We start from the raw sequence: 57,671 nt of genomic DNA on the forward strand, positions 1-57,671 counted from the left end.
ACCTCCTCTTCCAATGAAAGTTCAAAAATTCGGCTTTCAGGACCAAGAAGCTTGGACGCTAGTAGAAAACGAGGAGCGCAGCGTAGATGTTGACTACGTGAGCACCGCAGTTTTCGCTAGCGTTCAAGATTCGCCGTCGATTACGCAACAGCGCGAATCATCGTCATCAAAGTCGAACTTTTTGAACTACCTCTTCCAATGAAAGTTCAAAAATTCGGCTTTCAGGACCAAGAAGATGGCACGATACTAGAAAGCGAGTAGCGCAGCGTAGATGTTGACTACGTGAGCAACGGAGCTTTCGGTAGCGTGACATATTCGCCGTCGAATCCACTACAACGCCCCACATCGTCATCAAAGTCGAAGTTTTTGAACAACATCTCTAAAGAGGGAGATCTGCTCCTTCTGTTACGAGTACTTCTATCTTCTTCAGTATCATATATTCAGTAAGGTCATTCGTTAAGGCACAGCCGTACCACGCTTCCAAATCAGTGCGGTGGAGACATATTTGCTGCTCATTATATTCAAATGCGACGGTTCGCAAGTTGCTGGCGGCTGATAATAGACAGCTCGCATTAAACAGCATATTCACCCTCAATTCCAGCTCGCTTCCTTCCAAATAATCATAGTAGGAAAGCGTAATTTGGGAAGGTTCCTCTCCTTGAGTCAGAATATGTATAGACACAATAAACCCTCCATCGACATTGTATGATCAGATTCTATTATTTTAACATGAGTAGTTGTGTGATACGAGTTTTTTTGCAAAATTAAAAGGACAACCCGTGCGCTAATGTTCATACTCATGAATGATCCTATATCCAAAACTATTTATGTACAAGATTAATGGATTACGATTGTTTAATCGCAGAAGTACGTGATCAGTTCAGCGTTAATAGCGTCGGCAATTTCATGATTAATGCCGTGTCCTGCCTCAGGGTAATAACGAGCCCTCATCCCATATCGCTCAAGCATTGCCTGACCCCCCATTCGTGCAAAGGGATCCTTCTCTCCTAACAAATACAGGAGCTTTGGTCTAATGATATCAATCTGCTCATCTGAAAACTTGATTATCTTATGGCTCCGCATACACATATTATTGTAACCGCGCAGCAAATGAGTAAAATGATCAACAATAAGCGAGTTTTCAATAAAGGCAGCGCTGTTTTCTCCTGTTAGCTTAGTTAATAGCTGCTCAATGTTGCGCTTTGTTGGGAGCAGCGCCTCAGGCAAAAAGATTTTCAACATCTGCACCATCGTATTTCCTGATTGCTCTGCAGGAACGCTTGAAGCCATCGCAATAGCCTTTTTTACCCGATGATTTCGCATCAATGTATAATATTGAACTATATAACCGCCGTGCGAGACTCCTGCCATATACACGTTATCAAGGCACAAACTGTCAAGCAGCTCATCTATCCACAGCGCTATATCGAAGCTATTTCGATAGTCTTTACTTGGCAGGCTCTTGCCTGGACCACCAATCGTATCGACTGCATACAGCCGAAAATGCTGCGCGAGACCTGATGCGTTATAGATCCACATCAGTGCCGAATCATCAGCAACACCATGAAAAAGCAAAACGGGCGCTGCGTCCATTTTGCCAAACACATTAACATGCGTACTACCATACTGAGTTTGTACATCAAGCTGATTGATCTCGACCTTCCATTCGTCAAGCAAACGATCATAGGTCGACAAAATATTGCGCTCTGCATGTTTCGTTCTGTATCGTTTCATATACGATGTGCCCCCTATAGATAACGATTGTAAAACCTTTCCAATAGCATCATTAACTCCTGCTTTGCTGCAGCCGTAATCGTTGCTGTGATTTCTTCGCAACCAGCAAAATACTTATGAAACACAAATAAAATGAGCGATTGATACTCCGCAGCCAGTACATATGCATTATCCTGTTCAATCAAACTGCTCATCATCATATATCGAAAAACTTGCTCCTGATGCTCAAGCGGCCAGGTAAACAGCAGCTTATGATACAAGGCTGCCGCCTGTTCATTTCTTTGTTTCTCAATCGTTAGCATACGGATAAGCTTGTACATGTTGTCCTCAAGTAGATATTGCTCCAAATACCAAACACCGGCATACACGAAGCTCGCTTGTTCGATTTTCTCTTGTGCGTTTAGCTCATTAACAAAGTTTAGCTTTAGTATTTCGGTCTGCTGCTCTGCTTCATGAAGGATCGTATGTAAAATTTGTTCCTTGTTTCTAAAGTGATAATATAACGAGCTTTCTTTTATACCTACTATTTTGCAAATGTCTCTTACAGAAACCGTTGTAAAGCCATGGATGCTGAATAAATCTAATGCAGTTGCAACAATTTTCTGTTTTGTGCTTTGTTCGGTAGCAGTCATGTCATTCTCCTTTGCTAGCTAAACTAACAACTGTTAGGTAAGATTGATTTTACCTAACAGTTGTTAGTTTGTCAACGATTCTACGATATGTAGATCGGTGTATGAGCTGAAGAGCACTCTAAAAAAGCACACAAAAAAAAGCGAGAGGAGCATTACGAATTGCCTGTCTCCTCTCGCTTTAAGCCCTCATCCACCAGCTTCCAGCGTGCTTTAATATCCGTTTTCTCATTCCAGGTACGGCGTTGCTTCAGCGCCCGCTGCAACGGCTTCACTGCTTCTCTAGCTCGTTCATCATCTGTTAGCGACAACAGCAGCTCTATATTTCTCTCAGCAGCCGTATACAGTCTCTTACGATCTCCGAGCACATACGCCTCTTCTGCTGCCTGAAGCTCTTGCATATTCAATCGTTCTGCCAGCGCAAAACGCTGCTGTACAGTGACCCAAAAACAATAAATTGCCGCACGCGCGAGTGCTGGCGATACAAGCCAGCTGGGCAATGTACGATATTCGAAGCCGCCATGGAACTGCTTGCGATAATCCCCCATTCCGCCGTATTTATCATTACGCGAATATCCCGCCTCATCTGCCAGCGCGGCAAATGGCAACGCAAGCATCGCATCCAGCAAGCGCAGCAGTCTCGGTGTCAGCAATATACCGCTTACATGGAGGTGACCGCCAAGTGCAATCCCTTTCACGGGCATCCCACCTGCAAGCCAGCGCAGCGGTCGTTCATCTGCTACAAGCAGTTGCAGCTCCTTAAGCAGCCTGTGCAGCGATGCTGTTAGCCTTGCAGGATGGCTGGCAGGACGAGGTCGCAGCTCAACAATTGGATAGATCAGCTTTCTTTTATACAGCAGTGAATCAATACCAATCTCTTCGTTGACATGATCAAGCAGCACGCTCGAGGCAGACACCAGCTTGTTCGATTCATCTACGAAAACAAGCTCGGGATCTGCCCCGAGCCAAAATTTTCGCTCAACGTCCATCTCCCAGCCTTCCAGCCAGCGCTGCAGCGCTTCATTCATTGCTTCACGCTCAAGCAACACTTGCTGCTGCTCAATTGACCATGCATCGCGTATCGCAATGCTTCCTGTTCCAGATACAGCTACCAATACGGAACCAACATCAAGCCACAGTGCGTACAACGCGCGAGTTGCTGCGATTTCAACTGCTCGCAGCGTTACCTCTGACAGCTCTCGCTCATCATGCTCAAGCATGCCTTGTGCATCCCGCTGCGCAATATAAGTCACTCCCAGAGGCTCAATCTTTGCATTGACCCGACCCCAGCAGAGCAAGGAATGATCGATACAGTACACTAGATAAAGGCGCTCATCGCTCAGCTGCTCATCAATGCGAAGGCGAGCAGCCTTCCAGCACTGTCGCTTGTGCTCCTGCGTCATCTGCTCGAAGCGAAGCAGCCCTGCATTAATGGCTGCCCGCTCAAGACAGTAGTCCATAGCAGCCTCCTGAAGCAACACAACAGGTTCGCCACTCTCAGCTGCTTCACTATTACAAGAAGCGAGTGCTGGAGTATCTGCAGCTGCGAAAGCGGAATGCTCAGCTTCCTGTCTGCCGAGAAAAGCTTTTATCGCTTCACTGTCAAACAAATCAGCCGGCTCCTTCAGCTTAATTCTGGCCCCGCCTTGCTGCTTTTGCAGCCATAACATTTTACTCATAGGCCCGCATCCTTCTTATGGGATAAATAACCATTTAAAAACGAAGAGGGCTTTCGCCCTCAAGTTTGTCGTAAGCCGACATATGCTATTCATAGCTAGCATTAGATCTCATCTTCAAGGAGTTCATCCAAATCGTCGAATTCCTCTTCGAATTCTTCTGCCTCATGATCGAAATCCTTGCCATCAATATCTGGGCAACCGCCAGGTACAACAGCAACAGAAACCTTCGTTTCTGCAATCATCTCAACAGCGAATTCGCGCTCAACACGAACGACTACCGAATCGCCGCTTGACGAAATATTCGCTTCGATACAGTTAGGCTCTGTAATGGATTCTGCGAATACTTCAGTCGTTGATGCGCGATGTTTAGGATCTAGATAATATAAAGGCACGTTTTCTACGAATTGCACGCTTTCCTTAGCGACATCAGTTTGTGAATTGTTGTTGTACGAGTACCAGATATTAATGTCATAAGTACCGATAACTTCAACACCACTGCTTGATTTGACCGCCTCATACTTAGTGTTTATAACCCATGCACCAAGAATACTTGTAGGTCGATGCGGTGGGGTAACTGTATGAGTAGATGTGCTAAACTTACGACCTTTCCCGCAAACAGCCTTTGTAATAATTTCTCTGCAACGCAGCTGTTTATTTGCTTTAGACATCGACTTAACCTCCTCCATACAATCATTCACTTAAGTGTATGCAAGTAATAGGCGTTTGTTGATTACTGTAGTCCTACAATTCCAAACTATTTTTCAATCAAGTATGTAAGATGGAGTCGCAGCCTACATCTACGCCTATTCGACTCGACCCAAAACTCCTTCTACATGTTACTAACAGAATATGAAAGAAGAGCTTATTCTATGACACATCTGCAAAATGTGCATGAATAAGCTCTTCTTAATGTAAACCTGCCCGCTTTTATTCCTATCACTCTTCTATGAACGCTAGCAACATGCCGCATGCCGTGACTAGTCCGAATCACTCGTTTCCTTTTTTCGCTTTAACCGTTCAGCTACATCCAGATAACGATTCATTTCATGCATAAGCATTAACAGAGAAGCGCGCGTCTCAAACTCTATGCGGGTTTTAGGCAGCTCCATCGCTCGAAATTTGACCTTTAGCTGCTGCAGCTTGTCCTTCACCTCACCCACATAAACCTCCGAGCGTGTATCTCGCCCAAGCTGCTCCAGCAGCTCGGCCACTCTTTCGCTATGCTCCAGATTGCCATGAACGTAAGCGACCATCTCCATCATATGTTCGATCGATTCAAATTGCTCTCTTCTCATTTCAAAATAGGTAGACCAATACGCTTCATTATTCCACAAGCGATTCTCCTTGCTGCGTTGTGAAATCGCAGCTCCTTTTTCAATCGCTTCATATGCCTTGAGCAGCTCTTCACCACTCCATATGTATGAGGGGTCACGCAAAATCATGGCCAGCTTGTAAAAGATTTGATAATACGTCAATTCGATGGTCTGGCGAAGCTTCATAATTTCCTGATCTACTTTAGGCATGTACACCATATTGATAATCGTGGCTGAGCCGAGTCCAACAAACAGCAGCGAGATTTCATTCAAGATCAAATCAGGTGTGACCTCGCCGTATGAATAAAGGTGGAACACAATAACGCAGCTTGTCACAATGCCTTCCTTCAGTTGAAAGCGAGACATAATTGGAAATGAAACAAGAATAAAGATTGCCACCGTCCAATAATAGAAGCCAAAAAGGACAAATATTATTGAGGCCAGTGCTAGGCCAAGCACCGAGGCAACGAAGCGGACGGCCGTTCTGGTCAGCCCCTGCTTTCTTGTTACCTCGACGCCCAGTATTGCTAATATTCCTGCTGAAAGTGCAGGCTCCAGCTGAAAATAGCGTGCAGCGTAGATCGCCAGAATTGCTGCAATAGCTGTTTTGATGACGCGAATCCCCATACGAATGCTCCTAGAAGTTAATATGTCATATAGTATAGCGATTCCTTAGCGATCTTTCCACCCAGAGGTCACTTTCCTTTCCAACAAACTGACTCCCTGATACATACCAGTTGCCACAACGGCGATTACAACTAGCGTAGACAGCACCAGCGTAAAGTTAAATACCTGGAAGCCATATATAATGAGATAGCCTAAGCCAACACGCGCCACGAGGAACTCGCCTACGATGACACCAATCCAGGCTAAGCCGACATTTACCTTCAATGTCGAGATAATAACAGGAAAGGCTGCGGGCAAGATCACATAATAAAACAATTGAAAGCGCGATGCGCCAAATAAGGCGGCCACCTTGATCAGTCCTTCTTCCGTTTCCCTAAAGCGGTTATAAATATTAATCGTTGTAATAATAACCGTAACGAGCAGCGTAATCGCCACAATCGAGCCGAATCCTGGACCTAAGCCTACGATAAGCAAAGGACCAAGCGCAACCTTCGGCATACTGTTCAGTACGACCAAAAACGGATCGACGACGCGCGCTACGAACGGAAACCACCATAGCAGGGCAGCAATCAATGTCCCGAGCAGCGTACCAAGCAGGAAACCGGCAATCGTCTCGGCGACTGTAATGCCGATATGGGGCATAATGCTCCCATCTAATAAAGAGGTGTACAAATGATTGGCAATTTTACTTGGTGAGCTGAAAATAAGCGGATCGACAATACGAGCACGGCTGCTCCATTCCCATAGCGCAATAAAGCCTACCAGCAAGATCGATTGTGTAAGCAGCACCAGCATGCTTTTTTTGCGCATACGCTCCAAATACTGCTTGTGAAGTGCTTTTATCGTTGCCGTCATGCTATTCTCCCTCCTTTTCCATCTCTTCATCCAGCTCATGCCATAGCTCGTCAAAACATCTTTGATATTCTGGATGCTTTCGAGCCTCGATTGGTCCTGCTGCACGAAGCTCGCGAGGGATCGTAACAATTTTGCGAATATGGCCAGGATTTCGACCTAGCACAACGATGCGATCACTGATCGCTACCGCTTCCGCCAAATCATGTGTAACAAGAATAGCAGTTTTGCCCAAGCGGTCTAGCGTTGACTGAACCAGCTCCTCGAGCTGCATCTTAATGTGCAAATCAAGTGCCGAGAACGGTTCGTCGAGTAAAAGCAAATCAGGGTCAGTAATTAACGTTCGCGCAAGCGCGACACGCTGTCGCATTCCGCCAGATAACTGATGCGGGTATTTATGCGCCGCATTCTCCAAGCCCAGCTCGTCAAGCAACGCAATTATTTTTCGATCAGAGTCGTCCGTTACCTCCTTGCGGATTTCCAAGCCTAGCTTAACATTCTGCAAAATGGTGCGCCATGGGTACAAATAATCCTGTTGCTGCATATAGCCCAGACGAGAAGAAGGCGAGGTAATAGCCTCGCCCATAACACTCAATTCACCATAGGTTGGCGAGATCAAACCAGCTATCATATTTAATATAGTCGTTTTGCCGCAGCCGCTTGGACCTACCAGACTAATAAATTCGCCTTTATTTACCGTAAGATTAATATGATTAACAGCAAGATGGGCACCAGCTGCATTGACATAAATATGAGTCAGTTCCTTCAGTTCCAGCACCTTTTCCCTATTCATGAGCAGGCCCCCTATCCTTATTGAATTGATTTTTCTGCAAATTCAGTATTCACAATTTCACTATGCTCCGTGCGCGCAGATAGCTCACCTGCATCACTCATAATGTCAAGCAGATTGTTCCACTCCGTTTCATCCACAATTGGATCGCTTGCATAGGACCCTTGTGCCTTATAACGCTCGATAGAGCTTGCCATAATATCAGGATCCACATTGTCAAAGTACGGCGCAACTACTTCAGCTATTTCCTCAGCAGAATGCTCCTCCACCCATTTTTGTGCTTTGTGCACGGCATTCGTGAAGCCTTGAACGACATCAGAATGCTTGTCGATATAGCTTTGCTTCGTCATAAATACGGTATAAGGCAGTAAGCCGCTCTCTACACCGAAGGACGCGACAACGTAACCGACTCCTTCTTTTTCAAAAATGGAGGCCGTTGGTTCGAACAGCTGCACGTACTCGCCCGTACCTGAAGAAAAGGCTGGCGCAATATTAGCAAAATCAACATTCTGGATTAGCTCAAGATCGGCATGTGGATCAATACCATGTTTTCTCAGCGTAAATTCCCCAGCCATTTGCGGCATGCCGCCTTTTCTCTGTCCGAGAAACACGCTATCTTTTAACGATTCCCACTCAAAGTTGTCGATTGGCTGACGTGCCACTAAAAACGTTCCGTCGGTCTGAGTCAACTGTGCAAAGTTGATGACTGGATCATCACTACCTTGCTGCATTACATAAATCGAGGTTTCCGAGCCTACGAGTGCTACATCAATGACATTAGACAACAGCGATGTCATTGTTTTATCTCCTCCTGCTGTAGTTGTAAGCTCAACTTCAATGCCTTCCTCTTCAAAGAACCCTTTTTCAATCGCCACATATTGCGGGGCATAGAATAGGGATCGAGTCACCTCACCTATTCGAACGACTGTATGATCATTTTTACTATTGCTACAGCTGGTCAGTATGGTCGTCCCAACTAGAATAAGCGAGAGCAGAAACAAGATAGATTTGTTTCCTTTCATAGCAATTCCTCCTATTGTTGTAGTGGTATAGCCTATTCACTTCCTAATTAGGTGGTGCGTAATTGAGTGAAAAATGAGGCGATGCGAAGCCCAAGTTAACTAAATTGATAATAATCAAATTGACAGCGTTCAACATTTAGAATATTATCTAATTAGATATATAATTAATTTAATGAGTGTTTAACTACTGGAGGTGAGCTTTCCATGCAATTAAGTAAGGTCGTAACCTATCATAAGGCGCTTGCTGATCCGACGCGAATCAAGATGTTGATTTTGCTGGCAGACGGCGAGCTTAATGGATTAATGATGGCGGACAAACTCGGAGTGTCTACTGCAACGATTACACACCATGCCGCCAAGCTGCGTGACGCCAACTTAATACAAGAGCGACGAGACAAAAATACCATTTACTTTGCATTAAATAACGAAAGTATAAAAAGCTATGCAACAGCTACAATTGATCTGATTGATAAGGGAGTTTCTTCATTAGAGAATGGCGATAACACGAAGGAGAAAAATGAACGACTGAAGCGATCCGTATTGAAAAATTTCTTCACGGCAGATGGTAGACTGAGACATTTGCCTGCCCAACTGAAAAAGAGGGTTATTGTGCTTGAGCATCTTGTCTCGATGCTGGAAAAAGGTCGACCCTATAGCGAAAAGGAAATCAACCACTATATTCAAGAGTTTCATGAGGACTACGCAACTATTCGGAGAGAGCTGATTATGCATCAATTTATGTTCAGAGAAGATGAGATCTATGAATTAAATCCGTCTGAGCTTTGGACAAAATGGGAAGCTTTATCTTAAATGTAATCACGTTAGCATAAGGGCACGCTAACAAAAACAGAGCTCAAGACTGTAATGAAGCTATTACTCTCATTACAGTCTTAAGCTCTGATATACGAACCGAATATGTTGAGCTGCAAGCAACTAAGAAGCCCACATGCTACAGCTTGTAAATTTCTGAATACTTCTCCGTTAAATAGTTAATCAAATATTTCGGATTAAGCGGCTCGTTCGTTATCCCCTCAATCAGCTCTCTAGGCGTTCTCATCCGTCCGTATTGGTAGATATGCTCCGTTAGCCACTCCTTAATAGGCTGCAGCTCCCCTGCTTCAACCTTTTCCCAAACATCCGGCATCGCGCTTTCAAGCGTATGCATAAATTGAGCAGCGTACATATTGCCTAGTGCATAGGACGGGAAGTAGCCAAATGAACCGCCAGACCAGTGCACATCCTGCAAGACGCCCTCCGCGTCAGAAGAAGGGTTCACTCCTAGATATTCTTCGTACTTCTTATTCCACACCTGCGGTAAATCCTTCGCTTTTAACCCTTCATTAAAAATCATCTTTTCAATCTCATAACGAATAATAATATGCAGGTTATAGGTTAGCTCATCCGCTTCAATACGTATCAACGACGGCTCTACAACGTTGTTGCCGCGATAAAAAGTATCTACATCAACATTTTTCAGCTGTGAGAAACGCTCCTGTAAATCCTTATAGTATCGATTCCAAAACGGTCTGCTCCGTCCAATAATATTTTCCCAAAACCGAGACTGGGATTCATGGATACCCATAGATGTTCCCGTAGCAAGAGTGGTGCCTATTAGCTCTTCGCCAATATTTTGTTCGTACAAGGCATGACCGCCTTCATGAATAATGCCGAAAAGCGCGCTTGTAACATCATCCTCCAGATATCTGGTTGTAATACGTACATCCTTGGCATTAAGCCCAGTTGCAAATGGATGAACACTTTCATCCATTCTGCCTGCTTCGAAATCAAATCCCATTTGTTCCAAAATAAATGTGCCATAATCCTTTTGCGTGGCGATATCGAATTGTCCGTCCAAAAAGTCGGTTTGTGGCTGGTGCTCACTCGAAGACAGCTTTTCAGCTAGCGGTACAAGCGCATCGCGCAGCTCTCCAAATATTTTATCAAGCTGCTTAACATCCATGCCCGGTTCATATTGATCAAGCAGCGTATCATAACGTGTTTCTTTTACACCCCATAAATCAATCATTTCATTCGTAATATCAATAATTTGCTGCAAATAGGACTCAAAGCTGGCAAAGTCGTTGTTTTCCTTGCACTCTTCCCATTTATTTTCTGCCTGAGTTGTAAGCATTACATACTTATGATTAAGCTCAGGCGGGATTTTAACAGCACGATCATAGTCCTTGCGTGTTTCTGCTACTAATCGTTGATCGATCTCGCTCAGCTTGCTCCATTGATCCTTGCCTTCAAGCTCAGTCAACAGCTCACCCAGCTCAGTAGAAGTGGATAGTTTAAACATTTCTGCGTTTAGCGTTCCGATCACCTCTGAGCGAATATCTACGCCCTTTTTCGGAGCTCCTGTACGCAAATCCCAATACAAGACTGCAAGTGCTTCTTCGTATTGCTTAACTTTTTGATTGATGTATCGAAATTTCTCTAAACATTTGGTCATAACGTTCTCCCTTCCATATGTAGGTTTTTTCGTGTCTATTCCTTTGCAAATTCACTTACATGCATGATCGTGTTTAGGGTTGCTTAAGCATTCCGTGCGCTCTATAATCAACTATAACCGATTTGGCATAACATAAACAAAGGTGATGATCTTGATGCGTATTACATTTACGTCTGCCGCTGTAGATATACTTCAGCCTTATCTTCAATCAGACAAGCACTTAAAATTCCTTCATGATACGGAAGGCTGCGGCTGCGTCGTAAGCGGTGTTCCCGCTTTGACTTTAATTACTGCACCATCTGTGGATGATAGCCCGGGCGAAGCAGACCCGCTTCCTTTTCACTACGAACCAAGACATAAGGTCTATTATGAAGATCAGATGACGGTTGATTATAATCCGCAAAGAAATGCGTTCAGCTTGAAAAGCGAAGGTCAGATATACACCCTTAATCTACGCTTCGTTCCGTAACTTGACACGCTCGCAAGCTGGCAACAAAAAGCCCCGAATGAATACGCGACCTAAGTAGTTTATTCATTCGGGGCAATCTTATGTAAAGCTAAAGTATGGTTAATTGTAAAAAGAAATCCATTCTGAAAGAAAGCACTATTTTTTATGTCTGGATTGACGCAGCGCGGCTGCTCTGGCTTGGATAACTTCAGACCGATCACGCCGCAGATGGCGATGGATGATATCCTCCGACACCTCGCTGCTGCTTCTTCCCCAATGCAAGCCTCGCTGCTCTGCTTGCTGTCTGCACATCTCAAGCAGCTTGATATGATCAATTGGCAGCATCATATCCAGATACGGCTGTTGCTGCTTGCAAGCAGCAATATGCTGCTCGAGCAATTTTTGCAGCGAGGGCATGTCAAGTCCGAGCTGATTGGGCATCGACAGATGACGGATTAATTTACCCAAAGCTGATTGATACATAAGCTCGGCCCCTCTTCGATTTTGGCGTCGTTCGTGATATTGACCAACAGCAATCTGTATGCACATCACCCACAGCTCACTCAATCCATCGCTTGGGTGCTCCTTCCAATATTCCTCCAATAGCTCGTGGCACTCAAAAAAATCACGTGTCGCATGAAATTCGATCAAGTATTCGATATATGCTTCAGGCACATTCATCAGATCACCTTTTAAATTTATTTAAAATGTTTAGTAATTTTTGAAACCAAACATTATAATAGACGTAAAGTTGTAGTATAGCAACATTAAGATCTATTTCAGGAGGGAAACAAGGACATGAAAAAAGGATTTATTGCCATGCTTGCACTAACAGTGTTCTTAGCACTAGGATTTGGTTTCAGTGACACTGCCGATGCAAAACGTGGCGGCGGTTTCAAATCCAACAAGCAAAGCTTTACGCAAAATAAGGACAACACGACGCAGCAATCCAACAGCGGTGCAACTTCTGGAACAGCTTCAGGCACGAAAGCAACTACGGGTGCGGGTGCAGCAGCAACAACAAAATCAGGCGGTCTATTCGGCGGCAGCTCCTTTATGAAAGGGATGATGCTTGGTGGACTAGCAGGTCTATTGTTTGGCGGAATGTTTGCAAACATGGGTGCATTCGGTGAAATTTTCGGATTACTCATTAATATCGCTGCAATCGTTGCGATCTTTATGGTTATCCGAGCGGCTTGGACTTATGTTCGCAACAATAAAAGACCAGCTAATGCAGGTCCTAATTACGACAACCGTAATTCCTATCATGACCGTGATCGCCGTGATGAGGACGATCGCAATGGAAGAGGTCGATTCTAAGCTATGAGAATCTACACGGATGAAATAATAAACGCGATATGCCTGAATATGGCTGATCGACGCGGAGTTAAGCCAACGGATATTGAGGTTCAGCTTTCTTGGGAAGAGGAATATGGCTATACCGCAGAGGTTTGGGTAAATGGGCGCTCTCAGTATTTGCTGCAAGCAAATATTATGGAAGCGTTAGAGCAGTATTTCTACTCTGAGTACAAGCTTCGCGTTTTCCGCTCTGATATCTTGCTAGGTATTGATGAGGAAGCCGAACAGTTCTGGGCAGAAGCTAGAGCATAGTAATGAACAACTAGAGAGCTCGCCTCTTGGCACATCGCCAAGAGGCGTTTTTTTGTTGCGCGACTTTTTCCACTTAGGCCTCATAGCATATCAATCCAATCAACTTCTCCCTCAGCTCCTTGCATCCATGCAACGTGACTTCGTTCATATTGACTTACTTCATTCATCTCAACTTTGCTTATCTACCTATAATTCTCACAATCTACCAAGTTACATCTCTTTCATTTTCCATGTATACTAGTGGTAGATTGATATAAAGGAGAGTGATGGTTGAGTTGAAACGCATGTGGAAGGCACTGTTGGCGATTATGCTATTAACCTCCCTGCTGCCAATTGGTCAGCAATCTGTCGAGGCGGCAAGCATGACGCAATATCGCGTTTATCAAAATGACAAGCCCTTGAAGGAATTCGCGAAGGAAAGTCAAGCGATTGCGTACGCAAAGTACTACAGCTACAGTCATGTTGAGAAAATTAGTAATCGTCAGTGGGTATGGCATAACATACCAAGGTATAAGGTGTACATAGATGGTGCATCCTCCACAAAACTGGAATATGCTTCGCTTAATGAGGCACAAAAAGCTGCCGCAGGCACTGTAAACTCGTATGTCCGTGATCTTGAAAATATCGGCTGGGTATATGAGAACTTTGCAAGCTATCAGCTCTATCAAGGAGACAATACGAAAGACAGCTGGCAGTTCCGAACTCTGGAAGCTGCGAAAAAGGAAGCTCAAAAATGGAGCAATGCTCATATTATGAAGCTTGATACCAAGCAATGGGTCTGGGATAACTTAACTGCTGCGATGGTGAAGGATCAACGATCTGGCGCTGAAAAATACAGCATCTATAGAGATGGTGAAGTCGTGTCAGGCAGTCAATCCTTTTCTTTTTTGAAGGATGCGATTGAAGCAGCCAACAAGCTTAGCAACGTAGAAGTCATCAATACTGCAACAGGCAAATCTGTTCATCAAAATCTATTGAACTATGAGGTTTACAGTCAAGGCAAGCTGACAAAAAAACATTCTACCTTGAATGCAGCCGTTAAAACTGCAAAGGGTTTGTTCTCAGCTGAAGTAAAGAAAGGCGACCAGTTGCTGTGGAGCAGCGTTCCTTATCTGTCAGTCTATCAAGGTGATCGCTTGGTTAAGAGCTTCCACTCCCTGCAGGGCGCGCTCACATATGCGAAGAGCTTAAGCAATTCTTCAATTCAGAATCAGGATGGCCGAAAGCTGTATTCGTCGGCTAAAAACTTTATCTATATGGGTTGGAACGGGTCAAGCTCTGTTGCAACCATTAACAATCATATCAGCAACACACAAGGTCTCGATATCGATTCCCCAACCTGGTATTATCTCGATGATGCAACAGGTGAACTGAACAGCAATGTAAGCGCTGCGCTTGTATCCGAGATGAAGTCAAAAGGCGTTGATATTATTCCACTTGTGCATAATCAGTTCGACAAGGAACTAACGACGACGTTTTTAGCTAACCTCGACGCTCAGGATCGATTTATTAAGGCCTTAATTGACAGTCTCGTCGCGATTAACGTGAAGGGCTTGAATCTTGATTTTGAAAATGTCGCTGCAAGTGATCGTAATGCTTTTACAAGCTTTGTGGAAAGACTTACTAAAGCTGCTCATGCTAAAAAATTGACAGTATCGATTGATCTGCTTCGCGGTGATGTACGATGGAATCATTTAACGGCTTATGATTATGAAGCGATTGGCAAGATTGTCGATACAGTAGTAATGATGGCATATGATGAGCACTGGAGCGGTTCTGACCAGCCTGGCTCTGTAAGCAGTCTGAAGTGGGTAGAGGAAGGCATCAAGCAGTACCTCGATTACGGCATTCCTCGCAGCAAGCTAATTTTAGGCATACCGTTCTACGTGCGGGAGTGGCGTCTTGACAGCAATGGGAAGCTCGTCGACAATCGTGCACTATTCATGAAGGATCTAGATTCGGTTATAGCCAACAATAAAGCAACCCGTATTTTTGATGAAAATACTGGACAGTACAAATACAGTTACCAAAAAGACGGCTACACGCATATCTTCTGGGCAGAGACGGTTGACACCGTCGTTGAACGTGTGAAACTTGCGAAAAAGTATGATCTGGCTGGCGTTGCGGCATGGCGGCTTGGTTACGAACAAGCTTCCGTATGGGAAGCGATGCTGAAAATTAAAGAGCAGTAACCCAAAAGGCATGAATCCAAGCAATCGGATTCATGCCTTTATTCATTTCTGCTTTGCTGTTACACTAGTTTTACCAAATCATAGAAACCTACTAAGGAGATTTTCAATGAAACGAAAACTAAATCGTTTTGACAAGTGGATGCTAATGCTAATAGCATATGGAGGATTGATCTTATTCATTAGAAACCTTATCAGTTCAATAGCTCGTAATAGCGATTATATACCGAATGTAATAATCTTAGTCCTTTGGTCTTTTTATATAATCTTTGTGCACCGTGCAATCAAAAAACATTCTAAATCATAATCATTTCTCAGCTTGCGTCACTGCCTCATACGTTTCAATCAGCTGATCGAGCAGCTCAAGCTGCAGCTCATACTGCTTAAATAAGTTCTGAAAGAGCAGCTCTACTACGCTATCGACGCTCATCATTTGACGTTTGATCTGAATGCCCGCCTTTTGCAGCTCCAGCTGACTGACAACTATCTCCCGCTGCGCCCTCAAGCAATTCAGCACCTCTTCTCTACCGAGCTCATCGATAAAGCTAAGTGCTGTATATAGCTCACTCGGTAAATGAACTGAGGATGCGCTTAATGCGCTCTGCAGCAGCTCCGTAAAATGTCCTTCCCCTTCGCTCGTAATTTTATAGATTGCCTTCGAGCGATTACCGGTCTGCTCGATCGAATCAATTTCTACGAGACCTTCATTCTCCATCTTTTTTAGCGCATGGTAGATTGAACCGGGTAATATGCCTGCCCATGTATCGGTTTTGCTTTGAGATAGTATTTGTTGCATCTCATATCCTGTCATCGGCTTGGTCTTTAATAGTCCAAGAACCATTAATCTCGCCATGCTTTCACCTCAATACGAAATAATCAATATTGAGTATTAGTGTAGCATATCTTCATTTACGATGCATCCTGTACGTGATAACGACGCGTTCTTTTAGTCCTTGGTGATGCATCCTCATCCCATCTGAAGGTTAAGACTGCAACCAACAAGGCTAACACCGTATATAGGACGAGTACCATTAATGCCACTCCATTCAAAGTCCCTTCTAGCGTGTGTGCATCCTTCATCAGATTGACGTAATGCTCGAATGGGAGCAGCTTGCCTACTGCCGCAACCCATGCTGGGGCCGCTTGCAAGGAGTAAAATACTTCACTCATAAAGATCATCGGAATTTGTGCAAAATTCGAGAACATATTAATTTGTGCTTCATTACGTGCAAGATTGCCAAGGACCACTCCAATACTCGTAAAGCAAATCGTTCCGAGGGTGAACCATAAAAGTGTAAGGATAACCAGTATGAAGGAAAGCTGTAAGCCGAAAAGAATAATCCCGAACAGCCATATAACGACATGAATGACTACACCTATTATTGTTCGTGCCAGCACTAAAACGGTAATGAATGAAAGCAACGGCATCGGTGTCAGCTTCAATAGCTTATATACCCCTCGGCTGCGCTGCAAATGAATTTGAAATGCAATTCCCTGCATTCCCCAAAACAACGTACTCACCGCTGTAATTCCACTTACGATGTTCAGTCGCTGCTGTGGCTCATCGGAAAACATGCCTAGACCTATAATTAGCGCTATAGGCAGCAGCAAGCTATAAAACAATGTAATTTTATCGCGAAGCGAGGTGATCACCATAGATCGGAACAACACACTATTCATATTGCTCCCCCTTTGTCAGCTTAACATACAAGTTCGTTAAGGAGTCTACTTCATGCTGAGCACAAAGCTCTGCGGGGTGTCCTTGAGCAATCACTTGACCTGCATCAATGAGAATGACTCGCGTGGCCAGTTGAGCGACTTCATCCATATCATGCGAGGTAAATACAATTGTCTTCCCGCTACCGCTTAGCGTGCTAATTAACGTATGAATCTCTTGCCTGCTTCTTGGATCAAGTGCTGCTGTAGGTTCATCCAGAAATATAAGCTCTGGATCATGGATAAGTGCTACAGCAATAGCCAGCCTTTTCTGCTGACCGCCAGAAAGCTTTGCAGCCTCAACATGTGCCGCATCAGCAATGCCGCATCTTGTTAAGCAGCTGATTGCCTCCGCGCTCGTCAGCGTTAACTTATAGAATGAGGCAAACAGTTTTAAGTTTTCCATTGCACTAAGCCCTGGAAAAAAGGGCACGGCCTGCAGCTGAACTCCAATTTTCTTCTTATATGCTTGATCCCAATAGTAGACAGTACCTGTGTCAGGCTTGCGCAAGCCAATAAGCATCTCAAGAGTTGTTGTTTTGCCTGCCCCATTGGGTCCAATCATAGCAATAATTTCGTTTCGCTCAATGCAAATATCTATCCCTTTGACAATTTCTCGTTTTCCGTACTGCATGCTTAGGCTTTGAGCCTCCATTAACGGTTTAATCTCCATCATCATTCATGCACCACCTTTAATCAATGTTAATTAGTCAACGTTGAGTATTTCGATTTAGTTATATCATACTGCGATGAATCGCTATTGTAAAGCACAAATTAATGTAGGTTTTCGGTAGGTGTGGTTTTATATTGTGGACAGAACGGGTGTTCGCTATAATGGTTGGAGTGATAGGAAGGAGTTTAAGAGGATGATACTTTATAATGAACAGCAAGTCATACAGCTAATTTCAGAGGATGCATGGATGATGCGTATCATGCAGGATGCGAAAACATTACAATTGCCGGACTGGTGGGTGTGTGCCGGATTTGTTCGCTCAAAAATATGGGATACGCTTCATGGCTATACGGAAAGAACCCCGTTGCCAGATGTTGACGTCATTTATTTTGATCCAGACCATTTGGACGAACAGACTGAAAAAGTACTTGAACAGCAATTACACGAATTGAATCCGCATGTTCCATGGTCCGTCAAAAATGAAGCTCGCATGCATGTTGTGAATCATATTACTCCTTATACCTCATCAACCGATGCGATATCCAAGTTTCCAGAAACCGCTACAGCTCTTGGTTTAACTTTAGATGATCAAGATCAGCTCATTCTGACCGCCCCATGCGGAATAAACGATGTACTGAATATGGTATTGACTCCTACCCCGTTTTTCTTGGAAACAGAGGAACGCATCAAGATCTTTGAACAACGAATGAACAAGAAAAACTGGAAGCAGATTTGGCCAAGCATTAAGGTGCGCACAAGCTTAACGCTGGATCATTAGCGTGGGTTTAAGCTTATGCTTTCAAAGCTCAATTAACTCGAAGTCAAACTACGGCTGACCATAACGAATACATAAGATGATAACGAACTCTACAATATTACAAAGCTCAACCCATAAAAAAGACAGCTTCTCGCTGTCTTTTTCACGTTCCTCCCTTATTCAAGCAGCAACATGCAGCAATCTCACTACAGTTCCGCACGTGAGGCTAAGTCCGCTGCACCGATGATTGTTTCAGCATAGCGAAAAACGCATCTGTCGTTGTACGCACAATCGTAATATCATTCATCGTTTCGGCTAGCACAAGTGATCCTTCGAGCGAAGATACAAATAAATATGCGCTTTGCTCAGCTGAACCTTCATTACGGAACTCCCCACTCGATATGCCTTGTGCGATCAGCTCCGCGATTAGCTGGTGCAGGCATACAAAAAAATGACGAACGCGCTTGTGCACGTCTTCTGCCTCTACCGGACTTTGTTGATACATAGCAATAAAAGGACAATTCCCTTTATTGCCTCTCGCATCGATTTCTTGCAGCAGCAGCGCTACAAAATTTTCAATTCGCTCCTGTGCACGGTATTCACGCTGGCTCAATGATATTTCAAGCGCAGATTCATAACGGTTGCCCCAAAAATCTACAACCGCATAGAGCAGCTCCTCTTTGCTTGCAAAGTGATAGTACAAATTTGATCGCGAAACTCCGCTATGTGAGACGACATCTTCGATGCTAGTATATTTAAATCCCTTGCTTAGAAAAAGGCGAGCCGCAATATGAATCAATTGCTCACGATTTCTGGCTGACATAGGTATCACCTCTCAAAACTAGGACTGATCAGTCCTAGTTTTATTTAAAATCCTCAAATTGAGGCAGCACATAGCGATGCCCACAAAATTTGCACTTGATCATTAAGCTCTTATCTGCAAATTCGTAGTTAACACAATCATCATCCTCGATATCAAGCACTTCTCTACCCTGCTCATCAACGTCGCCAGTCGGAAAAAACGCAGTCTTATTTCCACATTCACATTCAAAACGCAGCATATTCTCAGCCCTTCTATTAAAAATATTAGCGCGCTTCGTTGATTCAGCCGCGCAGCTTCGTTATAATAAGCGATGATATCATAACAAGAAGCGATTAGGAAGGAATAACGGAATGTATATAGCCGATCAATGGAAAGATTTTGAGGTAATTGACACTGGAGACGGGGACAAGCTCGAACGCTGGGGAAATTATATTCTTCGACGCCCTGACCCGCAAATTATTTGGCCGATCCAACATGAGGATGAGCAATGGAGAAAGGCTGACGCTCATTACCATCGCAGCTCTTCAGGCGGCGGTCAATGGCGAATTCGCAACAAGCAAATGCCTGAGCGCTGGACGATTAGCTACGGCGATTTGCGCTTTCATATTAAACCAACCAATTTTAAGCATACAGGTCTGTTCCCTGAGCAAGCTGCCAATTGGAGCTGGATGATGGACAAGATTCGCAGCGCCAATCGTCCGATTCGTGTGCTGAACCTGTTCGCCTATTCTGGCGGTGCAACGGTAGCCTGTGCTGCTGCTGGCGCAGAGGTGTGTCATGTGGATGCAGCCAAAGGTATGGTGCAATGGGCAAAGGAGAATGCCGAGCTGTCTGGTCTTGAGAACGCACCGATTCGTTACATAACGGATGATGTATTCAAATTCGTACAGCGTGAGCAGCGTCGTGGACGTCAATACGACGCGATTATTATGGACCCACCTTCCTATGGACGAGGTCCAAAGGGCGAAACGTGGAAGCTTGAAGAAAATCTATTCCCGTTCCTGCAAACCTGCATGACAATTATGAGTGATAACCCGTTGTTCCTGTTAATTAACTCCTACACTACAGGACTATCTCCTACCGTATTGCAGCATTTGCTTACGATGAGCATGGGCAATAAATATGGCGGTCAAATCAATTGCGGTGAGATCGGTCTTCCGATTACACGCTCTGGTTTAGCACTGCCATGCGGGATTTTAGGACGTTGGGAGTCTAACTAGATGAGTCTGTCGATCCTTTACGAGGACAATCATGTCATAGTAGTGGAAAAGCCTCCGGGCATTCCTTCTCAGGCAGATGATACTGGCGACATGGACATGCTTACGTTGATTAAAGAAGACATCAAAGTTCGTTATCAAAAGCCTGGCAATGTGTTTTTGGGTCTGGTCCATCGTCTCGATCGCCCTGTTGGCGGAGCGATGATTTTCGCTAAAACATCCAAAGCCGCCTCGAGGCTGTCTGATGCGGTTCGCACGCGCAAATTCGGCAAAACCTATATGTGCGTCGTAGAAGGCGTTCCTGCAAAGCAAGAGGCCGATCTGCTGCACTATATTCGCAAGGATGCCAAGAAAAATCAAGTGACAGTGTTTCCACAACCTGCTGCTGAAGCGAAGGACGCACGACTCAGCTATCGTGTCGTTGCTTCACAGAATAGCTTAAGCCTGGTTGCCGTTATGCTTCATACCGGTCGCCCGCATCAAATTCGTGCGCAAATGGCGTACATCGGACATCCGCTCGCAGGTGATGTTAAATACGGCACATCGAGCAATCAGCGCGGGCATGGCAGCATTGCGTTATGGTCTACAAGCATCACCGTCCCTCATCCAATCTCAAAGGATGAGCTTCGATGCACCTCGCTTCCTAACGAAAAGGAAGCACCCTGGTCTACCTTCACCAAGCAGCAGCTGCAGCAGGCAGCACGCTGGTATATGTAGTTACCAAACCGCTTAATGTGCAAGCTGACACGTTGAGCGGTTTTCTCGTCGCTCGACTCCTTGCAACATCACAGGGCAATGACTCGTCTTCTGTAAAGAAATGATTCGTATTGATTACAAATTAGGACGTGATGATTTGAGTAGGAATAAAAAATCAAAGCGCAAGCTGCTTTGGATCGTAAACAGTATGCTAATGTTGCTGACAGTACTAGGCGTCATTCTTTTATATGCGCTTTTGAATGATGATCAATCTGACTCCAACACAACTTCTAATGAAAACTCGCTTGCGCAGCAGCAAGCGGATTCACATCCCTTAACGACTGCAACACCTGAACCTTCGATTGAACCACCCCCTTCTACACCTCCCTATACGGATGCTGTATGGATAGGTGTCGGTGATATCATGAGTCATACACCGCAGCTTCCTGGAGCTTATCAGAAAGCGAGCGACAGCTATAATTTTAATGATGTGTTTGCTCCTATCGCTGACATTATTGCTGAAGGCGACTGGAACATGGCAAATTTGGAAACGCCAATGGCGGGAAAGGACTATGGATATACAGGTTATCCGTTGTTTAATGCCCCTGTAGAGCTTGCTGAGGCGCTTTGGCATACAGGCTTTAACATTTTGTCTACCGCTAATAACCATACCCTAGATAAAGGCGTAACAGGCGCGATCAATACACTTGACCATGTGCAGGCTATTGGCTTCACTACAGTTGGTTCTGCCCGTGATGTCGAGGAGTCCGAGCGAAGTGTTATCGTCAAGCAGCATGATATCGCCATGGGCCTGTTATCGTATACGTACGGTACGAACGGTATTCCCATTCCGGAAGGTAAGGAGCATATCGTCAATCTGATTGATCAAGAGCGAATTATAGACGATATGAAAAAGCTTCGCCGTGACGGAGCTGAAGTCATTACGATCGCCCTGCACTTCGGCAATGAATATCAAACTACACCATCTGACGCACAAAAAACGCTTGCCCGAGCATTAATTGCCGCGGGGGCTGATATTATTGCCGGCTCACATCCCCACGTACTGCAGCCTTATGAAATGGTCGATGTAATCGATGATCAAGGCATGGAGAGACAGGGACTTATCATTTACTCAATGGGTAATTTCATATCGAATCAACGAGGAGATTCCAAGGATTACGGCGCAATATTTCGAGTGGATCTGAGAAAGCACTACGACACTGGACGTATTGAAATTAAAGAGGTAACCGTAACTCCAACTTGGGTCCATCGTTACAAGCCTGATGCCAACTACCGCTACCGTGTTTTGCCTGTTGAGGCGACATTAGCGACAAAGGATGATGCTCTGCTAAGCACCTCAGATTACGCTACACTGGAAGCAGATTTCGCCATGCTCAATAAAAGGCTAACTTCCATGATGGAGCAATGATCTTTTTTTATGCGACTACAGCCTATAAACAAACAACCAGTCTCCGAATGCATGCTCGGAGACTGGTTGCAAAGGTTATCCCGCCTAGATCGATGATGACGGTATTTGTTATATTCAATAGACCGTTATTCTGCTTAAATCAACTCGTTTTTCTTCTTAAGATTCATATACATAATAGCAGCGAGCACACTGCACAACAGCGCACAAACGCCAATAAACAAGTATCCCGCTTGATAGCCCCGCATAATCGCAAGCTGCGATTCGCCGCCATACATATATTTAACCCCATTAACTATTAACCCTATTACGTAGTTGCCAACAACGGTTCCGAGCCCCATAATCGTTACAATAAACGTAATGACTACATCACTGTCATTGGGGTACCGCTTCGAGATAAACGCCATTACAGTAGGATAGATCGGCGCTACACCCGCTCCTGCAAGTGCAAAAAAGATAGCCCACCCCTCACCGCCTAATACAGCAGCAAACGTACATAGCGCTGCAAACAGCGATACAATAATAATTGAGAGCGTATATCCGATGCGATCGATAATCGGTCCGAGCAGTAGGCGCGCAAGTGAAAACCCGATAAAAAACGAGGATAGCATTGATGCTGCGGATACTGAACTCCATTGATAGCTCTTCTCCAAATAATTGACAAGCCACCCTCCGACTGATAGTTCTGCCACGACACCGAAAGTCAGAATACCAACCAGCAGCCATAAGGAACGGTCACGTGCTAATGCTAACAGCGGCTTACGGTCCTCCTGCTTGATCTCATTCCCTGGGAACTTCCCGAGCAGCGTCGGAATGATCGGTATAAGCGAGAAGCCTAGCACAATCATATACATGAGGCCCCAATCCACTGTAACGCCCATAATCGAAATACTCATTAAGCCCGTTGCTAACAGCGGCGCCACGATCGAGCTTAGTCCATAGAAAAAATGGGCAAGGTTCATCATCGTTCCTGTATTTTTGGTGAAAATTCGAGCTGCCAAAATAGCCAGACCAATTTCAAGCATGCCATTGCCGATATACAATAAAAATGTCGAACCAATAAGCCATGTGTAGTTATAAGAAAACCATATTAATATACCGGAAAGCAGCATGGAAACAAACGAAATGACAGATGTCGCTTTAATCCCAATTTTTCGTACAAGAATAGCGGTAAACGTACATGCAATAAGATAACCTAATGAATTCAGTGAGAGCAGCATACCGATTTGAGCTTCATTCAGATTGAATGACAGCTGCATGCGCGGGATCGCTGGACCTTTAATATTTTCAGAGAGTCCAAACAAAATAAATCCCAAATATACAGTCAGAAGCTGCCAGATGTAATTGCGTCTATTAGATGACATGTTCTTCTCCCTTGTTAGATAATGACCAAATAAACACCGCCGCTGAACAAAGCCAGGCTTAGCTCAGCGGCGGTGTTTATGTATGTTGCTTATATCGTGTTATGAGGTTTGACTTGCGACCTTTCCCAGCAAGTAAACGAGCAGCTGTTGATTATGACTGGAAATCCGATCCAACGATTGCTCAATAATCATTTTTCGAATGGAGGAGCCTCTTACAGCTTCTGCAAACCCCTTTTCGGTAACATGAATCCATACTACACGACGATCTCGCTCGTCACGTTCTCTGGTAATGAGCTCATTTCGTTCCATTCGATCAAGAATCGTAGTAATGGCAGCAGGAGTGGTATTCAAATATTGAATTAAGTCTGAAGGCTTCATTGCCTCCGCTTCCAGTAAAAGCTCTAAAATATGCAACTGTCCTTCTGTTAATGGTGCCAATTCCTGCTCCAGTGTTAATTTCCAATCGCGTGACAGCTTGTTCCACAGCTTAGAAAAATCTTCGGCTACCAATGCTCCACCAACTTTCTGACAAGTTTTATCTACTATCTATTATACTTACCCTTTTTGTCGAAAGAAAGATTAATGCACTTAATAGTTTACGATAAAATATGCTAGTAAGCGGAGCCATCCCCTACAAACCTACACGGTTGCTGCTGCAATTTGTATGATCTTGCAGAAACAAAGCCTGCATGCCATTTATTTTTTATACACATTACCTATATCGCATTAAAAAAGCGAGGATTATTGCCCTCAGAGCAGCAGGTGGATTGCTTTCGCCCCGACCAACTAACTCCCATGACCATTCTCCTCGCAAAGCCTCTTTCTAACGTCGCCTTACATGTATATACAGCTGCCTACGCTTCCGTTTTTGGTTGATGGATGCGCTCCGTAACCGAGAATACGTTCAACAAATTCTCATCCTTTTCAAGCGGGAAGATGCTGCGTCCAACTGATTTGCGTTCCTCAATGCTTGTCTTCTCCGAGTTAATGACGTGCTTGGCTCCCTTATCGGTAAACGCTGCAACCTCAATCGGCTCTCTGCAATAGAACGCGGCGAAGAGTCGTTGTCCATTGCTCCGTACACGTTTTCCTTCCTTGAATTCATATGTCTGAACGCCTTTGCCGCCACGTCCCTGAATTGGGTAATCAAGCAGCAACGTTCGCTTGCCATGACCAGAATCTGACACAACAAGAACCTCGCCCTCATCATTATCTACCCATAATGCAGCAATGACCTCATCATCTTCCTTCAATTGCACCCCTTTTACGCCGCCTGCCGCTCGTCCCATCGTATTTACTTCAGACTCGTAGAAGCGGATGGACATCCCTCCGGCAGTTACTAGCAACAGCTGCTGAGATTGATCGCTCATTGCTACCTCGATTACCTCATCGCCTTTAGCTACCTTGCATGCTGTAATCGCAGTTGAGCGTGTTGTTGCATATTCCTTCAGCTCAGTACGCTTAACTTGTCCACGTTTCGTGACAAATACAAGACTTTGTTCAACATTCCAATCCTTCACTGGAATGACCGCCACAATGCTGTCATCCTTCGGCAGCGGAATGACATTGACAATCGCCGTTCCTGTATCCTTCCATTTGAATTCCGGTATTTGATGGACAGGAAGCAGGAAGTACTGTCCGTTCTTGGTGAACAGCAGCAAATTATCAAGCGTATTGACTGACAGACAGTATGTTATAACATCGCCGTCCTTCACTCCCGAGCTGTCAAGCTCTCCTCCTGAACGCGTATACGACAGCATACTTGTGCGCTTTACATAGCCTTCATGACTTAGCGTCACAAGCACGTCCTCCGCATTAACGAGCACTTCAAGATTCACCTTGAGCTCCTCTACCTCGCTTTGGATTTCGGAGCGACGGTCAATCATATACGCTTCCTTAATATCTAATAGCTCCTTTTCAATAACGGAAAGCAGCTTTTTCTCACTATCGAGAATCGAACGCAAGTATTTGATTTTTTTAAGCGTCTCTGCATGTTCTTTTTCCAGACTCGTAATTTCCAAATTCGTCAAGCGATAAAGCTGTAGCGTAAGAATGGCATCGGCTTGACGATCGCTGAATTGGAATTTGGCAATCAAATTGTCACTTGCATCTGCACGGTTCTTGGATGCCTTGATCGTCGCAATGACATCATCCAGCACATTTAGCGCCTTGACGAGGCCTTCCAGCACATGTGCGCGATCCTCGGCCTTTTCCAGCTCGTACTGCGTACGATGTGTGACAACTTCCTTCTGGTGCTCAACATAAGCAGAAATAATGCCAATAAGTCCAAGCTGCTGTGGTGCTTTGTTGACGATCGCTACCATATTGAAATTATAGGTGACCTGCAAATCTGTTTTTTTCAGCAAATAAGCGAGAATACCGTTTGCATCCGCATCCTTTTTCAGCTCGACCACGATGCGCAGACCATTTCGTCCACTTTCATCGCGAACCTCGGCAATCCCTTCGACCTTTTTCTCAAGTCGGATATTTTCCATCGCAGTGACAAGTCTCGACTTTACAACCTGATACGGAATTTCTGTAATGACAATTTGCTGCTTGCCGCCGCGAAGCGTTTCAATCGCAGTTTTGGATCGAATGTAAATGCGGCCTCTGCCTTTTTCATAAGCATCGCGAATTCCCTCGCCGCCCATAATAATGCCGCCTGTCGGGAAATCAGGTCCTTTCACAATCGTCATCAGCTCATCAAGCGAGATGCTCGGCTTGCGCATGTACGCGATACTCGCATCAATAACTTCTCCCAAATGATGTGGGGGAATTTCTGTTGCAAAACCAGCCGATATCCCGCTTGCTCCGTTTACAAGCAGGTTTGGATAACGCGAAGGCAGCACAACAGGCTCCTTCACCGTATTATCAAAGTTATCCTTGAACAAAACGGTACGCTTCTCAATATCGCGAAGCAATTCCAGCGCGATTTTAGATAATCTCGCTTCCGTATAACGCATTGCCGCTGCTGGATCATCATCCTGCGAGCCCCAGTTTCCATGCCCATCAATAAGTGGATGTCCCATTTTCCATGGCTGTGCCATACGAACCATCCCCTCATAGATCGAGGAGTCGCCGTGAGGGTGATAGTTACCCATTACATCACCGACCGTTTTTGCAGACTTGCGATATGGCTTGTCCGGCGTGTTGCCTGCATCATACATCGCATATAGAATACGGCGTTGAACAGGCTTCAGTCCGTCGCGCACATCGGGAATTGCACGGTCTTGAATAATATATTTGGAATAGCGTCCAAAGCGGTCTCCGACAACCTCTTCAAGATACGCTGGTAAAAATTGCTCTAACGTGTCCATCTAGTTTCGCTCCTTACTCCTCATATTCTGTAAAGTCGACATTTTCGATGATCCAGCGCTTGCGAGGGTCTACCTTATCTCCCATTAGCGTAGATACACGGCGTTCAGCCTTCGCCGCATCATCAATATGCACCTGAAGCAGCGTTCTTGTTTCCGGATTCATCGTCGTTTCCCACAGCTGGTCAGGGTTCATTTCCCCCAAACCTTTATAGCGTTGGAGCTCGTAGCCTTTCATTTCCTTCGTATAGTTTTGCAGCTGCTCATCGGTCCACGCATAACGCACCGTGTTCAGCTTGCCTGATTTCTTCGTAATTTTATATAACGGAGGCTGTGCGATATACACCTTGCCCTCATCAATTAACGGGCGCATATAGCGATAGAAGAATGTGAGCAGCAGCACCTGAATATGCGCACCATCCGTATCAGCATCCGTCATAATGATAATTTTGCTGTAGTTGCTTTCTTCGACTGAAAATTCCGAGCCAACGCCAGCACCAATTGCAGAAATGATAGCGCGATACTCATCATTTTTCATGATCTCTCCCAGCTTGGCCTTCTCAGGATTCATCGGCTTACCTTTTAGCGGTAAAATCGCCTGATGCTTGGAGTCGCGACCTTGCTTGGCAGAGCCTCCTGCCGAATCTCCCTCAACAATAAACAGCTCATTGCGGCTGAAATCCTTCGATTGCGCCGGAGTCAGCTTCCCTCCTAGATTGGAGCTCTCGCTGCGCTTTTTACCAGAACGAATTTCCTCACGCGCCTTGCGAGCGGCTTCTCTAGCCTTAGATGCCTGCAGCGCCTTTTTAAGCAGCGATTGGCTTACTTGAGGATTTTCCTCCAGAAACACATTCATCTGCTCAGCAACGACGGCATCAACTGCGCCACGGGCGGATGAGCTGCCTAGCTGATCCTTCGTCTGCCCGACAAATTCAACCTCAGCCATTTTAATATTTACAACCGCAATCATCCCCTCGCGAAGATCATTGCCGTCCAAGTTTTTATCTTTTTCCTTCAAAATCCCAGCCTTGCGCGCATAATCATTCATAACACGCGTGTAGGCAGCTTTAAATCCCGTTTCATGCGTACCGCCGCCACGGGTAGGAATAGAGTTAACGAACGAAACAATTGTCTCAGTATAGCCATCATTGTATTGCAGCGCGATTTCTACTTCGATCTCTTCTCTCTCACCTGAGAAATGGATCACGTCATGTAGAACGGACTTGCCTTCGTTCAAGTACGCAACGAATTGACTTGCACCGCCCTCATAATGGAACACATCTGTCGAGCCTGTACGCTCATCCTTTAGCGTAACTTTAAGTCCGGAGTTCAGGAAAGCAATTTCCTGCAATCGACTTGCAAGCGTGTCATAGTTAAAGGAGATGCCCTGCTGAAATATGCGAATATCCGGCTTGAACGTAACCTTCGTGCCCGTACGATTCGTATTTCCAACAATATCAAGCCCCGTGACAGGCTCGCCAACATGCTCCTTGCCCTGCTCGTCCACCCAGTATTCAAAGCGCTGCTTATATATTTTTCCTTCACGGAAAATCTCTACTTCCAGGTACTCTGACAGCGCATTCGTAACCGAAGCACCTACACCGTGCAGACCCCCCGATTTTTTATATCCGCCGCCGCCAAACTTGCCGCCAGCATGCAAAATCGTAAACACGACCTGTGGCGTTGGAATGCCTGACTTATGCATGCCTGTAGGGATGCCTCGCCCGTTGTCCTGAATTGTAATTGAACCATTTTTATGTATCGTGACATCAATATTCGAGCAATACTTCGCCAAATGCTCATCTACCGCATTGTCAACAATTTCCCATACTAAATGATGAAGACCGGAATTCCCGGTGCTTCCTATATACATACCAGGGCGCTTTCTTACTGCTGTTAGTCCCTCTAAAATTTGAATGTCATCCGCACTGTATTGTTCTGTTTTTGGCACATCATTAAAAAGATCGATTTGCTCTGCCATGATCTTCCCCCAATCAACAACCAATCATTGTCATATCTTTATGTATTCTAAAGTAAAACCTTCTCTTCGTAAAGCAAGCATATTAACACTATAAACTTAAATGAGTTCATATAGCAAACATAATTCCGTTCAGCATCGTGAACGAAGCGTTCAACAACAGCATTTCTTACTAGCTTGTACGAACATACATTCTAAATCAAACCATTTAAATGCGCAAGTAAAAGGCCTCGTCTTTTTCCTCCACTGCCAAGACGAAGCCTATACCTTATGAACTATCCCTCAATTTGTACTGCCTTATTCATCATGCATATCAGCAATCAGCTATATGCGCTTTTCATTGCCTCTAATATAATCAGATTTGCAGCTCGTGATACGCTTGGAAATTGCGATAATGGAAGAGGATTTTGCCCGCTTCCCAATTCAATAGTAAAGCCCGGTCGTCTCCAGTCCTGAATAAACCAATCCTTATAACCCGCTGTGCTGTTTACATAGCGAATGGCACGATAGCCGCTTGCTTGAGCCATGCGATTGGCATACAGCTCGGACTCTGGCGGTTCAAGGCCCTCAAAGCCCCAATAAATTTCCTCGCCCTGCGTATGAAGCGCAACAACTCGGTTAAAGCTGCGATCTCTTGTCAGTTGAGCCAGTGCTTGCACCTCTGGCTCAGTCAATGGAGCAGTTCCAGAAAAGTCACGCGGGGCGGGAGATTGAGGACCCTTTACAGCATCAACCTCCCATAGCGCAGGAAATTGCTTATTCAAGTCTACACCACGAATATTGGCCTTCCAGCCGCTAAAATCAGTTGAGCCGCCATTTAAGCGCAATACCTCGGAATGGTATGGCTCTTCCCAAGGTGCTCCGTTTAACACCAAATTTACGCCATCAGGATTCACCATCGGCACAAACGACATCGTATTCATCGTATAAAGCGGATAAATATTCTGTCCTTCGAGCGGCTGACTATTGGTGGCAGCCAGCAGGTAATCGTTAATAAACATCATTAATGCACCTGTTGTAATCCACTCGTTAGCGTGAATTGAGGCATTAACATGTACCTCAGATGGTCCATTTCCAACGCGCAGCTCAATAATATCTCTGCCCATTACGCTTTTTCCTATCGTGTGTGCGGTCAAATTCGGATATATCCGGCGCAGCGTCTCAATATCTTGAAGCAGCTGCTCATATGTGTAGTTTTTATTTCCATTGATTACGCGGCTAGTGACACGTCTTGGAAGCACAATCTTTGTTCCAATTTGAAGCTGCTCCGTTTCTAAGGAAGGGTTGCTTTGCAGCAGCAAATGAAGCGGAATATTATTGCGCCGGGCTATTTGCCAAAGCGTATCTCCCGCTACAACCGTATACTCATTCCACGTAAAACCAGGAATATTTATTAGATCGCCTACTTGAAGCGAAGAGCCTAGTGTAGGATTGCTATCCAATATGAGCTGCAGCGGCACATCGAACATTACACTATAGCCCCAAAGCGTATCTCCAGGACGTACAGCTATTTGCATCCTAATCATCCTCTCATACTATTCTCCACTAGACTATGACAGATGCCCAGAAAACGTTCCAGTATGTTGAGAGTGATCGAAATCAAAGCAAAAAGCCGAGGGTTCATCGCTAAGCACCAACTTCAGCTTGTGGCGGAAGGACAAGGTGCACGGGATGCGTTCTCGGCTCATGCTGCATATATGCTTATTTTCTCTTTTCTATATCCTTACTTATATTTGCTCCAATTTGGATCGGATTGCTCCAGCAAATAATTAAAATCATTCTCCAGTCGCTTGCGCTCCGCCCGTTCTGCTTCTGCTTTACGTGCCGCTTCTGCATCCTTGCGGGCTTGCTCTGCCTGCTTGGCAGCTTCACCCTGCTCCTTTAGCTTGGCAAGCGTATCTGCACTCAGTAAATCCTTCAAGCTAGCACCACTAGTAGCAGGTGCTTCCTCTTTTTTGGATTTGAACGACTGCTGCTGCGTTACTTTTTTCTGCTTCTTACCCATGTCATCACCTATTTCACTTCTTGAATTGTTAAGCTTCCTGCTGCGCGGCTTGCCAGGCTTCGTGCTTCCTCTACAGCGTCTGCAGTTGACAGCGCAACCGCCATTCTACGCCCTTGCTTCGTCTCTGGCTTGCCGAATACACGAACCGTCGTGTTGGGAATCGACATCGCTTCTTCCAATCCGCCAATCTGAAAATGCTGAAGCTCGTTCACCGCTTTAAGCGTATGTGTTGCTGCTGGTGTCAGCTGACGAATCGTCGGAATCGGCAGCCCAAGTATAGCCCTTACGTGCAGGGCGAACTGTGACCAATCCTGTGAAGCCATTGTCACCATCCCAGTATCATGCGGCCTTGGCGATACCTCGCTAAACAACACGCCATCCTTCGTCAAAAAGAGCTCTACACCATAGATGCCATATCCGCCAAGCTCATCTGTAATCGTACGTGCAATATGCTGTGCTTCTTCAATTTGCGCCTCAGACATTGCATGAGGCTGCCATGATTCGATATAATCACCGTCTCGCTGAACGTGACCAATCGGGTTGCAGAAGCTTGTCCCAGAGCTGGATCGCACCGTAAGCAACGTGATTTCCGATTCAAACTCGATAAACCCCTCTACGATCACTCGCCCTTTCTGCGTCCGCCCGCCTTCCATAGCATAAGTCCAGCACGCATCTACATCTGCTTCACTGCGGCAAATGCTTTGGCCTTTGCCTGAGGAGCTCATAATCGGCTTGATGACACAAGGAAACCCAAGCGCTACAGCTGCTGCGCGTAGCTCTTCAACGGTATCAGCAAAACGATACGGCGCAGTAGGAAGCTTTAGCTCCTCGGCTGCCAGTCTGCGTATACCCTCGCGATCCATTGTCAGCTTCGCTGCACGAGCCGTAGGAACGACATGATAGCCCTCTGCTTCCAACTCCACGAGCATATCCGTCGCTATCGCTTCAATCTCCGGCACGATATAATCCGGTTTTTCCTGTTCAATAATCGCTCGAATTGAAGCGCCGTCCTGCATATTCGTAACATGATAGCGATGGGCTACCTGCATCGCTGGGGCATGCTCATAGCGATCAACAGCAATCGTTTCTATCCCTAATCGCTGCGCTTCAATGATGACTTCCTTTCCCAGCTCGCCGGAGCCCAGCAACAGCATTTTTTTAGCTTGCTTCGAATAAGGTGCACCATACATAAGAAAAGAACCTCCTTGGAATCATCAACCTGATCGGTCATTGTTCTTCCATTATTGAGGTTCTTTTCTTAAAAATCAACTATAAAAAGCGATATTGTGCCTTAATTAGACCATGATAGACGCCTTGCTTCTCCATTAACTGCTCATGATTGCCCTGCTCAACAATTTGGCCGTGGTCAAGTACGATAATATCGTCTGCATGGCGAATCGTGGACAGGCGGTGAGCGATCATAAACGATGTTCTGCCCTTCAGCAGCACCTTAAGCGCTTCTTGGATCTTCAGCTCGGTGTCGGTATCGATGCTCGCTGTCGCCTCATCGAGAATGAGTATTTTCGGATTGGAGAGCAGCGCTCGTGCAAACGATAACAGCTGACGTTGTCCCATCGACAGCATATTGCCGCGCTCTTCAACTTGCGTATCATAGCCATCCGGCAGACTCATAATAAAGTCATGTGCGTTGACCGCCTTGGCAACCTGCACAATTTCATCATGCGTTGCATCTAGCTTGCCGTAGCGAATATTGTCGCGGATCGTGCCTGAGAAAATAAAGGTATCCTGCATAACAAGACCTACCTGCTTGCGCAAGCTATCGAGCGTAACATCGCGAATATCGATGCCATCAATGAGCACGCTTCCTTGAACCGGATCGTAGAATCTGCACAGCAAATTAATAATCGTACTCTTCCCTGAGCCTGTATGCCCAACAAGCGCGATCGATTGCCCTGCCTTCACATTAATTGAAATATTTTTTAGTGCCGGACGATCAGGCTCATATTCGAAGACGATATTATCAAATGAAACATCCCCGCGAATTTGCGGTAATGGTTTGGCATCCTTTTTCTCCTCTACCGTCGGCTGCTCATCGATAAACTCGAAGATACGCTCGGAGGAAGCCATTGCAATAAGCAGCTGGGAATACAACTGTCCCAAGCGGTTAATCGGTTCCCAGAAATGCGCCATATACGTTGAGTAAGCTACGAGCAAACCAATTGTAAACGCCCCTATAGAAATCAAATGAGAGCCGTACCAGTATAGAATACAGGTACCGAGTGCCGCCGTCACCTCGATAATTGGACCGAAGCTTTGGTTCATTGCAGATGCACGGTTCCATGATTTCAGGTTTGAAGCATTCATTTGCTCGAAAAATGCAATATTGTTTTTCTCTTGAACAAATGCTTGCGTTACCTTCATCCCTTGAATGCTCTCATTCAAGTGGGAGTTGATGCGTGAGTTTTTCATCCGTACTTCCTGCCAAGCAAAACGAATCTTTTTGCGAAGCGAAGTTGAGATGATAAACATAAGCGGTACCGTAATCATTACTGCAAGCCCTAGCTTAAAGTTGATCACCAACAAGATGACGATAATACCCGCGAGCTGGATAATATCCATTAATAGGTTGACTACACCATTGGTGAACAGATCCTGCAAGGCATTAACATCATTCGTCACACGAACGAGCACTGAGCCCGCAGGGCGCTTATCGAAAAAGCGAAAGCTTAACTTCTGAATATGAGTAAATATATGACTGCGAATACTTAGCAGCACCTTTTGCCCAATTATATTCGTATGCTTGATCCGGTATTGCGTTGCAAGCAGCTGAATAATGTACATGCCGAGCATGATTGCCCCTAACAGCCATAGTGTTGAGGTATCACCTGTGCCTGTCTTTTGATTAATAACATTATCAATTGCATAATAGATTAACAATGGAACACCAAGTCTAGTCAGCGTACCGATCATCATCATAATCAATACAGGAATAAGCTCGCGATTATGAGGCTTCATGTACGTATACAGTCTGCGCATTTGCTGCCAGTTAAAGCTTTTTTCAATTACATCGTCATCCGTATAGACAAAACGGTCGCGTTTAACCGCTTCATTCGCTGTTGCTTTAGTAGCCAAGACCTCTCACCTCCTATTCCCGATTGCCCGCAGCAAGCTCTAGCTCGCCTGGGAAATCCGCATATTGAATTTGATATGTTTCACGGTATGGCCCAGGCTGCTGAACTAGCTGCTCATGGGTTCCTCGTTGTACAATGTTGCCTTCATCGAGCACAATGATTTCATCTGCAAAACGAAGCGATGAGATGCGATGCGCAATAATGAAGGTCGTTCTGCCTGCCATCAATTCCTTAAAGCCGGCTTGAATTTCATGCTCTGTTTCCATATCGACGGCGCTTGTCGCATCGTCGAGAATAAGAATTTTCGGATTTTTAATAAATGCGCGTGCAATCGCAATCCGCTGCTTCTGACCGCCTGACAAGCCCATTCCGCGTTCGCCGACAACAGTGTCGTAGCCTAATGGAAGCTCCATAATAAAGTCATGTGCTTTTGCAAGCCTTGCAGCGTTTTCAATCTGCTCCTGAGTAACTCCCGCTATCCCATACGCAATATTGTCGCGAATGGTAGCCGAGAACAGGAAGGTCTCCTGGAATACCGGCGAGATGATCGAGCGCAGACTATGCACATCCAGCTGCTTGATGTTGATTCCGTCCACGGTAATCGAACCTTGCTTCACGTCATAAGCACGCATTAGCAATTGAATAATTGTCGATTTCCCCGCTCCAGTTGGTCCAAGCAAACCAATAACCGTACCCGCAGGGGCGTTAATTGTAATATCTGTTAATGCCGGCTTCTTATCAGGGTAATTGAACGTTACATGATGGAAGTAAACATCGCCTTTTGCTGTATGCGGATTAATTGTAATTGCACCAGTCTCGTTTTTCACATGAATAGGTTCATTCAACAGTGTTAACACGCGTTCACTAGAAGCTTTAAACTGCGTATAGTTGTTGATATGGAAGCCTAGTCCCCATAATGGACCGATAATGTACCAGATCAAGCTGAAAAACGCTACAAAGTTACCAAGTGAAAGGTCCTGGTTGATAACGAGAGTTCCACCTACTACGAACAGTACAATAACACAAAGGTTCGCAGCAGTTTCCATCGCCGGGAAATACTTCGCCCATTTGGCAGAAGCCTCGATCTGGTTGCTGCGGAATTGCTCGCTTCGCTCTAAAAACTTATTCACCTCATAGTCTTCTTGCGCATATGATTTAACGGTACGAACGCCTGTTATATTTTCTTGTACGGCAGTCGTCAGGTTACTCATTGCCTTGCGCATTTCCCGGAATATCGGGTGTATCTGACCTTCGAAGCGAAAGGCTAGAAACAGAAGCAGTGGAATGGGCAGCAACGTAATGAGAGTCAGCTTCCAGTTCATCACAATCATCGCTGTGCCACCGAGAACAACCATGAAAAGTACATTGAGCAGCTGTGCAAAGCCGAAGCCGACAAAGTTTCGAATCGCTTCCAAATCAGCCGTTAAGCGAGACATCAAATCACCTGTCTTAGCTTTGTCATAATACTGAAACGATAGCGCATTCAATTTTTCATAGAGTGTGTTTCTCATCCGTGTTGCTACCCGGTTTCCTAACCTGCCTCCACAAAAACCGTGAAGAAACTGATTAAGTGCTTTTAAGCTTACGACCCCTACAACTGCTAGTGCAATAGGTGCTACTAGTTCGTAATTTCCAGGATCAATGATGTCATCAATCAAATAACTTACTAGGTAAGGCTGAATCAGTCCAATTCCAGTTGCAAGCACAAGAAAAAGTATTGCACCGACAATTAACTTTTTCTCAGACGCATAGAATTGTTTCAGCTGCCTAAGTATTTCCAAAACGGTCACTCCTCACTTATTTTAGATATGAAGAATCTTATCAACTCGCATGTTGTAGAGCAAACATCAATAATTAGGATATCTTACATTTTGTGCGGTTATTGTGGCAAAACAAGAAACAATCATATGCTTTACTCTCAAATGATGGCATTCCTTCGGTTTTATGTTAAAAATCCTCCATTTTTGCATATAATCACACAAAATCATAAAAAAAAGCTTTCACTTTTCGATATTGAAAAGTGAAAGCTTCATCACGAACATAGATCAGTTACCCTACAGGTTAACGTAATTTTCAAGCTGCTCCATTTTACTACATACAACCTCCAGCTTGCTGACATACGATTCATCCTCAAGCAGCCTCAACTGCTGCTTGCCGTACTGACGCATGCCTTGCTCCGCACGATCCAGCTGCTGACTCAGCACCTGCAGCCATTGCTGCTCATAGTGCTCTTGCCATTGCGCTTGAACCTGCTTCATCCACTGCTCCATGCTCGGGAAAATAATCGCCTCCAGCTCTTTTCTGAGCTTTGCCTTTCCATCTCCCTCGAAAAATTGCTTAGGAGATTTGATACGACTGCTCAGCCATTTTAAGGAGACGGTCCCCTCATGCCAATCCTCCGGCTGCACAGGCTGCTCACAGCTTGCGGATAGCTTACCCGGCTTCTCGTAGCCCGCTAAACGCTTGGCGGCCTGTTCGGCGTAGCTATCAAGCTGCTTATGAACAGCCAGATCTACCGCACGTTCTACACGCATCGTCGTCGCAAGCAGCTCCTGTTGCAGCTCAAGCGACAGCGAACGTTGAAGCTCCAGCCAGGCAGTCCACACAGCCTGCGAGATAGAGCGGCCATCATCCTTCAATACAGCAGGGTTAAAGGCATAATTGTAGAAATCGCCAAAACGGAATGAAAGACGCTGGACGATATAGTACATCAGTTCTTCAATTTCCTGTTTAATATTCATAGGAAGCTTTTGTTTGGCTTCGGCTTCCTTCCAATCAGCAAGCTCGGTTAAGCTGCTGTGAATGCTCTCGATCTGCTGCTGTGCATGCAGCTTGGCCGTTCGTGCACTAGAAAGCAGATTGCCAACGACAGAAACTGCTCGCTTTTGTTCAAGCTGCGCTGCGTTAATGGCCATTGCGCCAAGCTCATGATGAATAAAGGAGTGGAACGCCTGTTCAAAACGTGTAATGCCCGCGGCCTCCATAACATCTGGATCGCCAGCAAGCTTACCTTCCAGCGCATGCAAGCTGGATACCGGGAACATACGAGGCGACATGATGCCATGTCGATTCAAATTCTGTTCAACATGGTTCATCACGGCTTGTAGCTCCTCACCACTTGAAGCCAAATCAGCTGCATTCACAATAAAGAACATTTTGTCGAGCTCAAACTGATCCTTCACACGACCAAGCTGATCTAAAAACTGACTGTCAGCATGTGAGAAGGCATGATTATAATAGGTAACAAAAAGAATTGCATCCGTGCTTTTTATATAGTTAAACGCTACACCTGTATGACGCGCATTAACGGAATCTGCGCCAGGTGTATCAACAAGTATAATGCCAGCCTTCGTTAACGGACAATCATAATAAAACTTGATTTCTGCAACAAAGCAGGAACGCTGCTCCTCTGCGACATAAGCCTGATACAGATTGCGATCGACCTCACGCTGCTTGCCCAGCCATGCAGCCTGCTCCTCCCAGCCTTCACGCGCTGCTTTTACGAAGCTGTAATGCGCTCTGCCTCCATTATGAATGCTTTCAGGAGCGAGCGAGTCAATCAGCTTGAACAGGTAGCTCTCGCTTTGCTTCTGCTCGTGCGACAGCTCATAGCCTAACAATTTCAAAGAATAAGCAATATCGTCAAGCATCAGCTCGTGTGACTTCATATAGATCGTAGCTGTATCGTGCCGATGCTGCTCGTCTGGCGGCAGCAAACTGTTTATCGCAGCTGTCGTCGGATTAGGACTAACAGGCAGTACACGTTCGCCGATCAGGGCATTGGCTAGCGAGGATTTACCTGCACTGAATGCGCCGAAAAGAGAAATCGTATACGTGCGGTTCGCCAAGCGCGAAGCCTTCATAAGAAGCTCCTCTGTCAGCTGCTCCATTCCCTCCAGCTCGGCGAGCAATGATGCACTTTGCTTCAGTGTAGCCGACAAAGCCTCTGCTTCCGCTTCGGCAGCATCCGCTCCTGCTATGCTGCCTTGTGCAGATGACGGCTTTTGCTCTGCCTGCGACTGAGAAGCAACAGCGCTAAGATTAATGACCTCTTGTTGCTCAACAAAACTAATATGATTATCCGGCTCGCTTTCTACATGTACAACCTGTGGCAGTTGAGGCATCGTCTGCTTCGGCAGCAGCTGTTTCTCCAGCTGTTCCCTGTACTGACGTTCTTGTTCCAGCATTGACCAGTACTGCTCTGCAAGCTGAAGCTTGTCAGCGTTATTGAGCTTTTCTGCCTGAAGCTGTTCAAGCTTGCCTTCCATTTGCCCACGATAATGAATGCTTAAGCGGTCGACAACCGATAGTCCAGCTCTGCGATAGTTTGCTTTTATCGATGCAGCCAGATCCTTGCAATACGTCACCGTATACGCATTGTCAAATACTGCACCAGCATGTATGACATCAAGCAGAAGCTGCTCGGTTGGAACTGCTTGATCCAATCCCCTCAGATCATCCTCTAGCTGCTGACGATCATACGCGATCCCCTCTGCTGCTTGTCTTAGCAGCGTCTGCATATGCCATAGTATATTCGCTTCTGTCAGCTTCACAAGCTCGCTGAAGAACGTCTGCAGTCTCTCAGCTTGAACAGCCGCTGTTTTTTGTTTCGACGCAAGCAGCCCCGCTCGAAAGCCTGGCTTACGGCTAGCTAAAAATTCATGTGCAACATCACGCAATGCGGCAGGCGTAATATTCGCATTATCTAGCAGGCTCTCAATCTCCTTGCGCAAATGAACAGAAAACTGCTCCATATCCTCCTGAAGCTTTTTCAGTCCTTGCTTGGCTTCTCGATCTGCTTTTTCCAATCCTTCAAGTGCTTCCTCGCCACCAATTTGCGCAAGCAGCCCCTGCTTGGCAGGCTCCGTCGCTTGCTCACGATCCGATATGTATTCGCCAGTGACATAAGACAGCGAGCTATACACACTATAAGACGTCAACTGCTCTTGCTTAGCCTGAAGCTCATCCATAAGTCGAAGCAGACTGTCCCATTGATGATAAGGATGCTGAGGGCTCCTCAGCGACAAATAAAGAATGCCTGCTGGCTCCAGATGCCACGCCTGGAAGCTTTCTGCTACGCTTTGCTGATAGCTCTCAAAGCTTAGCTCTTCCTCTCGATGCTTATCGATTTGATTAACAATAAAATATAATGGCTTTCCCCATTCACGAAGCTCCTTCGCAAATGTGAAATTAATTTCTGACTGAACATGGTTGTAATCCATCACATAAAACACGACATCTGCCATATGAAGCGCTGATTCAGTGGCCAGCTTATGCGCAGCATCTGTTGAATCAATGCCTGGGGTATCAAGCACCACAATTCCTTTTTTCAGCAAATCACTAGGATATTCAATATGTACGGATACATACGTTTCTCCATCCTTGCAATACGCTGCCAATTGATCGATTTCGACCTCATCGTAACGCACTTCTCCATTTGCAGACACCTTTACTTTTGCCTTACTCTGCTCGCCGTACGCAATCGTAACGACATTTGCACTTGTCGGTATCGGACTGGATGGCAGCAGCTTTGCGCCACAAAGCGTATTTAGTAGAGTAGATTTCCCGGCTGAAAAATGTCCACATAAAGCAATAGTAAGCCGACCCGCAGTCAGCTTACTATTGAGCTCATCTACTTTTTGAGCATGAATGTGATCGTTATGTGAGGACATTTCACTTGAGAGCTTCGATAATGTCTCTAGCAAATTGTCAGTCACCATGTACGTCATTCTCCTTATTCACTATCCTCATCTTCAGCAGATGGCATGCAAATTTCAAACACATTTCCATGTTGCAGAATCATAATATCACGAGCTTTCTCTTTCATGACTACAACCTCTGGTTTTACGCGCATACGATCAATATATTGAACAGGCACATGACCTGAACCACTAACCGTAATTCCTTCAATGACAATATCCTCGTTCTCTTGCGGTGCTGCCTCCAATACTTGCTCGTAAATATCAGAAAACAGTTCAAAATTGTTCGTGTACACGGAAATGCATTTCATAGCTAATCATCCTCTTATTTTTTTGTTGTTGTTCTACGTTTAGTTTTGGTTGGTTCTCCAGCTTTCATACGCTTTTGACCTTCTTTGCATAAATCAAGCAGCGGACAAATGGAGCATTGTGGATTTTGCGCCTTGCAGTGATAGCGTCCAAAAAAGATAAGCCGATGATGAGTAATCGTCCACTCTTCACGCGGCACCAGCTTCATCAACTTTTGCTCAACCGTTAAAACGGTATCATCGGGCTTTGCAAATGACAATCGCTTCGATACTCGCTCAACATGTGTATCCACAGCTATCGCGGGAACTCCGAAGGCATTGGACATCACGACATTTGCAGTTTTCCGTCCAACCCCGGGAAGCTCAACCAGGCCTTCATGTGTATTCGGAACCTCACCATCGTATTTGTCGATGACGATTCGACATAGCTTTTGGATATTAGATGCTTTGCTTCTGAACAGCCCAATACGACGAATATCGTTTTCAAGCTCTTCTAATGGCACAGCCAAATAATCTGCGGGCGATTTGTACTTTTGGAATAAATCAACCGTTACTTTATTTACGGTTTCATCCGTACATTGCGCAGATAAAAGTACAGCAATCGTCAGCTCAAAGGGATTACTGTGATTCAGCTCACAATGGGCATCTGGAAACATATCTGCCAACACATCTAGAACGTGTCTCATTTTTTGCTTTGCGTTCATCCATAAGCCTCCACTTCATAACCATCGTTCAAAGTTTAGCGAAAAACCTGCATATAGGCAAGTAACATTTCCCTATAATAACAAAAAAACTGCCCGAATCGGGCAGTTTTTCACAAAAAGTTACGTAAAATTTCTGATTATTGAACAATAACACGAACAATACGTTGTCCAGTAAAGTTTACAATGACCGAATTATTCGTTTTTATATCACTAAAGGCAACCTGCTTGCCGCTTGCATCAACGAACTCTGCCTCGTCAAAAAGAACAGAATACGTTACATTGTTATGCTTGAAGTTTACTTGCTTTGTAAGCGTCGACACGGAAGAAACTGACATCTGGTAAACTTCGTTAAGTCTGAATTTCATAACCGAGCCATCCTGAGAAGACAAGTCAGCCGTAACCATCGTCCCCTCTTTTAGGTCCATATAAGTGAGATCCTTTTTGGTCAGACTTTCGATTGTAGCACCTTTATATTTCAATTCTTTTACCGTACCATCCGGCAGCTGCAATTCAATGATTTCATCAAAGTAGTTAACGTCTTTTACAATTCCGTTAATTTCAGAGATCATATCAAAATATACGACCTGCTTTTGATTGCCTGTTTCAACATAACGAATCATGATGTTTTGCCATTTAATAGGGTCAGATGAAAGATGCTTTAGATCAACGATTACACCATCCAGCAGGTAGCGAGTAGCATCGGTAATAAACAACGCTTCTGCATGCAATCCTGATGCATCCAGCACAGTAATAAGACCATTAACCCCATTGTGGCTTACAATCGTAGGCAAATACATCGTCTTATAGTCAGCAGAAGGAATTGAAACATTGATGACTTCATCCTTGGCGTTCATCGTCAAGACAACCGTATCAGCATTCGCAATCAAATTATCCAACGTAGCATGCTTTACATTAGGAATTGTAATCGTTGGTGTTTTAGCTAAAAACTTGCTCACAAGTCCGTTGTTCGTTTTGATCGTAATCATATTGTTGGATTGTACATAGCTAACATAAGTTCCTGTAACAGTAGTAGTAGCTTCTTCTCCCTCAGTAATAAGCTCGATGGAGATTACTTTCGGCGTTTCACGGAATTCATCGCGAATGATGCGTATTTTACTGTTTTCCTTCAAGTCACCAACAGTCAATTTATTGCCTGCTGAATCCTTGATTACAGCAGTCTCATCATAAGGGATCGCAACCGGATTGTTATCGATCCATACATAAATAATGTTTCCTGCTGTATTGACCCTGCCTACAGGAGCAATCAATTCATTGGTTTTTGGCGTGCTGCTTTGCGTTTCAACGAACTTCGCAACACCATTCACTTCTATAAGTGCAACATCCGTATAAAGCTTGAATTGGTCCTTCTTCACAGCAAAATCAGAATCATTGCTGTAGAATCCCGTCGTACTGTCAAGCTCGTATACGGTCTCTCGACCTTGCTCATAAACTGTAATCGTCGTCTCTGTCAGATTGGTAATAACTCCATAATGCTGTCCCTGAGCTTCAATTGGGAATTCCTTTTGAGCACGGCTTAATATCGTAGAAAAACTTGCACGATTAATGGCTGTCTGAGGCGCAAAAGTCGTCTCCGTTACCCCTTTTACAAGTCCAAGCTCGACTGCAGCATTTACATAACCTGTATATTTGCTGTCGATCTGATCCTTATCAGCAAAGCTTGATGAAACGCTTGCCAGCTCATCAGCCTTTTCTTGCTCTCCAATTGCACGAATAACGAGCTTCGTTACCCATTCACGTGCTGCAGGCTTGGAGCCCCATTCAACTTCCGGTTCAGCTGCTGCGTTCGCGTATTCTTCTTCACGGTCAAGCAGTCCTTCTTCAAATGCTAAAGCTATGTATGGCTTATAGTCTTCCTTCACAACAAAGCCTTCCTGAAATATGTACAGCCCAGTCGTATCAAGCTTGCTCTCAAGCCCAGCGAAGCGTATCGCCATGATGACGGCTTCTTCCTGACTAATTGTATTGTTATATCTAAATGTAAATTCACCCGTTGCTTTGTTCTCATATCCTCTTACGATTTGCTGCAGCGACAAGCGATAAATATGCTTTTCAGCATAAAGACCCGCAGGTACATCTGTAAACGGTGTAATTCCTTTTTCTGCAGCATATATAACAGGAACTTGCTGCGATAACACTGGCAATGCAGCACCGCCAACTAACGTGAATGCAACTGCACCAGTCATAATTTTTTTCAAAAGCTTTTTCTTAGGCATCCATAACTCCCACCATTCGAATAAGATCGTCGCGGGTCACACATGTGCGACCCGCGATTCTAGTAAACTAATTCAATTATAGCATTGTTCTAAATATTATGACGTAGATTCATAGAAAAAATCAAAATTATTGCAGCTTCAAATATTTGAATATGCCAGCGGCAAACTCTTTTGCCAGCTTGTTTTGCGTATTGCTGTTAAAAAGCGACTTCGCTTCAGTTGAATTGCTAAGGTATCCAATCTCCAACAACACAGCAGGCATCGTTGTTTCACGTATTACTTTAAAAGAAGCTGTTCTCACGCCTCTGTCCTTAAAGCCGACAGCGCCTACAATATAAGGATGCAGCGTATTGGCTAGCTGCTTGCTGTTTTCTCTAATATAATACGTTTCCGTTCCGCTAACCGAGTTGTTAGTGTAGCTGTTTGCGTGCACGGAGATAAATATATCCGCTTTTTTTCCGACGCCAGGGATATTCTCAGCGAACGCTACGCGCTGAGCCAACTCTATAAACGTGTCGTTTGATCGAGTCAAATGCACAACGACCTGTTCATGCTTTTCAAGCTCGGCCTTCATCTTCAATACAGCACTTAGTGTAAAATCCTTCTCGAAATAGCCTAACGATTTGTTGATGGCACCAGGATCAGTACCCCCGTGACCTGCGTCCAAGACAATGTGATAGATTGGTTTGCTGGTATCCGTCTGTGGCGGAGGAGTACCTTCATCAGGTGATTGCGATGGGGGCGGAGTCGGATTCGGATCGATCAGCTCCCCTGGAAGATCATTGGAGACTTCATTAAAGCTGATAATGAGCTCCCCATCGTTTTTATAAAGCTTATATTCGGCTTCCTCATTCAACAATAAAACTACTCTTGCAACTAAAGGAGTGTTGGAAAACTGTGAGAACCGGTACCCGGTTATATCCTTGTACCCGTTTAACGCAACTTCCGTTTGCCCCTTAATAAAGCCGCTGGCTAGATCATATGTATAGCCGGTGTTATTAAAGTCTACTACTAATCTCGCAGGAGTCGAAGCATCTGATGGCAATAACATTACTTTCGGATTAGCAAGCACTCCTGAATAGGCGATATGAAGATTTCCTTCTTCACTAATACTCACGTTCGAAATGGTTGCTTCTTGTACTGGAGCTGGTGTAGGAGTTGGTGTAGGCTCCGGCTCTGGTACAGGACTTGTTAGCAGCACCTCTGATGTTTGCTGCTTCCACTCCACCTTAAGACCTAGCACCTCTGAAACGAAACGAATTGGAACCATCGTCCTGTTTTTCACGAGACTCGGTGGCTGGCTTAGCTCATAAGACGTTTCATTTACATAGCCGACCTTTTGGCCAATTCCCAGCTTAATCGTCATACTACGATCAAGCACCGTGACCTCTTTGGCCTGATTGTCCCACTTCACTTCATATCCTAGACCGGAGGATAGTACCGCGAGTGGAACTAAGGTTGTCCCTTGCTTAATGATCGGATCAACATCAGTTACAATCTGATTACCATCCAAATAAAGCTTGGGTGTGGTTGAAGCACTTGCAACTCCGGAAAAACCAAGCAACACGAACAAACCTGCAACGATACATACAAAACTGATTAATTTCTTCATTTCCCACTCCCCGTTAGTCTTTACTTTCTATCAATCTATCACTCCATTAGACGCGCTCAACTTACAAAAGTTGCGTTAACTCAACAAATATTTTGAATATAGCAGCACTACTTTGATTTTATCAAATTCTTCTTCATTATCATACAAATTCCTCCATATAAATTGTAAATCTTTCTTCTTTTTTGCCAGTTTGGTTTCATAGACTTGTAATCGAGCTTGCGATAAAAAATGCGAGAGCATACAGCTCTCGCATCTCAAATATAAACGCAATAAACCTGCAACAAAAAAGCTAGTAAATGAGAGTCATTTACTAGCTTCGATATTAGTTGTTTACGACAAGCTGTGCGCGCTTCTCTTCATAAGCGGAAATAAGATCTTCATGTTGCAGTGTCAAACCGATATCATCTAGTCCTTGCAGTAAGAATTGACGGCGATGCTCATCAAGCTCAAATGCAATGTTCAAGCCATGCTCATCGGTAATCGTTTTGTTTTCAAGATCAACATTCAGCTTGTAGCCTTCATGCTTCGCTGTACGCTGGAACAGCTCTTCTACTTGCTCTTCGCTAAGCTTAATTGGCAGGATGCCGTTTTTGAAGCAGTTGTTGTAGAAAATATCTGCATAAGAAGGTGCGATAACAACTTTAAATCCGTAGTCAAGAATCGCCCATGGCGCATGCTCGCGAGATGAACCACAGCCAAAGTTGGCACGAGAAATTAGTACAGATGCACCTTGATAACGTGGCTTGTTTGGTTCGAAGTCAGGGTTTACATTGCCCTCTTCATCAAAACGCCATTCATAGAACAAAAATTGTCCGAAACCGCTGCGCTCGATACGCTTAAGAAATTGTTTAGGAATGATTGCGTCTGTATCTACGTTCACACGGTCAACCGGTGCAACGATACCTGTATGTTTGATAAATGCTTCCATTTCACTTTACCCCTCTCTATTATGAGCGATTAGTTCGCTACTGGCTCTTTAATATCCCATTTACGAACATCGTAGAAATGTCCTTTAATTGCAGCAGCTGCAGCCATAGCTGGAGATACTAGATGCGTACGACCGCCACGTCCTTGACGACCTTCGAAGTTACGGTTCGATGTTGATGCACAACGTTGACCCGGCTTAAGAACGTCTGGGTTCATCGCTAGACACATGGAGCATCCAGCATCGCGCCATTCAAAGCCAGCTTCCTTGAAGATCACATCCAGGCCTTCTTTTTCTGCTTGAACCTTAACGCGTCCAGAGCCTGGAACTACGATTGCTGTTACATTGTCAGCCACCTTGTAGCCACGTGCGATTTCTGCTGCTGCGCGAAGGTCTTCGATACGACCATTTGTACAAGAGCCGATGAACACGTAGTCGATTGCGATATCAGTCATCGGTGTACCTGGTTTAAGATCCATATATTCAAGCGCTTTTTCAGCAGCTTTACGTTCATTTTCAGTAGCCATTTCCGCTGGGTTAGGAACCGTCGCTTCAATGTTTGTACCCATGCCTGGGCTAGTGCCCCAAGTCACCTGCGGGATTAGAGAATCTACATCGAATTCAACAACTGTATCATAAGTTGCGCCTTCGTCTGTTTTCAGCTCAGACCATACTTTAACAGCTTCTTCATAGTTCGTAGGTGCATATTGACGACCGCGAAGGTAGTTGAATGTTGTTTCGTCTGGAGCGATCATACCTGCACGAGCACCAGCTTCAATGGACATGTTGCAGACTGTCATGCGCTCTTCCATAGAAAGCTCGCGAATCGCTTCGCCTGTATACTCAACAACATAACCAGTTGCGAAGTCTGTACCGTATTGTGCGATAACGCCAAGAATCAAGTCTTTTGCAGTAACGCCTGGCTTGCGTTTGCCGACAAAGCGAACTTCCATCGTTTTCGGCTTCGATTGCTGCAAGCATTGTGTAGCAAGCACGTGTTCAACCTCAGATGTACCAATACCGAATGCCAAAGCGCCAAATGCACCGTGCGTGGATGTATGCGAGTCACCGCAAACGATTGTTTTACCAGGAGCTGTAAGACCTAGCTCTGGACCCATTACGTGAACAACACCTTGATCCAATGTGTTCAAATCGTATAGTGTAACGCCGAAATCTTCGCAGTTTTTCGTTAGTGTATCAATTTGCTGCTTAGAAATAGGATCTGTAATATTGAAACGATCAAATGTTGGCACGTTGTGATCCATAGTCGCGAACGTTAAGTCCGGACGACGAACCTTACGACCTGACAAGCGAAGTCCTTCAAATGCTTGTGGAGAAGTTACCTCATGCACCAAGTGAAGATCAATATACAGGATGCTAGGTTTGCCTTCTTCTGAATGAATGACGTGATTATCCCAAATTTTTTCGAACATAGTTTTTTTCGCCATTATACTCACCTCTATCGATTCTAGCATTGCACCGCAACGCGTTCTTTTATTGATGTAATCATAACATGTCTTTTTTCATAATTCTAAGATATAATAACTATAGAGACTATAGGTAAAACCTATTAAATTTTATCGTTTTATTGATTTTGATAATCCTTCTCAATTAGTCTATGAGCTTCTAATAGGAACAGATCACGATATAATGAAAGGAATGTAAAACATGGAGTTACGTCAATTAAGCTATGTGATTCAGATCGCAAAAGAGAAAAACTTTTCGCGTGCTGCGGAAAAGCTTCATATTGCTCAGCCATCGTTAAGTCAGCAGCTTTCGAAGCTGGAGCAGGAACTTAATGTTATGCTGTTTCGACGTACGACGAACAGCGTAGAGCCTACGGAGGCAGGCGAGGTATTTGTACAAAAAGCACAAAGCATACTCGATGCCGTTGATCAGCTCCGTCAGGAGATGGACGACATGGCGCAAATGCGGAAAGGCAAGCTTGTAGTTGGTACACTGCCAATTACTGGAGCGCATATATTGCCGCTCGTGCTCCCCCGCTTCGGCGCTCGCTATCCACAAATTGAGGTTGTACTTGTAGAAGAAACAACGGCGAAGCTCGAGCAGTTGACTGCCAACGGCGGTACCGATGTTAGTCTGCTGACGTTGCCGATTATCGATGCGAATCTAAGTTGCGAGCCTTATATGGAGGAAGAAATTTGTGTTGCCGTTCCGAGGAATCACCGCTTGGCTGACAAGAAAGAGCCGATTGATTTGCAGGAGCTAAAGGATGAGCCCTTTATTGCTCTGAAACGCGGTCAAGGCTTCCGCCAAATCACGGTTGATATATGCATGCAAGCTGGTTTTTCACCGAATATTGTGTTTGAAAGCACCAATATCGAAACCGTTCAAGCGCTAGTTGCAGGTGAAATGGGGATTGCGCTTGTGCCGAACATGCTGACGAGGTCATCGATTACGAACTATACGCCTGCATATTTGCAAATCAAGAGTCGTCCAACCAGAACACTTGTCATTGCCAGTCGCAAAGGTCGTTATTTATCCAAAGCCGCACAAGCCTTTATCGCTACTTTAAAAGAAACGATTCAAGATCACGAAAGCTAACAAAAAAGCGAGGCTGCCCTATGGCATGCTTCGCTTTCTTCGTTAAATACATTTATTCAATTATGATCATTCATTCGTAGTGCTCAGCTACTTCACTACGCGCTCATACAGCTGTGGTCTGCGATCCTCGAAGATCGGAATTGTAGAGCGGACCTTGTCTACAACAGACAAATCGATCTCCCCTGTCAGAATAACGTCTTCCTCGCCAGCTTCTACTACGATTTCTCCCCACGGATCAATGACCATGGAATGACCGAAAAATTCGGTGTCGCCGCTCTGCCCCATGCGATTGCATGCTACTACATACATTTGATTCTCAATTGCACGAGCAGTCAGCAGCGTCCGCCAGTGATGCAATCTTGGCTTGGGCCACTGAGCAGGAACAAATAGCACCTGCGCTCCCTCAAGTGCAAGTGAACGAGCCAGCTCAGGAAAGCGAATATCGTAGCATATCATCATACCTGCCTGCACGCCGTCGATTTCCAAGTTACCCAGCTCATTACCTGCCTGTAAATACTTCTCTTCATCCATCAAACGAAATAGATGAAGCTTCGAGTAATCATTTATTAATTCACCATTGCGGTCAAATGCAAAGATCGTATTATACACACCATCAGCTTTCTTTTGAGAGATGGAGCCCCCAACGATGTTAACGTTATGTGTTTGGGCGAACGTTGAAAGCAGCTCAATCGTTTTCTGCCCTTCTATATCTGCCAGTTCCTCGATTTCCGTCAGCGCATATCCAGTATTCCACATTTCTGGAAATAAGATGACATCCGGCTTATCATTTTCAGCTACTGCTTTATTAAGCTTCTCTTGAAGCACCTTCATATTATGTGCAACATCACCAACTTTAACATTCATTTGAATGATGGCAAATTTTAATTTTTGTGTCATAGCCCGATTGCCTCCTATACTTGGTACATTTCCCTAATCATACATCGTCATGACGACATGTCAAGATGGGCAAGCTAACGGTGTCAGGTGGAGAAACACGTTATCCCGCCAAGCACGATATTAAAAAACTAGGAGTGAAACACGATGAAACGATCACTATTTTCGCTATTAATTGTATTCATGCTTAGCGCTCCAGCAAGCGTTTTTGCATCGCCACTGCAGGAGCAAGCTTTGCCTCATGAAACAGATTGGATTAGCATTCCTGCCCACTTTATGCAGAGCGAGGCGCCCGCAGTCAATAATATGGTCCAGGTATTTGATGTTGCAAAGGGACGCGTCGTTCATTCACTTGCTAATAATGCAGAGTTCCAAAAAACTGCAGAGCAATGGCTGTCTAAAATAACAAGCCTTGCGCCTGAGGTTCACCCAGATATGAAGGCCACTTATATTGTACGTGTACCGGTAGAGCCTGCCAAACCGCTTGATGTGGGAGACGTCCATTTGAGTGTAAAGGAAATTTTTGTGTTCTATTATGCGGATACAAGCAAGGAGCCGCTTCTGCTCATTTTCGATGAGAACAAAAAGCCTTTCTTCTTCCACATTCACGAGGACATTACGCCATTCATTAAAAGTCTGAATATCCCCGAATAATAAGATTGGAATGGATTGAAATATAAGAGAAGGACTTCATTTCTCCCTCCATTCATGCTACATTAGTTCTATTGATTATTGACAAGGAATATTGAAGCGTGGATGGTGGAGAGAAAATGACTACACAGCAACAAATTCGCATTGAGCCTGCTGCTCGCATGCAGGGTCTGCCTACTCAATTTTTTTCATCCCTTGTGGCAAAGGCTAATAAACAAGTGGCTATGGGAAAAGATATTATTAATTTAGGACAAGGCAATCCCGATCAGCCAACTCCTTCACATATCGTTGAAGCGCTGCAAAACGCTGCAGCCAACCCTTTATATCATAAATATCCTCCGTTTAGTGGCTATTCCTTTTTAAAGGAAGCCGTTGCAACTCGCTATAAAGAGGACTATGGAGTTGAACTTGATCCCGCTACAGAGGTTGCAATTTTATTTGGCGGTAAAACAGGTCTTGTTGAGATAAGTCAGTGCTTCCTCAATCCAGGTGATATCTGTCTCGTTCCAGATCCAGGCTATCCAGATTACTGGTCAGGCGTAGCGCTTGCTGGCGCGAGCATGGAGTTTATGCCGTTGCTGGCACAAAATCAATATCTGCCAGATCTGACTGCGATTGATCCAGAGACTGCTGATCGCGCCAAGCTAATGTTCTTGAACTATCCGAACAACCCAACTGGTGCTACGGCTGACGCTGCTTTTTATGATGACGTGATTGCTTTTGCCCGCAAGCATAATATTATTGTAACGAGCGACTTTGCCTACGGTACAATTGGCTATGGCGAGAAACCAACAAGCTTCCTTCAATCTGAAGGTGCCAAGGATGTCGGCATTGAGGTTTACACGTTGTCCAAAAGCTATAATATGGCCGGCTGGCGCGTTGGCTTTGCATTAGGCAACGCGGCAATCATTGAGCAGATCAATTTAATTCAGGACCACTACTACTGCTCGCTGTTTGGCGGTATTCAAGAAGCAGCTGCCCTAGCACTAACTGGACCTCAGCAATGTGTACAGGAGTTAACAGCGACATATGAGCGTCGTCGCAATGCGCTGTTTCAAGCTTTAGATGAGATTGGCTGGAAAGCAGACATGCCAAGCGGCTCCTTTTTCTGCTGGCTGCCAGTTCCACAGGGCTATACGTCCGAGCAGTTTTCCGATCTTGTGCTGGAGCAGGCAGGCGTAGTCGTTGCACCCGGCAATGGCTTTGGTGCTTCTGGAGAAGGATATGTTCGCTTAGGACTGTTAACGAGTGAAGAACGGCTGCAAGAGGCGATCCATCGAATCGGCAAGCTTTCACTATTCAAATAGGCGTGTCATTTCTTTACAGAGCCTGCTGATTCATGATATTCTAATACAAATACAATATGAAACGTGTTGAAGAGACCAGTAAGAAGAATCGCTTTGTGCAGAGAGTAAATTCCATAGGCTGAAAGAATTTATCCTAGCCTCTTCTGAAACCTACCTCCAAGCGGCCGAATGATCGGACAGCGCCTCTGTTATCAGGCATTGAGCTGGGCACAAATGTGTCAACAAAGGTGGTACCGCGGGAGTTTACGACTTTCGTCCTTTATGAAGGACGAAGGTCTTTTTTATTTACTTATTATTCGATAACTGGGTGGGTGCAATGGAACGTATAGTGGTTAAAATAGGCAGCAGTTCTTTAACTTCCGATGAAGGTGGATTGCATAAGCCAAATATTCAGTTCTTTGCCTCTGAGCTTGCTCAGCTGCATCAGCAAGGAAAACAGGTCATGCTTGTCACATCAGGTGCAGTAGCCGCCGGTTTTCGCGAAATTGGCTATGAAGCACGACCGAAGCTGGTTCATCAGAAGCAAGCAGCGGCAGCGGTAGGACAGGCGCTGCTTATGCAAGCGTATCAAGAGGCGTTTCTGCAATACGGCATCGTGACAGCGCAGATTTTGCTGACACGAAACGACTTCTCCAATCGCAAGCGCATTAACAATGCGCTAATGACGATTGAGGAGCTATTATCTCAGCGTATTATTCCAATTATTAATGAAAATGATACGGTCTCTACAGCTGAAATCATACTTAAGTTTGGGGATAACGATCATTTGTCCTCACTCGTAGCAACGATGACAAAGGCTAGCAGGCTTGTCATCATTACAGATATGGATGGACTATATACAGCCGACCCAAGAAAAAATCCGAATGCAACGAAAATCGAACGAGTCGCGCAAATTTCTGAGGAGCTGCTTCAGCTGGCTGGCGGTGCTGGAAGCGCCGTCGGAACTGGTGGGATGCGATCCAAAATCGAGGCTGCTAGAATCGCAATGCGCGGTGGTGTAACAACGTTTATAGGCCGCGTGCAGCAGGCTGGTGAGCTGCTTTCAGCCATTCACGGACATGGACGTGGAACGTATTTTGATACCGAGGAGCACTCGCTTCCAATGAAAAAGCAATGGCTTGGCTTCCACTCTACACCGAGCGGAACGATTACAGTCGATCATGGCGCAGCCATCGCGCTTCAGGAAAGACATAAAAGCCTGCTGCCTGCCGGAGTTGTCAGCTGTGCTGGCGAATTTCATCCAGGCGATGTCGTCGAGGTGTTGAACGAGGAAGGCTTGCTTATTGGCAGAGGTGTTGTCAATTATGCAAGCTGGCAGCTAAAAGCTGCGGCTGGTTTATCATCTGACGAAGTAGAACGCCGAATTGATGTGCAACGAATAGAAGTCATTCACCGTGATGAATGGATTACATTAATGTAAACTAGATTAAGGAGGAATTACGATGTCTACTGTATCTGAAGTAAAGCAAAAAGCGTTGCTTGCCAAGCAAGCAGCCGTATTAACCAACAACGTTACAACCGAGCAGAAAAATGAAGCGCTACTAGCTATGGCAAGCGCATTGATTGCACATTCTGACGATATTATTGCAGCCAACCATATTGATCTTGAGAACGGCCGCAAAAACGGTACATCCAAGTCATTGCTTGATCGTCTGGCATTAAATAAGGAACGAATTGAGGGCATTGCGGAGGGCTTGCGTCAAATCGTCGCGCTGGAAGATCCAGTAGGCGAGCAGCTTGAGCAATTTAGCCGTCCCAATGGCCTGCGCATTAAACAAATTCGTGTGCCATTAGGTGTTATTGGGATGATCTACGAGGCTCGCCCTAATGTAACCGTTGATGCAACGGGACTATGCTTGAAAACAGGCAATACCGTTGTGCTAAGAGGCGGCTCTGCGGCGATAGAGTCAAATCGCAAAATTGTTGAAGTGATGCGCAAGGCGCTCGCTTCCACTGCGTTGCCTGCTGATGCGATTCAGCTAATCGAGGATTCTGATCGTGCTTCTGTCAATGAGATGCTGAAAGCAAACGGCTTGCTTGATGTTGTCATTCCACGCGGCGGCGCTTCACTTATTCGTACAGTCGTAGAAAATGCAACGGTGCCAGTAATCGAAACAGGAGCAGGCATCTGCCATACTTTTGTTGATGAATCAGCTCAGCTTAATATGGCAATAGAGATCGCGTTAAATGCAAAGGTCCAGCGTCCATCTGTGTGCAACAGCATGGAAACACTGCTGGTGCATAAGCAATTTGCCGAGAAGCATCTTGAAGCGCTTCTAGCTCCACTTGCCGAAAAAGTTGAGATTCGCGGCTGTGCTCGTACGCTCGAGGGCTTCACTGGCGCTGTTCCAGCTACAGATGAGGATTATGCAACGGAATACAATGACTATATCTTAAATGTGCGCATCGTTGACAGTCTTGATGAGGCGCTAGCTCATATTAGCAAATTCGGAACGATGCATTCTGAATGTATTGTGACAGAAGATGAAGACCATGCAGCTGCGTTTTTACAGCGCGTAGATGCTGCTGCTGTCTACCACAACGCCTCCACTCGTTTTACGGATGGCTTTGAATTCGGCTTTGGCGCGGAAATTGGAATTAGTACGCAAAAGCTGCATGCTCGCGGACCAATGGGATTGCCTGCACTTACAAGCAGCAAGTATTTAATTCAAGGCAACGGACAAATTCGGCAATAACGACCATGAGACAGAGTGTTAGGAGGAACAAGATATGAGCTTTCATAATGATTCCAGCAGCATAGCTAGTCAACGTATTTGCTTCTACGGAGCTGGCTCTATGGCTGAAGCAATTGCAAGAGGAATTTTGAGTCAGGAGCTTGTGCCAAGCAAGCAAATTTCTATGATTAACCGATCCAATAAAGAACGACAGCAGGAGCTTCACTTGCTATACGGCGTTCAAACTGCCATGCAGGGTAAAACAAATGAACAATATTTGCAGGAAGCCGATATCATTTTTCTTGCGATGAAGCCTAAGGATGCGGTTTCCGCGTTGCGCGAACTTAAGCCGCTTCTGCGCCCTTCTCAGCTCATTATTTCCGTTATTGCCGGGCTAAGCATAGTCGGCATTCAAAAATTGCTAGGCAGCGATATGGCGATTGTGCGCACAATGCCGAACACATCAAGCACAATCGGCTTAGGTGTAACTGGTATCAGCTATTCCGATTCTGTTACCGAGCAGCAGCGCTTCATGACCGAGATGATGTTTGATTCTACTGGCATCTATGTCGTAATCGAAGAATCGATGCAGGATGCAATTACTAGCATTACAGGCAGCGGACCTGCTTACATCTATTACATGATGGAAATTATGATGAAAGGCGCGCAAAAAGCAGGCTTTACTTCTGAGCAGGCCGAACAGCTCGTGACTCAAACGGTTTTAGGCGCTGCCACGATGGTGCAACAGACAAAGGAACAGCCTGCTGCACTTCGCCGCAAGGTTTCCTCGCCGAATGGAACTACGCAGGCTGCGATCGAAACGATGTCAGCGCATGGATTAGAAGGCGCACTGCTAGCTGGAATTGAACGCTGTGCAGAACGCGCTGCTGAAATTGGACGCTCGATCGAGGAGGATATTTAACATGAGTATGTGTATCGCTACTTATCGTTCATTCGATGACAAAGCAGATTTTGATAAAAAAGCATTATCAATTGCCGTAGGCTTAACAGTCGGCAGCTGGACAGAGCTTCCCGAAGCCCAAAAGGCCTCAATGGAAAAGCATCTGGGCAAAGTCTTGTCTGTAACGGTGCATGAGCCGGAGCAAGCTGGTGCTGGTCAGCGCTATGCGGATATTGTGATTGGTTATCCCGATATTAACTTCAGCCGCGATATTCCTGCTCTGCTCGTCACCATTTTCGGCAAGCTGTCCATGGACGGCCGCATTAAGCTAATTGATCTTGATGTAAGCGAGGACTTCGCATCCGCTTTTCCTGGACCGAAATTCGGCTTGCAGGGGGTTAGAGACCTAGTTGGTGTTCATGACCGCCCGTTGCTAATGAGCATCTTCAAATCAGTCGTTGGCTATGATCTCGCTGGTTTGCAGGAGCAATTTTATCAGCAGGCGCTTGGCGGCGTTGACCTTATAAAAGACGACGAGATTCTGTTCGAAAATCCTTTGACGCCAATTGAAAAGCGCGTTGCAGTCTGTATGGAAGCAGCACGCAAAGCTCAGGAAATAACTGGGCAAAAGCTGCTCTATGCGGTAAACTTGACTGGGCCGACAAGCCAGCTGGCACAGCAAGCAAAAAAAGCGATCGCTGCTGGAGCAAATGCGCTGCTGTTCAATACGCTAGCATACGGCTTCGATGTACTGCATGAGCTAAGCAGTGATCCTAATATCAATATCCCGATCGCTTCACACCCTGCGCTTGCTGGTGCCATGTATCCTTCACCGCATTATGGCATGAGCCCTGCAGTTTTGCTGGGCAAGCTTAACCGTCTTGCTGGTGCCGATCTGGTGCTGTTCCCTTCTCCTTACGGCTCAGTAGTTATGCCAAAAGAGGAGAATTTGGCGATTGATGCAGCGTTAAAAATGCCGCTTCACCATGTGAAAGCGAGCATGCCTGTTCCATCTGCTGGCATCCATCCTGGAATTGTGCCGCTTATTATGAAGGATTTTGGTCAAGACGTTGTTGTCAATGCCGGCGGAGGTATTCACGGACATCCGATGGGAACAGCTGCTGGAGGCCGCGCCTTTCATCAAGCGATTCAAGCCTGCCTTGCAGGAGTCTCACTGGAAGAAGCAGCCAAGCAGCCTAATCACGCTGAGCTCGCAAGTGCAATTCAAGCATGGGGGATTAAGCAATCATGACAGCAAAAAGAAAAATCGTATTCTGTGATTTTGACGGAACGATTACTGTAAACGACAACATCGTAGCGATTATTAAGCATTTCAAGCCCGAGGGCTGGGAAGAGCTCGTTCAAAAAACGATATCGACTGAAATCTCCATCAAGGAAGGCGTAGGATCATTGTTTCGTCTCCTCCCTACTTCCATGAAAAAGGAAGTCGTTGAATTTGGCATATCCAATGCGCAAATTCGCGATGGCTTTGCTGAATTCGTTGCCTTCTGCAAAGAGCAGCAGATCGAATTCTATGTAACGAGTGGCGGCATAGATTTTTTTGTTTATCCAATATTAGCTAGATACGATATTCCAGAGGATCATATTTATTGTAATAAAAGTGACTTTACGAAGGAAAGAATTGAAATTTTGTGGCCTTATCCATGCGATGAGCACTGCGACAACGATTGTGGCATGTGCAAGCCAACCGTAATGCGTCAATTCGACCCTGAGCAATATGAACGTATTATTATTGGCGACAGTGTGACAGATTTTGAAGGTGCGAAGCTTGCTGATCAAGTATTTTCCCGCTCCCATCTGACAGAGAAATGTCGTGAGCTTGGTATCGCCCACACTGAATTCTCCACCTTCTACGACATCATTGACGCTATGAAAAAGAAAGGATAGATTTCGATATGAGTTTTGATCAGATTCCTCTGCAGGACAAGCAGGAAGTGCTAATAAAGCTTCGTGAGGTAAAGGATGCGTTTGCAGCGCGCAACTGGTTCCCAGGTACAGCCGGCAATCTATCGATTCGTGTAGGCGACTACTCACCAGAGCAATTTTATTTCGGTATTACAGCAAGCGGCAAGGATAAGTATAAAAATACGCCGGAAGATTTTCTATTCGTTGATCAAAACGCACAACCCGTTGAAGCGACGAATCAACGTCCATCTGCGGAGACGCTTGTGCATTGCGAAATATACCGCATGACTGGAGCAGGTGCGATTTTCCATATCCATTCTGTCTTTAGCAACGTAATCTCTGAATACTTTTGGAATCGTCGTTCCATCCCAGTTGATGGTGTTGAGCTGATTAAAGGCTTGAATATTTGGGAAGAGGAATATCAATTAGAGATTCCAATCGTCAATAACTTTGCCCATATTCCGTCCATCATACCTGAAATTACCGAGGCTCTTAACCCTATAGTGCCTGGCATTGTACTGCGCAAGCATGGCGTATATGCATGGGGCAAGGACGCATTCGAGGCAAAGCGCCATCTTGAATCATTCGAATTCATTTTTGAGTATGTATATCGCCTTGAATTGCTGAAAAAAGGGCTGCCTTCTGTGTAGCATTCACTAACGTTGAATCATCTTGTTTGATAGTTTGCAATTAGAATGTTAAAAAGCTCTGACCGCTTCATAATCTGCGTTATGCCGATTAGTAGCGGTCAGAGCTTTTGTTATGCTCGTGAAATCGTGAATTCAAAGCTTAGCGGCTGATCGCTAGCGATGTGATATTCAGGATGAACTGGCGCTCCCCAGCTGTCATCACCACCGACTCCC

General features: G+C 45.2%; 53 protein-coding genes (1 of these 53 cut by a window edge). 19 read left to right on the top strand and 34 right to left on the bottom strand.

Going from position 1 to position 57,671, the window contains the following annotated elements; genetic code table 11:
- Positions 1-202, top strand: a 202-nt coding sequence (locus ACFP56_RS06060; protein ID WP_379232273.1) for a hypothetical protein, incomplete at its 5' end; no start/stop codon positions are given.
- A gap of 177 nt (positions 203-379) precedes the next feature.
- On the opposite strand, the gene ACFP56_RS06065 is transcribed toward ACFP56_RS06060, so the two are convergent.
- The 9 genes from ACFP56_RS06065 to ACFP56_RS06105 form a co-directional block, all read right to left on the bottom strand.
- Entirely contained in the window at positions 380-682 is a 303-nt protein-coding gene (locus ACFP56_RS06065) for a hypothetical protein (protein WP_379232275.1), read from the bottom strand.
- Positions 683-855: 173 nt separating this feature from the next.
- The gene (locus tag ACFP56_RS06070; protein ID WP_379232277.1) at positions 856-1,734 is read right to left on the bottom strand and encodes an alpha/beta fold hydrolase; all 879 of its coding nucleotides are present in this window, start codon (positions 1,732-1,734) and stop codon (positions 856-858) included.
- 14 nt (positions 1,735-1,748) lie between these two features.
- Positions 1,749-2,366: a TetR/AcrR family transcriptional regulator gene (locus ACFP56_RS06075; protein ID WP_379232279.1), complete on the bottom strand. Its 618-nt coding sequence runs from the start codon at positions 2,364-2,366 to the stop codon at positions 1,749-1,751.
- A 152-nt stretch (positions 2,367-2,518) separates the two neighbouring features.
- Positions 2,519-4,042: a putative amidoligase domain-containing protein gene (locus ACFP56_RS06080; RefSeq protein WP_379232281.1), complete on the bottom strand. Its 1,524-nt coding sequence runs from the start codon at positions 4,040-4,042 to the stop codon at positions 2,519-2,521.
- Between the two features lie 101 nt (positions 4,043-4,143).
- Positions 4,144-4,710 (bottom strand): outer spore coat protein CotE, encoded by a 567-nt coding sequence (locus ACFP56_RS06085; RefSeq protein ID WP_379232283.1) that lies wholly within the window; start codon positions 4,708-4,710, stop codon positions 4,144-4,146.
- A 309-nt stretch (positions 4,711-5,019) separates the two neighbouring features.
- Positions 5,020-5,982, bottom strand: coding sequence for an aromatic acid exporter family protein (locus ACFP56_RS06090; protein WP_379232285.1), 963 nt, complete (start codon positions 5,980-5,982; stop codon positions 5,020-5,022).
- 45 nt (positions 5,983-6,027) lie between these two features.
- Positions 6,028-6,837 carry an ABC transporter permease gene (locus ACFP56_RS06095; protein WP_379232287.1) on the bottom strand — a complete coding sequence of 270 codons (810 nt, stop codon included), beginning with the start codon at positions 6,835-6,837 and terminating at the stop codon, positions 6,028-6,030.
- A gap of 1 nt (position 6,838) precedes the next feature.
- Positions 6,839-7,627 (bottom strand): ABC transporter ATP-binding protein, encoded by a 789-nt coding sequence (locus ACFP56_RS06100; RefSeq protein ID WP_379232289.1) that lies wholly within the window; start codon positions 7,625-7,627, stop codon positions 6,839-6,841.
- Positions 7,628-7,644: 17 nt separating this feature from the next.
- Positions 7,645-8,646: an ABC transporter substrate-binding protein gene (locus ACFP56_RS06105; RefSeq protein ID WP_379232291.1), complete on the bottom strand. Its 1,002-nt coding sequence runs from the start codon at positions 8,644-8,646 to the stop codon at positions 7,645-7,647.
- A gap of 204 nt (positions 8,647-8,850) precedes the next feature.
- On the opposite strand from ACFP56_RS06105, the gene ACFP56_RS06110 reads away from it, so the two are divergent.
- Complete coding sequence (locus ACFP56_RS06110) at positions 8,851-9,456, top strand: DUF2087 domain-containing protein (protein WP_379232293.1); 606 nt, start codon at positions 8,851-8,853, stop codon at positions 9,454-9,456.
- 139 nt (positions 9,457-9,595) lie between these two features.
- Here the strand turns inward: ACFP56_RS06110 and ACFP56_RS06115 are convergent, their stop codons facing one another.
- A complete protein-coding gene (locus ACFP56_RS06115) occupies positions 9,596-11,098 on the bottom strand; it encodes a carboxypeptidase M32 (RefSeq protein ID WP_379232295.1) in 1,503 nt (500 codons plus the stop codon).
- Positions 11,099-11,252: 154 nt separating this feature from the next.
- On the opposite strand from ACFP56_RS06115, the gene ACFP56_RS06120 reads away from it, so the two are divergent.
- Positions 11,253-11,567: an iron-sulfur cluster biosynthesis family protein gene (locus ACFP56_RS06120; protein ID WP_379232297.1), complete on the top strand. Its 315-nt coding sequence runs from the start codon at positions 11,253-11,255 to the stop codon at positions 11,565-11,567.
- Between the two features lie 135 nt (positions 11,568-11,702).
- On the opposite strand, the gene ACFP56_RS06125 is transcribed toward ACFP56_RS06120, so the two are convergent.
- Positions 11,703-12,227, bottom strand: a complete 525-nt coding sequence (locus ACFP56_RS06125; RefSeq protein WP_379232300.1) for a DUF309 domain-containing protein — start codon at positions 12,225-12,227, stop codon at positions 11,703-11,705.
- 117 nt (positions 12,228-12,344) lie between these two features.
- On the opposite strand from ACFP56_RS06125, the gene ACFP56_RS06130 reads away from it, so the two are divergent.
- The 3 genes from ACFP56_RS06130 (at position 12,345) to ACFP56_RS06140 (ending at position 15,349) form a co-directional block, all read left to right on the top strand.
- Positions 12,345-12,866, top strand: a complete 522-nt coding sequence (locus tag ACFP56_RS06130; RefSeq protein ID WP_379232302.1) for a hypothetical protein — start codon at positions 12,345-12,347, stop codon at positions 12,864-12,866.
- A gap of 3 nt (positions 12,867-12,869) precedes the next feature.
- The gene (locus tag ACFP56_RS06135) at positions 12,870-13,157 is read left to right on the top strand and encodes a DUF2653 family protein (RefSeq protein ID WP_379232304.1); all 288 of its coding nucleotides are present in this window, start codon (positions 12,870-12,872) and stop codon (positions 13,155-13,157) included.
- A gap of 284 nt (positions 13,158-13,441) precedes the next feature.
- Positions 13,442-15,349 carry a glycosyl hydrolase family 18 protein gene (locus ACFP56_RS06140; RefSeq protein ID WP_379233276.1) on the top strand — a complete coding sequence of 636 codons (1,908 nt, stop codon included), beginning with the start codon at positions 13,442-13,444 and terminating at the stop codon, positions 15,347-15,349.
- A gap of 304 nt (positions 15,350-15,653) precedes the next feature.
- Here ACFP56_RS06140 and ACFP56_RS06145 read toward each other — a convergent pair whose 3' ends face one another.
- Genes ACFP56_RS06145 through ACFP56_RS06155 form a run of 3 tightly spaced genes read right to left on the bottom strand, consistent with a single transcriptional unit; the run spans position 15,654 to position 17,741 of the window.
- Positions 15,654-16,199 (bottom strand): PadR family transcriptional regulator, encoded by a 546-nt coding sequence (locus ACFP56_RS06145; RefSeq protein WP_379232306.1) that lies wholly within the window; start codon positions 16,197-16,199, stop codon positions 15,654-15,656.
- Positions 16,200-16,255: 56 nt separating this feature from the next.
- Entirely contained in the window at positions 16,256-17,026 is a 771-nt protein-coding gene (locus ACFP56_RS06150; protein ID WP_379232308.1) for an ABC transporter permease, read from the bottom strand.
- Positions 17,019-17,741 (bottom strand): ABC transporter ATP-binding protein, encoded by a 723-nt coding sequence (locus tag ACFP56_RS06155; protein WP_379232311.1) that lies wholly within the window; start codon positions 17,739-17,741, stop codon positions 17,019-17,021. Before ACFP56_RS06155 ends, ACFP56_RS06150 begins: the two co-directional genes overlap by 8 nt.
- Positions 17,742-17,928: 187 nt before the next feature.
- Here ACFP56_RS06155 and ACFP56_RS06160 point away from each other — a divergent pair, with 187 nt between their 5' ends.
- Complete coding sequence (locus ACFP56_RS06160) at positions 17,929-18,513, top strand: nucleotidyltransferase family protein (RefSeq protein ID WP_379232313.1); 585 nt, start codon at positions 17,929-17,931, stop codon at positions 18,511-18,513.
- Positions 18,514-18,718: 205 nt separating this feature from the next.
- Here the strand turns inward: ACFP56_RS06160 and ACFP56_RS06165 are convergent, their stop codons facing one another.
- Both ACFP56_RS06165 and ACFP56_RS06170 read right to left on the bottom strand, forming a co-directional pair.
- Complete coding sequence (locus tag ACFP56_RS06165; RefSeq protein ID WP_379232315.1) at positions 18,719-19,315, bottom strand: TetR/AcrR family transcriptional regulator; 597 nt, start codon at positions 19,313-19,315, stop codon at positions 18,719-18,721.
- 40 nt (positions 19,316-19,355) lie between these two features.
- The gene (locus tag ACFP56_RS06170; RefSeq protein ID WP_379232317.1) at positions 19,356-19,553 is read right to left on the bottom strand and encodes a hypothetical protein; all 198 of its coding nucleotides are present in this window, start codon (positions 19,551-19,553) and stop codon (positions 19,356-19,358) included.
- A gap of 112 nt (positions 19,554-19,665) precedes the next feature.
- Between ACFP56_RS06170 and ACFP56_RS06175 the strand changes: the two genes are divergently transcribed.
- The 3 genes from ACFP56_RS06175 to ACFP56_RS06185 all read left to right on the top strand — a co-directional run bounded on the left by ACFP56_RS06175 (position 19,666) and on the right by ACFP56_RS06185 (position 22,657).
- Positions 19,666-20,535, top strand: a complete 870-nt coding sequence (locus ACFP56_RS06175) for a class I SAM-dependent methyltransferase (RefSeq protein ID WP_379232319.1) — start codon at positions 19,666-19,668, stop codon at positions 20,533-20,535.
- A complete protein-coding gene (locus ACFP56_RS06180; protein WP_379232321.1) occupies positions 20,536-21,249 on the top strand; it encodes an RluA family pseudouridine synthase in 714 nt (237 codons plus the stop codon).
- 136 nt (positions 21,250-21,385) lie between these two features.
- Positions 21,386-22,657 (top strand): CapA family protein, encoded by a 1,272-nt coding sequence (locus ACFP56_RS06185; protein WP_379232323.1) that lies wholly within the window; start codon positions 21,386-21,388, stop codon positions 22,655-22,657.
- Between the two features lie 134 nt (positions 22,658-22,791).
- Here the strand turns inward: ACFP56_RS06185 and ACFP56_RS06190 are convergent, their stop codons facing one another.
- From ACFP56_RS06190 to leuC, 16 genes are all read right to left on the bottom strand, one after another.
- Positions 22,792-24,018: an MFS transporter gene (locus tag ACFP56_RS06190; protein WP_379232325.1), complete on the bottom strand. Its 1,227-nt coding sequence runs from the start codon at positions 24,016-24,018 to the stop codon at positions 22,792-22,794.
- Between the two features lie 99 nt (positions 24,019-24,117).
- The gene (locus ACFP56_RS06195; protein ID WP_379232327.1) at positions 24,118-24,528 is read right to left on the bottom strand and encodes a MarR family winged helix-turn-helix transcriptional regulator; all 411 of its coding nucleotides are present in this window, start codon (positions 24,526-24,528) and stop codon (positions 24,118-24,120) included.
- Between the two features lie 344 nt (positions 24,529-24,872).
- Positions 24,873-27,335: a DNA gyrase subunit A gene (gene gyrA / locus ACFP56_RS06200; RefSeq protein ID WP_379232330.1), complete on the bottom strand. Its 2,463-nt coding sequence runs from the start codon at positions 27,333-27,335 to the stop codon at positions 24,873-24,875.
- Positions 27,336-27,348: 13 nt separating this feature from the next.
- On the bottom strand, positions 27,349-29,313 hold the full coding sequence (gene parE, locus ACFP56_RS06205; RefSeq protein WP_379232332.1) for a DNA topoisomerase IV subunit B: 1,965 nt from the start codon (positions 29,311-29,313) through the stop codon (positions 27,349-27,351).
- Between the two features lie 317 nt (positions 29,314-29,630).
- Entirely contained in the window at positions 29,631-30,827 is a 1,197-nt protein-coding gene (locus ACFP56_RS06210) for a M14 family metallopeptidase (RefSeq protein WP_379232334.1), read from the bottom strand.
- Positions 30,828-31,033: 206 nt separating this feature from the next.
- Complete coding sequence (locus tag ACFP56_RS06215; RefSeq protein ID WP_379232336.1) at positions 31,034-31,315, bottom strand: YqkE family protein; 282 nt, start codon at positions 31,313-31,315, stop codon at positions 31,034-31,036.
- Positions 31,316-31,323: 8 nt separating this feature from the next.
- Positions 31,324-32,505 carry a formate-dependent phosphoribosylglycinamide formyltransferase gene (purT, locus tag ACFP56_RS06220; RefSeq protein WP_379232338.1) on the bottom strand — a complete coding sequence of 394 codons (1,182 nt, stop codon included), beginning with the start codon at positions 32,503-32,505 and terminating at the stop codon, positions 31,324-31,326.
- A gap of 79 nt (positions 32,506-32,584) precedes the next feature.
- A complete protein-coding gene (locus tag ACFP56_RS06225; protein WP_379232341.1) occupies positions 32,585-34,408 on the bottom strand; it encodes an ABC transporter ATP-binding protein in 1,824 nt (607 codons plus the stop codon).
- A 13-nt stretch (positions 34,409-34,421) separates the two neighbouring features.
- Positions 34,422-36,188, bottom strand: coding sequence for an ABC transporter ATP-binding protein (locus ACFP56_RS06230; protein WP_379232343.1), 1,767 nt, complete (start codon positions 36,186-36,188; stop codon positions 34,422-34,424).
- A 273-nt stretch (positions 36,189-36,461) separates the two neighbouring features.
- Positions 36,462-40,127 (bottom strand): dynamin family protein, encoded by a 3,666-nt coding sequence (locus ACFP56_RS06235; protein ID WP_379232345.1) that lies wholly within the window; start codon positions 40,125-40,127, stop codon positions 36,462-36,464.
- Positions 40,128-40,141: 14 nt separating this feature from the next.
- Positions 40,142-40,417 (bottom strand): NAD/NADP transhydrogenase alpha subunit, encoded by a 276-nt coding sequence (locus ACFP56_RS06240; RefSeq protein WP_379232347.1) that lies wholly within the window; start codon positions 40,415-40,417, stop codon positions 40,142-40,144.
- A gap of 14 nt (positions 40,418-40,431) precedes the next feature.
- Positions 40,432-41,118 (bottom strand): endonuclease III, encoded by a 687-nt coding sequence (gene nth / locus ACFP56_RS06245; protein WP_379232348.1) that lies wholly within the window; start codon positions 41,116-41,118, stop codon positions 40,432-40,434.
- Between the two features lie 137 nt (positions 41,119-41,255).
- On the bottom strand, positions 41,256-43,352 hold the full coding sequence (locus tag ACFP56_RS06250; RefSeq protein ID WP_379232350.1) for an S-layer homology domain-containing protein: 2,097 nt from the start codon (positions 43,350-43,352) through the stop codon (positions 41,256-41,258).
- A gap of 127 nt (positions 43,353-43,479) precedes the next feature.
- Positions 43,480-44,964 (bottom strand): N-acetylmuramoyl-L-alanine amidase, encoded by a 1,485-nt coding sequence (locus ACFP56_RS06255; protein ID WP_379232352.1) that lies wholly within the window; start codon positions 44,962-44,964, stop codon positions 43,480-43,482.
- Positions 44,965-45,286: 322 nt separating this feature from the next.
- Entirely contained in the window at positions 45,287-45,892 is a 606-nt protein-coding gene (gene leuD, locus ACFP56_RS06260) for a 3-isopropylmalate dehydratase small subunit (protein ID WP_379232354.1), read from the bottom strand.
- Positions 45,893-45,921: 29 nt separating this feature from the next.
- Positions 45,922-47,337 (bottom strand): 3-isopropylmalate dehydratase large subunit, encoded by a 1,416-nt coding sequence (gene leuC, locus ACFP56_RS06265; protein WP_379232357.1) that lies wholly within the window; start codon positions 47,335-47,337, stop codon positions 45,922-45,924.
- Between the two features lie 220 nt (positions 47,338-47,557).
- Between leuC and ACFP56_RS06270 the strand changes: the two genes are divergently transcribed.
- On the top strand, positions 47,558-48,454 hold the full coding sequence (locus tag ACFP56_RS06270; RefSeq protein WP_379232359.1) for a LysR family transcriptional regulator: 897 nt from the start codon (positions 47,558-47,560) through the stop codon (positions 48,452-48,454).
- A gap of 87 nt (positions 48,455-48,541) precedes the next feature.
- Here the strand turns inward: ACFP56_RS06270 and ACFP56_RS06275 are convergent, their stop codons facing one another.
- Positions 48,542-49,351: a carbon-nitrogen family hydrolase gene (locus tag ACFP56_RS06275; RefSeq protein ID WP_379232361.1), complete on the bottom strand. Its 810-nt coding sequence runs from the start codon at positions 49,349-49,351 to the stop codon at positions 48,542-48,544.
- 144 nt (positions 49,352-49,495) lie between these two features.
- Here ACFP56_RS06275 and ACFP56_RS06280 point away from each other — a divergent pair, with 144 nt between their 5' ends.
- From ACFP56_RS06280 to mtnB, 8 genes are all read left to right on the top strand, one after another.
- Positions 49,496-50,002, top strand: a complete 507-nt coding sequence (locus ACFP56_RS06280; protein ID WP_379232363.1) for a hypothetical protein — start codon at positions 49,496-49,498, stop codon at positions 50,000-50,002.
- Positions 50,003-50,118: 116 nt separating this feature from the next.
- Positions 50,119-51,306, top strand: a complete 1,188-nt coding sequence (locus ACFP56_RS06285; RefSeq protein ID WP_379232365.1) for a pyridoxal phosphate-dependent aminotransferase — start codon at positions 50,119-50,121, stop codon at positions 51,304-51,306.
- Between the two features lie 316 nt (positions 51,307-51,622).
- Entirely contained in the window at positions 51,623-52,726 is a 1,104-nt protein-coding gene (gene proB / locus ACFP56_RS06290) for a glutamate 5-kinase (RefSeq protein WP_379232367.1), read from the top strand.
- A 22-nt stretch (positions 52,727-52,748) separates the two neighbouring features.
- Entirely contained in the window at positions 52,749-54,002 is a 1,254-nt protein-coding gene (locus ACFP56_RS06295) for a glutamate-5-semialdehyde dehydrogenase (RefSeq protein WP_379232369.1), read from the top strand.
- Between the two features lie 34 nt (positions 54,003-54,036).
- Positions 54,037-54,903, top strand: coding sequence for a pyrroline-5-carboxylate reductase (proC, locus tag ACFP56_RS06300; protein WP_379232371.1), 867 nt, complete (start codon positions 54,037-54,039; stop codon positions 54,901-54,903).
- Between the two features lies 1 nt (position 54,904).
- Positions 54,905-56,134 carry a 2,3-diketo-5-methylthiopentyl-1-phosphate enolase gene (locus tag ACFP56_RS06305; RefSeq protein ID WP_379232374.1) on the top strand — a complete coding sequence of 410 codons (1,230 nt, stop codon included), beginning with the start codon at positions 54,905-54,907 and terminating at the stop codon, positions 56,132-56,134.
- Positions 56,128-56,790, top strand: coding sequence for a 2-hydroxy-3-keto-5-methylthiopentenyl-1-phosphate phosphatase (locus ACFP56_RS06310; protein ID WP_379233278.1), 663 nt, complete (start codon positions 56,128-56,130; stop codon positions 56,788-56,790). The genes ACFP56_RS06305 and ACFP56_RS06310 overlap by 7 nt, the downstream gene beginning before the upstream one ends.
- A gap of 8 nt (positions 56,791-56,798) precedes the next feature.
- Positions 56,799-57,458 carry a methylthioribulose 1-phosphate dehydratase gene (gene mtnB / locus ACFP56_RS06315; protein WP_379232377.1) on the top strand — a complete coding sequence of 220 codons (660 nt, stop codon included), beginning with the start codon at positions 56,799-56,801 and terminating at the stop codon, positions 57,456-57,458.
- A gap of 110 nt (positions 57,459-57,568) precedes the next feature.
- Here the strand turns inward: mtnB and ACFP56_RS06320 are convergent, their stop codons facing one another.
- On the bottom strand, positions 57,569-57,671 hold the end of the coding sequence (locus ACFP56_RS06320; protein WP_379232379.1) for a glycoside hydrolase family 2 TIM barrel-domain containing protein. It continues 2,930 nt past the right edge of the window; the window shows 103 of its 3,033 coding nt (coding positions 2,931-3,033); its start codon lies off the right edge, out of view — the gene reads right to left on this strand; its stop codon occupies positions 57,569-57,571.

It is taken from the genome of Paenibacillus septentrionalis, assembly GCF_042659865.1.
Classification (GTDB): Bacteria; Bacillota; Bacilli; order Paenibacillales; family Paenibacillaceae; genus Pristimantibacillus; species Pristimantibacillus septentrionalis.

Coding starts and splice junctions, on each gene's coding strand:
- ACFP56_RS06100 (WP_379232289.1), bottom strand. CDS start 7,627: ATGAATAGGGAAAAGGTGCTGGAACTGAAGGAACTGACTCATATTTAT.
- ACFP56_RS06305 (WP_379232374.1), top strand. CDS start 54,905: ATGAGTATGTGTATCGCTACTTATCGTTCATTCGATGACAAAGCAGAT.
- ACFP56_RS06155 (WP_379232311.1), bottom strand. CDS start 17,741: ATGATGATGGAGATTAAACCGTTAATGGAGGCTCAAAGCCTAAGCATG.
- ACFP56_RS06090 (WP_379232285.1), bottom strand. CDS start 5,982: ATGGGGATTCGCGTCATCAAAACAGCTATTGCAGCAATTCTGGCGATC.
- ACFP56_RS06125 (WP_379232300.1), bottom strand. CDS start 12,227: ATGAATGTGCCTGAAGCATATATCGAATACTTGATCGAATTTCATGCG.
- ACFP56_RS06175 (WP_379232319.1), top strand. CDS start 19,666: ATGTATATAGCCGATCAATGGAAAGATTTTGAGGTAATTGACACTGGA.
- ACFP56_RS06160 (WP_379232313.1), top strand. CDS start 17,929: ATGATACTTTATAATGAACAGCAAGTCATACAGCTAATTTCAGAGGAT.
- ACFP56_RS06135 (WP_379232304.1), top strand. CDS start 12,870: ATGAGAATCTACACGGATGAAATAATAAACGCGATATGCCTGAATATG.
- ACFP56_RS06255 (WP_379232352.1), bottom strand. CDS start 44,964: ATGAAGAAATTAATCAGTTTTGTATGTATCGTTGCAGGTTTGTTCGTG.
- ACFP56_RS06105 (WP_379232291.1), bottom strand. CDS start 8,646: ATGAAAGGAAACAAATCTATCTTGTTTCTGCTCTCGCTTATTCTAGTT.
- ACFP56_RS06145 (WP_379232306.1), bottom strand. CDS start 16,199: ATGGCGAGATTAATGGTTCTTGGACTATTAAAGACCAAGCCGATGACA.
- nth (WP_379232348.1), bottom strand. CDS start 41,118: ATGAACGCAAAGCAAAAAATGAGACACGTTCTAGATGTGTTGGCAGAT.
- purT (WP_379232338.1), bottom strand. CDS start 32,505: ATGTATGGTGCACCTTATTCGAAGCAAGCTAAAAAAATGCTGTTGCTG.
- ACFP56_RS06275 (WP_379232361.1), bottom strand. CDS start 49,351: ATGACACAAAAATTAAAATTTGCCATCATTCAAATGAATGTTAAAGTT.
- ACFP56_RS06130 (WP_379232302.1), top strand. CDS start 12,345: ATGAAAAAAGGATTTATTGCCATGCTTGCACTAACAGTGTTCTTAGCA.
- ACFP56_RS06095 (WP_379232287.1), bottom strand. CDS start 6,837: ATGACGGCAACGATAAAAGCACTTCACAAGCAGTATTTGGAGCGTATG.
- ACFP56_RS06140 (WP_379233276.1), top strand. CDS start 13,442: ATGTGGAAGGCACTGTTGGCGATTATGCTATTAACCTCCCTGCTGCCA.
- ACFP56_RS06285 (WP_379232365.1), top strand. CDS start 50,119: ATGACTACACAGCAACAAATTCGCATTGAGCCTGCTGCTCGCATGCAG.
- ACFP56_RS06110 (WP_379232293.1), top strand. CDS start 8,851: ATGCAATTAAGTAAGGTCGTAACCTATCATAAGGCGCTTGCTGATCCG.
- ACFP56_RS06240 (WP_379232347.1), bottom strand. CDS start 40,417: ATGAAATGCATTTCCGTGTACACGAACAATTTTGAACTGTTTTCTGAT.
- leuD (WP_379232354.1), bottom strand. CDS start 45,892: ATGGAAGCATTTATCAAACATACAGGTATCGTTGCACCGGTTGACCGT.
- ACFP56_RS06280 (WP_379232363.1), top strand. CDS start 49,496: ATGAAACGATCACTATTTTCGCTATTAATTGTATTCATGCTTAGCGCT.
- gyrA (WP_379232330.1), bottom strand. CDS start 27,335: ATGGACACGTTAGAGCAATTTTTACCAGCGTATCTTGAAGAGGTTGTC.
- ACFP56_RS06075 (WP_379232279.1), bottom strand. CDS start 2,366: ATGACTGCTACCGAACAAAGCACAAAACAGAAAATTGTTGCAACTGCA.
- parE (WP_379232332.1), bottom strand. CDS start 29,313: ATGGCAGAGCAAATCGATCTTTTTAATGATGTGCCAAAAACAGAACAA.
- ACFP56_RS06235 (WP_379232345.1), bottom strand. CDS start 40,127: ATGGTGACTGACAATTTGCTAGAGACATTATCGAAGCTCTCAAGTGAA.
- mtnB (WP_379232377.1), top strand. CDS start 56,799: ATGAGTTTTGATCAGATTCCTCTGCAGGACAAGCAGGAAGTGCTAATA.
- ACFP56_RS06180 (WP_379232321.1), top strand. CDS start 20,536: ATGAGTCTGTCGATCCTTTACGAGGACAATCATGTCATAGTAGTGGAA.
- ACFP56_RS06270 (WP_379232359.1), top strand. CDS start 47,558: ATGGAGTTACGTCAATTAAGCTATGTGATTCAGATCGCAAAAGAGAAA.
- ACFP56_RS06170 (WP_379232317.1), bottom strand. CDS start 19,553: ATGCTGCGTTTTGAATGTGAATGTGGAAATAAGACTGCGTTTTTTCCG.
- ACFP56_RS06210 (WP_379232334.1), bottom strand. CDS start 30,827: ATGCAAATAGCTGTACGTCCTGGAGATACGCTTTGGGGCTATAGTGTA.
- ACFP56_RS06120 (WP_379232297.1), top strand. CDS start 11,253: ATGCGTATTACATTTACGTCTGCCGCTGTAGATATACTTCAGCCTTAT.
- ACFP56_RS06250 (WP_379232350.1), bottom strand. CDS start 43,352: ATGCCTAAGAAAAAGCTTTTGAAAAAAATTATGACTGGTGCAGTTGCA.
- ACFP56_RS06085 (WP_379232283.1), bottom strand. CDS start 4,710: ATGTCTAAAGCAAATAAACAGCTGCGTTGCAGAGAAATTATTACAAAG.
- ACFP56_RS06165 (WP_379232315.1), bottom strand. CDS start 19,315: ATGTCAGCCAGAAATCGTGAGCAATTGATTCATATTGCGGCTCGCCTT.
- ACFP56_RS06190 (WP_379232325.1), bottom strand. CDS start 24,018: ATGTCATCTAATAGACGCAATTACATCTGGCAGCTTCTGACTGTATAT.
- ACFP56_RS06215 (WP_379232336.1), bottom strand. CDS start 31,315: ATGGGTAAGAAGCAGAAAAAAGTAACGCAGCAGCAGTCGTTCAAATCC.
- proC (WP_379232371.1), top strand. CDS start 54,037: ATGAGCTTTCATAATGATTCCAGCAGCATAGCTAGTCAACGTATTTGC.
- leuC (WP_379232357.1), bottom strand. CDS start 47,337: ATGGCGAAAAAAACTATGTTCGAAAAAATTTGGGATAATCACGTCATT.
- ACFP56_RS06115 (WP_379232295.1), bottom strand. CDS start 11,098: ATGACCAAATGTTTAGAGAAATTTCGATACATCAATCAAAAAGTTAAG.
- ACFP56_RS06150 (WP_379232308.1), bottom strand. CDS start 17,026: ATGAATAGTGTGTTGTTCCGATCTATGGTGATCACCTCGCTTCGCGAT.
- ACFP56_RS06070 (WP_379232277.1), bottom strand. CDS start 1,734: ATGAAACGATACAGAACGAAACATGCAGAGCGCAATATTTTGTCGACC.
- proB (WP_379232367.1), top strand. CDS start 51,623: ATGGAACGTATAGTGGTTAAAATAGGCAGCAGTTCTTTAACTTCCGAT.
- ACFP56_RS06295 (WP_379232369.1), top strand. CDS start 52,749: ATGTCTACTGTATCTGAAGTAAAGCAAAAAGCGTTGCTTGCCAAGCAA.
- ACFP56_RS06080 (WP_379232281.1), bottom strand. CDS start 4,042: ATGAGTAAAATGTTATGGCTGCAAAAGCAGCAAGGCGGGGCCAGAATT.